This window comes from Shimia ponticola (assembly GCF_007995215.1).
Taxonomy (GTDB): domain Bacteria; phylum Pseudomonadota; class Alphaproteobacteria; order Rhodobacterales; family Rhodobacteraceae; genus Shimia_B; species Shimia_B ponticola.
Genome location: NZ_VCDK01000003.1, coordinates 1,308,114 through 1,362,680, shown reverse-complemented (window position 1 = coordinate 1,362,680; position 54,567 = coordinate 1,308,114). Strand labels below are relative to the sequence as shown.

At 58.9% G+C, this 54,567-nt stretch carries 61 protein-coding genes and 1 tRNA gene (2 of these 62 running past the window's edge); 25 read left to right on the top strand and 37 right to left on the bottom strand.

Annotated features, from left to right (window positions below; all coding sequences use genetic code 11):
- The 5 genes from FE702_RS10025 to FE702_RS10005 all read right to left on the bottom strand — a co-directional run.
- A protein-coding gene (locus FE702_RS10025) for an efflux RND transporter permease subunit (protein ID WP_147126088.1) crosses the window boundary here: on the bottom strand, positions 1-1,413 show its start. 1,965 nt of this gene lie to the left of the window's left edge; only the first 1,413 of its 3,378 coding nucleotides appear in the window; it begins with the start codon at positions 1,411-1,413; its stop codon lies off the left edge, out of view.
- 2 nt (positions 1,414-1,415) lie between these two features.
- Positions 1,416-2,873 carry an efflux RND transporter periplasmic adaptor subunit gene (locus FE702_RS10020; protein ID WP_147126087.1) on the bottom strand — a complete coding sequence of 486 codons (1,458 nt, stop codon included), beginning with the start codon at positions 2,871-2,873 and terminating at the stop codon, positions 1,416-1,418.
- Positions 2,874-2,975: 102 nt separating this feature from the next.
- On the bottom strand, positions 2,976-3,518 hold the full coding sequence (gene moaB, locus FE702_RS10015) for a molybdenum cofactor biosynthesis protein B (protein WP_147126086.1): 543 nt from the start codon (positions 3,516-3,518) through the stop codon (positions 2,976-2,978).
- Positions 3,515-4,135, bottom strand: a complete 621-nt coding sequence (locus FE702_RS10010; protein WP_147126085.1) for a LysE family translocator — start codon at positions 4,133-4,135, stop codon at positions 3,515-3,517. The genes moaB and FE702_RS10010 overlap by 4 nt, the downstream gene beginning before the upstream one ends.
- Entirely contained in the window at positions 4,128-4,901 is a 774-nt protein-coding gene (locus FE702_RS10005) for a uracil-DNA glycosylase (protein WP_430303172.1), read from the bottom strand. The genes FE702_RS10010 and FE702_RS10005 overlap by 8 nt, the downstream gene beginning before the upstream one ends.
- 99 nt (positions 4,902-5,000) lie before the next feature.
- On the opposite strand from FE702_RS10005, the gene FE702_RS10000 reads away from it, so the two are divergent.
- The 5 genes from FE702_RS10000 to plsY are packed head-to-tail and all read left to right on the top strand — an operon-like array spanning position 5,001 to position 8,952.
- Positions 5,001-5,951, top strand: a complete 951-nt coding sequence (locus FE702_RS10000) for an aspartate carbamoyltransferase catalytic subunit (protein WP_147126083.1) — start codon at positions 5,001-5,003, stop codon at positions 5,949-5,951.
- A complete protein-coding gene (locus tag FE702_RS09995; protein WP_255449648.1) occupies positions 5,948-6,532 on the top strand; it encodes an aspartate carbamoyltransferase catalytic subunit in 585 nt (194 codons plus the stop codon). The genes FE702_RS10000 and FE702_RS09995 overlap by 4 nt, the downstream gene beginning before the upstream one ends.
- Positions 6,529-7,071 (top strand): hypothetical protein, encoded by a 543-nt coding sequence (locus tag FE702_RS09990; protein ID WP_147126082.1) that lies wholly within the window; start codon positions 6,529-6,531, stop codon positions 7,069-7,071. The genes FE702_RS09995 and FE702_RS09990 overlap by 4 nt, the downstream gene beginning before the upstream one ends.
- A 2-nt stretch (positions 7,072-7,073) precedes the next feature.
- Positions 7,074-8,351 carry a dihydroorotase gene (pyrC, locus tag FE702_RS09985; protein WP_147126081.1) on the top strand — a complete coding sequence of 426 codons (1,278 nt, stop codon included), beginning with the start codon at positions 7,074-7,076 and terminating at the stop codon, positions 8,349-8,351.
- Positions 8,344-8,952 carry a glycerol-3-phosphate 1-O-acyltransferase PlsY gene (plsY, locus tag FE702_RS09980; protein ID WP_147126080.1) on the top strand — a complete coding sequence of 203 codons (609 nt, stop codon included), beginning with the start codon at positions 8,344-8,346 and terminating at the stop codon, positions 8,950-8,952. Before pyrC ends, plsY begins: the two co-directional genes overlap by 8 nt.
- 121 nt (positions 8,953-9,073) lie before the next feature.
- On the opposite strand, the gene FE702_RS09975 is transcribed toward plsY, so the two are convergent.
- Genes FE702_RS09975 through argH form a run of 3 tightly spaced genes read right to left on the bottom strand, consistent with a single transcriptional unit; the run spans position 9,074 to position 10,937 of the window.
- The gene (locus FE702_RS09975) at positions 9,074-9,379 is read right to left on the bottom strand and encodes a DUF2834 domain-containing protein (protein ID WP_147126196.1); all 306 of its coding nucleotides are present in this window, start codon (positions 9,377-9,379) and stop codon (positions 9,074-9,076) included.
- A complete protein-coding gene (locus FE702_RS18620) occupies positions 9,379-9,552 on the bottom strand; it encodes a hypothetical protein (protein ID WP_186827043.1) in 174 nt (57 codons plus the stop codon). Before FE702_RS18620 ends, FE702_RS09975 begins: the two co-directional genes overlap by 1 nt.
- Positions 9,549-10,937 carry an argininosuccinate lyase gene (gene argH, locus FE702_RS09970; protein WP_147126079.1) on the bottom strand — a complete coding sequence of 463 codons (1,389 nt, stop codon included), beginning with the start codon at positions 10,935-10,937 and terminating at the stop codon, positions 9,549-9,551. Before argH ends, FE702_RS18620 begins: the two co-directional genes overlap by 4 nt.
- A 14-nt stretch (positions 10,938-10,951) precedes the next feature.
- On the opposite strand from argH, the gene FE702_RS09965 reads away from it, so the two are divergent.
- Both FE702_RS09965 and FE702_RS09960 read left to right on the top strand, forming a co-directional pair.
- The gene (locus FE702_RS09965; RefSeq protein WP_147126078.1) at positions 10,952-11,512 is read left to right on the top strand and encodes a TlpA family protein disulfide reductase; all 561 of its coding nucleotides are present in this window, start codon (positions 10,952-10,954) and stop codon (positions 11,510-11,512) included.
- Positions 11,513-11,657: 145 nt separating this feature from the next.
- Complete coding sequence (locus FE702_RS09960; protein WP_147126077.1) at positions 11,658-11,969, top strand: H-NS histone family protein; 312 nt, start codon at positions 11,658-11,660, stop codon at positions 11,967-11,969.
- Here the strand turns inward: FE702_RS09960 and FE702_RS09955 are convergent.
- Positions 11,966-12,547: a DNA-3-methyladenine glycosylase I gene (locus tag FE702_RS09955; protein ID WP_147126076.1), complete on the bottom strand. Its 582-nt coding sequence runs from the start codon at positions 12,545-12,547 to the stop codon at positions 11,966-11,968. The genes FE702_RS09960 and FE702_RS09955 overlap by 4 nt on opposite strands.
- A gap of 73 nt (positions 12,548-12,620) precedes the next feature.
- Between FE702_RS09955 and FE702_RS09950 the strand changes: the two genes are divergently transcribed.
- The 3 genes from FE702_RS09950 to phbB all read left to right on the top strand — a co-directional run bounded on the left by FE702_RS09950 (position 12,621) and on the right by phbB (position 15,611).
- Complete coding sequence (locus tag FE702_RS09950; protein WP_147126075.1) at positions 12,621-13,448, top strand: EAL domain-containing protein; 828 nt, start codon at positions 12,621-12,623, stop codon at positions 13,446-13,448.
- Positions 13,449-13,593: 145 nt separating this feature from the next.
- The gene (locus FE702_RS09945; protein ID WP_147126074.1) at positions 13,594-14,769 is read left to right on the top strand and encodes an acetyl-CoA C-acetyltransferase; all 1,176 of its coding nucleotides are present in this window, start codon (positions 13,594-13,596) and stop codon (positions 14,767-14,769) included.
- 119 nt (positions 14,770-14,888) lie between these two features.
- Positions 14,889-15,611 (top strand): acetoacetyl-CoA reductase, encoded by a 723-nt coding sequence (phbB, locus tag FE702_RS09940; protein ID WP_147126073.1) that lies wholly within the window; start codon positions 14,889-14,891, stop codon positions 15,609-15,611.
- Positions 15,612-15,689: 78 nt separating this feature from the next.
- Here phbB and FE702_RS18780 read toward each other — a convergent pair whose 3' ends face one another.
- Complete coding sequence (locus tag FE702_RS18780; RefSeq protein WP_222611799.1) at positions 15,690-15,839, bottom strand: hypothetical protein; 150 nt, start codon at positions 15,837-15,839, stop codon at positions 15,690-15,692.
- Positions 15,840-15,968: 129 nt separating this feature from the next.
- On the opposite strand from FE702_RS18780, the gene FE702_RS09935 reads away from it, so the two are divergent.
- Both FE702_RS09935 and yddG read left to right on the top strand, forming a co-directional pair.
- A complete protein-coding gene (locus FE702_RS09935; protein ID WP_147126072.1) occupies positions 15,969-16,901 on the top strand; it encodes a transcriptional regulator GcvA in 933 nt (310 codons plus the stop codon).
- Positions 16,898-17,782: an aromatic amino acid exporter YddG gene (yddG, locus tag FE702_RS09930; RefSeq protein ID WP_147126071.1), complete on the top strand. Its 885-nt coding sequence runs from the start codon at positions 16,898-16,900 to the stop codon at positions 17,780-17,782. Before FE702_RS09935 ends, yddG begins: the two co-directional genes overlap by 4 nt.
- Here yddG and FE702_RS09925 read toward each other — a convergent pair.
- From FE702_RS09925 to FE702_RS09915, 3 genes are all read right to left on the bottom strand, one after another.
- Entirely contained in the window at positions 17,779-17,943 is a 165-nt protein-coding gene (locus FE702_RS09925; protein ID WP_147126070.1) for a YdcH family protein, read from the bottom strand. The genes yddG and FE702_RS09925 overlap by 4 nt on opposite strands.
- Positions 17,944-18,060: 117 nt before the next feature.
- Entirely contained in the window at positions 18,061-18,771 is a 711-nt protein-coding gene (locus tag FE702_RS09920; RefSeq protein WP_147126069.1) for a tRNA1(Val) (adenine(37)-N6)-methyltransferase, read from the bottom strand.
- A 51-nt stretch (positions 18,772-18,822) separates the two neighbouring features.
- Positions 18,823-19,038, bottom strand: a complete 216-nt coding sequence (locus tag FE702_RS09915; RefSeq protein WP_147126068.1) for a putative signal transducing protein — start codon at positions 19,036-19,038, stop codon at positions 18,823-18,825.
- A 52-nt stretch (positions 19,039-19,090) separates the two neighbouring features.
- Here FE702_RS09915 and FE702_RS09910 point away from each other — a divergent pair, with 52 nt between their 5' ends.
- A complete protein-coding gene (locus FE702_RS09910) occupies positions 19,091-20,092 on the top strand; it encodes a polyprenyl synthetase family protein (RefSeq protein ID WP_147126067.1) in 1,002 nt (333 codons plus the stop codon).
- Here the strand turns inward: FE702_RS09910 and FE702_RS09905 are convergent, their stop codons facing one another.
- From FE702_RS09905 to argB, 4 genes are all read right to left on the bottom strand, one after another.
- On the bottom strand, positions 20,093-20,581 hold the full coding sequence (locus FE702_RS09905; RefSeq protein ID WP_147126066.1) for a SixA phosphatase family protein: 489 nt from the start codon (positions 20,579-20,581) through the stop codon (positions 20,093-20,095). It abuts the gene before it with no gap.
- Complete coding sequence (locus FE702_RS09900; RefSeq protein WP_147126065.1) at positions 20,578-21,228, bottom strand: 4Fe-4S dicluster domain-containing protein; 651 nt, start codon at positions 21,226-21,228, stop codon at positions 20,578-20,580. Before FE702_RS09900 ends, FE702_RS09905 begins: the two co-directional genes overlap by 4 nt.
- Complete coding sequence (locus tag FE702_RS09895; protein ID WP_147126064.1) at positions 21,195-21,980, bottom strand: sterol desaturase family protein; 786 nt, start codon at positions 21,978-21,980, stop codon at positions 21,195-21,197. Before FE702_RS09895 ends, FE702_RS09900 begins: the two co-directional genes overlap by 34 nt.
- A gap of 119 nt (positions 21,981-22,099) precedes the next feature.
- Positions 22,100-22,966 carry an acetylglutamate kinase gene (argB, locus tag FE702_RS09890; protein ID WP_147126063.1) on the bottom strand — a complete coding sequence of 289 codons (867 nt, stop codon included), beginning with the start codon at positions 22,964-22,966 and terminating at the stop codon, positions 22,100-22,102.
- A gap of 88 nt (positions 22,967-23,054) precedes the next feature.
- Here argB and FE702_RS09885 point away from each other — a divergent pair, with 88 nt between their 5' ends.
- Positions 23,055-23,789 carry an SDR family NAD(P)-dependent oxidoreductase gene (locus FE702_RS09885; protein ID WP_147126062.1) on the top strand — a complete coding sequence of 245 codons (735 nt, stop codon included), beginning with the start codon at positions 23,055-23,057 and terminating at the stop codon, positions 23,787-23,789.
- Between the two features lie 154 nt (positions 23,790-23,943).
- Here FE702_RS09885 and yihA read toward each other — a convergent pair whose 3' ends face one another.
- From yihA to ttcA, 5 genes are all read right to left on the bottom strand, one after another.
- Positions 23,944-24,591 (bottom strand): ribosome biogenesis GTP-binding protein YihA/YsxC, encoded by a 648-nt coding sequence (yihA, locus tag FE702_RS09880; protein WP_147126061.1) that lies wholly within the window; start codon positions 24,589-24,591, stop codon positions 23,944-23,946.
- Complete coding sequence (locus FE702_RS09875; protein ID WP_147126060.1) at positions 24,588-25,349, bottom strand: MOSC domain-containing protein; 762 nt, start codon at positions 25,347-25,349, stop codon at positions 24,588-24,590. Before FE702_RS09875 ends, yihA begins: the two co-directional genes overlap by 4 nt.
- Positions 25,346-27,163: a membrane protein insertase YidC gene (yidC, locus tag FE702_RS09870; protein ID WP_147126059.1), complete on the bottom strand. Its 1,818-nt coding sequence runs from the start codon at positions 27,161-27,163 to the stop codon at positions 25,346-25,348. The genes FE702_RS09875 and yidC overlap by 4 nt, the downstream gene beginning before the upstream one ends.
- A gap of 145 nt (positions 27,164-27,308) precedes the next feature.
- Complete coding sequence (locus FE702_RS09865; RefSeq protein WP_255449647.1) at positions 27,309-28,865, bottom strand: putative bifunctional diguanylate cyclase/phosphodiesterase; 1,557 nt, start codon at positions 28,863-28,865, stop codon at positions 27,309-27,311.
- Between the two features lie 101 nt (positions 28,866-28,966).
- The gene (gene ttcA / locus FE702_RS09860; protein WP_147126058.1) at positions 28,967-29,851 is read right to left on the bottom strand and encodes a tRNA 2-thiocytidine(32) synthetase TtcA; all 885 of its coding nucleotides are present in this window, start codon (positions 29,849-29,851) and stop codon (positions 28,967-28,969) included.
- 77 nt (positions 29,852-29,928) lie between these two features.
- Between ttcA and FE702_RS09855 the strand changes: the two genes are divergently transcribed.
- Positions 29,929-30,462 carry a DUF3833 domain-containing protein gene (locus FE702_RS09855; RefSeq protein WP_147126057.1) on the top strand — a complete coding sequence of 178 codons (534 nt, stop codon included), beginning with the start codon at positions 29,929-29,931 and terminating at the stop codon, positions 30,460-30,462.
- Positions 30,463-30,465: 3 nt separating this feature from the next.
- Here the strand turns inward: FE702_RS09855 and FE702_RS09850 are convergent, their stop codons facing one another.
- From FE702_RS09850 to rpmH, 4 genes are all read right to left on the bottom strand, one after another.
- Positions 30,466-31,380: an alpha/beta hydrolase gene (locus tag FE702_RS09850; RefSeq protein WP_147126056.1), complete on the bottom strand. Its 915-nt coding sequence runs from the start codon at positions 31,378-31,380 to the stop codon at positions 30,466-30,468.
- An 89-nt stretch (positions 31,381-31,469) separates the two neighbouring features.
- Positions 31,470-31,691 (bottom strand): membrane protein insertion efficiency factor YidD, encoded by a 222-nt coding sequence (gene yidD / locus FE702_RS09845; protein ID WP_147126055.1) that lies wholly within the window; start codon positions 31,689-31,691, stop codon positions 31,470-31,472.
- Complete coding sequence (gene rnpA / locus FE702_RS09840; protein ID WP_346722156.1) at positions 31,688-32,041, bottom strand: ribonuclease P protein component; 354 nt, start codon at positions 32,039-32,041, stop codon at positions 31,688-31,690. Before rnpA ends, yidD begins: the two co-directional genes overlap by 4 nt.
- 70 nt (positions 32,042-32,111) lie before the next feature.
- Positions 32,112-32,246 carry a 50S ribosomal protein L34 gene (rpmH, locus tag FE702_RS09835; protein ID WP_012177012.1) on the bottom strand — a complete coding sequence of 45 codons (135 nt, stop codon included), beginning with the start codon at positions 32,244-32,246 and terminating at the stop codon, positions 32,112-32,114.
- A gap of 238 nt (positions 32,247-32,484) precedes the next feature.
- Between rpmH and FE702_RS09830 the strand changes: the two genes are divergently transcribed.
- Positions 32,485-33,021, top strand: coding sequence for a hypothetical protein (locus FE702_RS09830; protein WP_147126053.1), 537 nt, complete (start codon positions 32,485-32,487; stop codon positions 33,019-33,021).
- 10 nt (positions 33,022-33,031) lie between these two features.
- On the opposite strand, the gene FE702_RS09825 is transcribed toward FE702_RS09830, so the two are convergent.
- Positions 33,032-33,580 (bottom strand): GFA family protein, encoded by a 549-nt coding sequence (locus tag FE702_RS09825; RefSeq protein ID WP_222611798.1) that lies wholly within the window; start codon positions 33,578-33,580, stop codon positions 33,032-33,034.
- 177 nt (positions 33,581-33,757) lie between these two features.
- Here FE702_RS09825 and FE702_RS09820 point away from each other — a divergent pair, with 177 nt between their 5' ends.
- The 4 genes from FE702_RS09820 (at position 33,758) to FE702_RS09805 (ending at position 37,602) form a co-directional block, all read left to right on the top strand.
- The gene (locus FE702_RS09820; RefSeq protein WP_147126052.1) at positions 33,758-34,522 is read left to right on the top strand and encodes a TVP38/TMEM64 family protein; all 765 of its coding nucleotides are present in this window, start codon (positions 33,758-33,760) and stop codon (positions 34,520-34,522) included.
- A gap of 110 nt (positions 34,523-34,632) precedes the next feature.
- Positions 34,633-36,054 (top strand): dihydrolipoyl dehydrogenase family protein, encoded by a 1,422-nt coding sequence (locus FE702_RS09815; RefSeq protein ID WP_147126051.1) that lies wholly within the window; start codon positions 34,633-34,635, stop codon positions 36,052-36,054.
- A gap of 24 nt (positions 36,055-36,078) precedes the next feature.
- Positions 36,079-37,512 carry a sensor histidine kinase gene (locus tag FE702_RS09810; RefSeq protein ID WP_147126050.1) on the top strand — a complete coding sequence of 478 codons (1,434 nt, stop codon included), beginning with the start codon at positions 36,079-36,081 and terminating at the stop codon, positions 37,510-37,512.
- Positions 37,513-37,525: 13 nt separating this feature from the next.
- Positions 37,526-37,602, top strand: a tRNA-Arg gene (locus FE702_RS09805).
- 340 nt (positions 37,603-37,942) lie between these two features.
- On the opposite strand, the gene FE702_RS09800 is transcribed toward FE702_RS09805, so the two are convergent.
- The gene (locus FE702_RS09800; protein ID WP_255449646.1) at positions 37,943-38,638 is read right to left on the bottom strand and encodes a helix-turn-helix domain-containing protein; all 696 of its coding nucleotides are present in this window, start codon (positions 38,636-38,638) and stop codon (positions 37,943-37,945) included.
- On the opposite strand from FE702_RS09800, the gene FE702_RS09795 reads away from it, so the two are divergent.
- The 4 genes from FE702_RS09795 to FE702_RS09785 are packed head-to-tail and all read left to right on the top strand — an operon-like array spanning position 38,604 to position 43,451.
- On the top strand, positions 38,604-40,721 hold the full coding sequence (locus FE702_RS09795; RefSeq protein WP_147126048.1) for a Mu transposase C-terminal domain-containing protein: 2,118 nt from the start codon (positions 38,604-38,606) through the stop codon (positions 40,719-40,721). The two genes, FE702_RS09800 and FE702_RS09795, sit on opposite strands and share 35 nt — an antisense overlap.
- Entirely contained in the window at positions 40,708-41,412 is a 705-nt protein-coding gene (locus FE702_RS09790; RefSeq protein WP_186827042.1) for an ATP-binding protein, read from the top strand. The genes FE702_RS09795 and FE702_RS09790 overlap by 14 nt, the downstream gene beginning before the upstream one ends.
- A 24-nt stretch (positions 41,413-41,436) precedes the next feature.
- A complete protein-coding gene (locus FE702_RS18615; RefSeq protein ID WP_186827041.1) occupies positions 41,437-41,658 on the top strand; it encodes a hypothetical protein in 222 nt (73 codons plus the stop codon).
- Positions 41,655-43,451 carry a TniQ family protein gene (locus FE702_RS09785; RefSeq protein ID WP_147126046.1) on the top strand — a complete coding sequence of 599 codons (1,797 nt, stop codon included), beginning with the start codon at positions 41,655-41,657 and terminating at the stop codon, positions 43,449-43,451. The genes FE702_RS18615 and FE702_RS09785 overlap by 4 nt, the downstream gene beginning before the upstream one ends.
- A 165-nt stretch (positions 43,452-43,616) precedes the next feature.
- On the opposite strand, the gene eno is transcribed toward FE702_RS09785, so the two are convergent.
- The 9 genes from eno to FE702_RS09740 all read right to left on the bottom strand — a co-directional run bounded on the left by eno (position 43,617) and on the right by FE702_RS09740 (position 53,762).
- Positions 43,617-44,918 (bottom strand): phosphopyruvate hydratase, encoded by a 1,302-nt coding sequence (gene eno / locus FE702_RS09780; RefSeq protein WP_147126045.1) that lies wholly within the window; start codon positions 44,916-44,918, stop codon positions 43,617-43,619.
- A complete protein-coding gene (locus tag FE702_RS09775; RefSeq protein WP_186827040.1) occupies positions 44,915-45,913 on the bottom strand; it encodes a phosphotransferase family protein in 999 nt (332 codons plus the stop codon). The genes eno and FE702_RS09775 overlap by 4 nt, the downstream gene beginning before the upstream one ends.
- Positions 45,910-46,803 (bottom strand): DMT family transporter, encoded by an 894-nt coding sequence (locus tag FE702_RS09770; RefSeq protein ID WP_186827039.1) that lies wholly within the window; start codon positions 46,801-46,803, stop codon positions 45,910-45,912. The genes FE702_RS09775 and FE702_RS09770 overlap by 4 nt, the downstream gene beginning before the upstream one ends.
- Positions 46,790-47,680 carry an NAD(P)-dependent oxidoreductase gene (locus FE702_RS09765; protein ID WP_147126042.1) on the bottom strand — a complete coding sequence of 297 codons (891 nt, stop codon included), beginning with the start codon at positions 47,678-47,680 and terminating at the stop codon, positions 46,790-46,792. Before FE702_RS09765 ends, FE702_RS09770 begins: the two co-directional genes overlap by 14 nt.
- A gap of 12 nt (positions 47,681-47,692) precedes the next feature.
- Entirely contained in the window at positions 47,693-49,195 is a 1,503-nt protein-coding gene (locus FE702_RS09760) for a UxaA family hydrolase (RefSeq protein ID WP_147126041.1), read from the bottom strand.
- Positions 49,195-50,142, bottom strand: a complete 948-nt coding sequence (locus FE702_RS09755; RefSeq protein ID WP_147126040.1) for a phytanoyl-CoA dioxygenase family protein — start codon at positions 50,140-50,142, stop codon at positions 49,195-49,197. Before FE702_RS09755 ends, FE702_RS09760 begins: the two co-directional genes overlap by 1 nt.
- A gap of 3 nt (positions 50,143-50,145) precedes the next feature.
- Complete coding sequence (locus tag FE702_RS09750; protein WP_147126039.1) at positions 50,146-51,774, bottom strand: TRAP transporter large permease; 1,629 nt, start codon at positions 51,772-51,774, stop codon at positions 50,146-50,148.
- Positions 51,774-52,613 carry a TRAP transporter small permease subunit gene (locus FE702_RS09745; RefSeq protein WP_147126038.1) on the bottom strand — a complete coding sequence of 280 codons (840 nt, stop codon included), beginning with the start codon at positions 52,611-52,613 and terminating at the stop codon, positions 51,774-51,776. Before FE702_RS09745 ends, FE702_RS09750 begins: the two co-directional genes overlap by 1 nt.
- Positions 52,614-52,742: 129 nt before the next feature.
- Positions 52,743-53,762, bottom strand: coding sequence for a TRAP transporter substrate-binding protein (locus FE702_RS09740; protein WP_147126037.1), 1,020 nt, complete (start codon positions 53,760-53,762; stop codon positions 52,743-52,745).
- 283 nt (positions 53,763-54,045) lie between these two features.
- Between FE702_RS09740 and FE702_RS09735 the strand changes: the two genes are divergently transcribed.
- Positions 54,046-54,567, top strand: the 5' portion of a protein-coding gene (locus FE702_RS09735; RefSeq protein ID WP_147126036.1) for a 2-hydroxyacid dehydrogenase. It continues 429 nt past the right edge of the window; only the first 522 of its 951 coding nucleotides appear in the window; its start codon is at positions 54,046-54,048; the stop codon falls past the right edge of the window.

Genomic DNA, 54,567 nt, shown 5'->3' with positions numbered 1-54,567 from the left:
CGATGCAATCAGTACAACGATCACGGTGAAGGGAATGTCCTGAATAAGGTCCCCAAAGCGGCCACCGATCACGACCAGACCAAAGAACGCGATGATTGTCGTGATGGTGGCGCAGAATACCGGGGTGAACATGCGCCGCGCGGCATTCTCGGCTGCGACCTCTGGTGGTTCGCCCAGAGTTCTGAAGCGGTAGTCAGCGTGTTCGCCGACAACAATGGCGTCATCGACCACGATCCCCAGCGTGATGATCAGCGCAAAGAGCGAGATCATATTGATGGTCAGACCTGCTGCAAACATCAGGGCAATGGCCGCCGACATGGCCACAGGGATACCCGCTGCCACCCAGAACGCGGTGCGCGCATTGAGAAACAGAAACAGCAGGCCAACCACCAGTGCGAGGCCCATGAGACCATTATCCATCAGGATGTTCAGACGGCCTGTGATGGCCTCGGCCCGGGTCCGGATCAGGTCGATGCTGACGCCCGCCGGCAAGGTCGTGGTCAGTTCGGCCGCGACCTCTTCAACCGTGCGTTGGATGTCTATGGCGTCCCCTTGTTCCGAGCGGTCCACGCGCACCGAAATCGCGGGGTTCTCACCAACGAAATAGGCTCGATTGCGGTCGATGCCTTCGACGCGCACGGTGGCCACGTCCGAGATGCGCAGTTTGGAGCCATCCGGGTTTGAGCGCAGGACGATATCGCCAATCTCATCCGCGCCGCGCTTGGCAACGCCCGTGCGCACGCGCGCTGCGTTTGATACATCGCCCGCCGGATCGGCAACGGCCTCTTCTTCGATTGCGTCGGCAATCTCGGACATGCTGACGTCATATTGGATCAAAGAGAGCGACGGCACCTCCACGATGGTGGATGGGGCTGCAACGCCCCGGATCGTGGTGCGGGTGACACCTTCGGCAAAGAGGCGGACGACAAATTCATCCGCAAAGCGGCCAAGCTGATCAACCCCGACTGGTCCGGTAATCACGACATCCGTCACGCGGTCCCGCCAAGCGCCGCGCCGGACGCGAGGATCTTCGGCGTCGTCCGGGAGTTGGCCGACAACGCTATCGACAGCAACCTGCACGTCATCGGCGGCGCGGGACATGTCCCAACCCGGTTCAAATTCGAGCGTGATGCGCGCGGAGCCCTCAGAGGATCGGGCGGCGGTGGATGTCACGCCTTCAACGGCCAAGAGCGTCGGTTCCATGATCTGGACAATCGCCCGGTCCACATCCTCGGCACCGGCACCTCGCCAAGAGGTGCTGACGGTAACGTCGTCGATAATGACATCAGGAAAAAACTGCGCCCGCATGTTGGGGAAGGCAAAGATGCCTGCGGCCACCATGAGCACCATCAACAGGTTGGCGATGGTGTGGTGACGCGTGAAATAAGACAGGATGCCGGAAGCCTTTTGCATGATCAGCCCCCCATGCGGCCTTCGATGCGTTCCACCATGGCGGCGGGCACCTCGGGTTGCTGCAACTGGCTCAGGACGCGTTCCTTGGCTGCGGCGGGCATGCGGTTGTTGGCTTCGACAAAGGCAATCAGCCGCGTGCGGCGTTCCTCGTCGAGCGCAATCATGGCTGGCGCTGCTGCGATCTCGGTTCCGTCACTGGGGCTGAGCGGACGCACCTTGATCCCGGCACCAAGCAGGGGTGAGCGTTCGGCAACGATTTGTTGGCCAGCCAAGCCGCGCGCGCGCACGAGCACGTCCTCTCCCTGACGGCGGACCAACATGACATCGGCTTCGCTCAGGCGCTCATCTTCGCCAACGACAAGGACCTTGTTCGACGCAGAAAGGGCCGCCGACGGGATCGTGGCCACGCCACGGACCGAGGGCTCGCGGATGCCGACACGGACGAAATCTCCGGGACGCAGGCCGCTGGCGTCGCTCAGGCTGACAAATAGCTGCCGCCCGGTCTGCCCTTCACCAACCGATGCGCTTTCGCGGCTGACCGTGCCGTCTATAGTTAGATCAAGGCCAAAGACATCCAGCGTCACTTGTGCAGGACTTTCAAGAAGTTGTCCGCTTTCCGTCAGGCGGTTGTATTGCGAGGTGGAAACGCGAACAGCGACCTCAAGTGCAGATGGATCGATGAGTTGAGCGACACGTTCGTTGGTAGACACAACTCCTCCCTCGACGATGGACACGTCGCTGAGCGTGCCGTCAAAGGCCGCGTAGATTTCAGTGTTCGTCAAATCGCGTCGGGCTTCGTCGAGATTGATCTGTGCCCGGTCGCGGCGGATTTTGGCTGTGTTCAGGCGAGCTTCCGCGGATTGGATGGCCTGTTGACGCGACAGCACAGCTTGGCGCGCAGAGGAGGCAGACAGTTCTGCGCTTTCCAAGGCGGCTTCGGTGCCGACGCCACGATCGACCAGATCGCGCTGACGGTTCAGCGCACGTTCCCGCAAGGCAGCCTGTTCGCGCGCAGCGCTGAGATCATCGCGGCTAAGTGCGAGCGCATTTTGTGCGTCAGTAACCTCGCCTTCGGCATCAAGAAGATCGACTTCTGCTAAGGCCACGCTGGTTTCTGCATCGGCTGGATCAATGCGCATCAATAGACTGCCCGCGTTGATCCGACCGCCTTCGACAAAAGAAGGTGCCAATTCGACGACGGTGCCAGACACCTCGCTGCGAATATCGAGGGCGCGGCGGCTCTGTACCTCTCCAAAGACTTCAAGCACAGGCTCGACGGTGCCGGGGATCAGCGTGATGGTGTTCACCGCAAAGACCCTCTCACGTGCCGGGCGCGAGCCCGGTTCTTCGTTCATTTGGGCGATGATAGCGGTCTGCACATTGCCAAACGCATACGCCAATAGACCAAGCGTCAAAGCCACCATGAACAATCCCGTGAGGGAGCGTCGGAGAAATCGCATTAGGTCGTCCTGTCTTCGGTTGGCCTGCGGATGCCCCTTTAAATTAGGGGCTGCGCGGTGAACGACAAATGCCCACCTACGCAGTTGTTACGCAATAGCAGCCTATTTCCGTCGCAGATGTTCATCCAGACGGGGAAAGATTTCGACGAAATTGCAGGGGCGGTGGCGGAAATCGAGTTGCTTGGCGAGGATTTCGTCCCAAGCGTCCTTGCAGGCTCCGGGGCTGCCGGGCAGGGCAAAGAGGTATGTGCCGTTAGCGACGCCGCCAGTTGCGCGGCTTTGAACCGCACTCGTGCCGATTTTCTGCATCGAGATGATGGTAAAGATCGTGCCGAAGGCGTCGATCTCTTTCTCATACACGTCACGATGCGCCTCGACAGTGACATCACGGCCGGTCAGGCCGGTGCCGCCTGTGCTGATGACCACGTCGATATCAGGGTCTGAACACCACGTGCGTAGCTGGTCCGCAATCTGGTCGCGTTCGTCTGGGATGATCCTGCGGTCGGCGAGTGAGTGGCCCGCGGTCGTCAGCCGGTCGACCAGGGTGTTGCCGGATTTGTCATCGTCAATGGTCCGGGTGTCCGAAACCGTCAGGATTGCGATGCGTGTCGGCAGAAAGTCCTTGGTTTCGTCTATGCGGCTCATGGGCGAAGTCCTGTTATTGCGACACGTGCAGCGATAGCGCCAAATATGCCAGCTGTGACATAACGCAGGCCGCGTTCAATGCGGGCGTTGCGTGCCAACCAAGGGCCAACGGTGCCAGCCGACGCGCCAACCATTGCCTTTACCGAAAAGTTCAGCAGCGCAAGCGTCACGCCGAAAATCAGGAATTGCGGGAAGATCGCCAGCGTTGGATCAACGAATTGGGGCATGAAGGCCAGTACAAAGAGGATCGCGGAAGGGTTCGAGAGGTTCACGATTAAACCGTCTCGATAGGCGCGTGCCGGACGGATGGTCCGGGTGTTTGCCCCGGCTAAAGGTGTGCGCAGGGTTTTCCATGCGAGCCACAGCAAATAGGCAACACCGATCCAGCGGACGATGCCAAATACCCAAGGTGCTGCGGATACGATGATCCCCAGACCTGCGCCAGCCAGTGCTGAATTGATCACGTTGCCGGTCGAGATGCCTGCCGCAGCGGCAAGCGCGGCGCGCCGCCCGGCACGCAGGCCTTGCGCCATGGTGAAGAGCGTATCCGGACCGGGTGTCAGCACCAAAGCCAAAGCGGCCGGAAGGAACGCGAGGAACAGCGCAAGATCAACCATCGAGGTCCCTTAGCTTGGATTTGAGGCTGAGCAGGTCCTCCCACGCGCCGCGTTTGGCGTGGGGCTGCCGCAGCAGGTAGGCAGGGTGCAGCATGGGGATTACCGGCAAGCCAAGGGCTTCGTGCCACTGACCGCGCAAGCGAGTAATGCCGCGTTTCTGCAAGAGCGCCTGACAGGAGTGGTTGCCCATGGCAATTAGGACCTTGGGCTGAGCCAGTTCGATGTGGCGTTTGACGAAAGGCAGCATCATCGCCATTTCGTCGGGCTTTGGGTCGCGGTTTTGCGGCGGACGCCACGGCAGGACATTGGTGATGTAGACGTTTTGCGCGCGTGTCATGTCGATGGCGGCAAGCATTCGATCCAAAAGCTGACCTGCGCGTCCGACAAAAGGTTTCCCTTCGCGGTCTTCGTCGCGCCCCGGGGCTTCGCCGACAATCATCAGAGGCGCGCCTGCGACCCCATCGGCAAAGACGAAATTGCGCGCGCCTTTCTTCAGGTCGCAATGATCGAAGGATGCTTGGGCGTCTGCCAACGCCTCAAGCGATGGGGCCGTAGCAGCAAGGCGCGTGGCCTCGGCCACTGCATCGATTTCGGGTTCCTGTGCTGGAATGGGCGGCACGGATTTCATGGCGGCGGGCGCTGCTGCCTTGGCGGCGCGGGCTTCTGCCTCGACCTCGTAGCGATTGACCGGGACGTCACCAATCGCCTCGGTCGCGCCAAGCTCTACCTGCCAGTCCAGCGCCGCGCGGGCGATATGCCAATCCATTGATTCCACCGGGTGAAGCTATGGGCGCGGGGCGGGGTGGTCAAATGCCTTGCCGCCCGAATGACCACCGTCTAAGACGCGAGGCCAAGGGAGTACGCGATGACAACACGGTTGCAGCACCTTCTGGGGATTGAATCCCTGCACCCCAACGACATCACCGCGATTCTGGATTTGGCAGACAGCTATGTGGATTTGAACCGCCGTCAGGTGAAACACACCGATGCGCTGGCGGGGCTGACGCAGATCAACATGTTCTTTGAAAACTCGACCCGCACGCAGGCGTCGTTTGAGTTGGCCGGTAAACGGCTGGGTGCCGACGTGATGAACATGGCGATGCAAACCAGTTCGGTCAAAAAGGGTGAGACGCTGATTGATACGGCGCTGACGCTCAATGCGATGCATCCTGATTTGCTGGTCGTGCGGCATCCGCATTCCGGTGCGGTGGACCTGTTGGCGCAAAAGGTGAATTGCGCGGTTCTGAACGCAGGCGACGGCAAACACGAGCATCCGACGCAAGCCTTGCTGGACGCACTGACGATCCGGCGCGCCAAAGGGCGTCTGCATCGTTTGTCCATCGCGATCTGCGGGGACATTGCGCACAGCCGCGTAGCGCGGTCGAATATCCTACTGCTCGGCAAGATGGAAAACCGCGTGCGCCTCATCGGGCCGCCGACCTTGATGCCGTCGGGGATGTCAGAGTTTGGCGTCGAAGTGTTTGAGGATATGGCCGAGGGCCTGCAGGACGTGGACGTCGTGATGATGCTGCGCCTTCAGCGTGAGCGGATGGATGGCGGGTTTATTCCGTCAGAGCGTGAATACTACCACCGCTATGGGCTGAACGCCGAGAAGCTGGCACATGCCAAGCCAGACGCGATTGTCATGCATCCCGGACCAATGAACCGGGGTGTCGAGATCGACGGCGAAATTGCTGACGATATCAACCGCTCGGTCATTCAGGAGCAGGTTGAGATGGGCGTTGCCGTGCGCATGGCCGCGATGGACCTGTTGATGCAGTCGCGTCGCGCGCAGCCGGAAGGGGTGATGGTGTGAGCACCGCAACCCGATCAGATGCCGGGTCAACCCAAAGCCTGGATGCGGGACCTGATCCTTGGGCGGGTCTTTTGGACAAAGATGAGCGCATTCTTTGGCAGGGACAGCCAGATGGAGCGACTGGTCTGAAGACGTCGTCGTTCTTCAAGATACCCTTCGCGCTGTTCTTTACTGGGTTCTCCATATTCTGGATGGCGATGGCATCACAGGGCGGCGGCTTTTTCTGGATGTTTGGCCTGCTGTTTTTTGGTGTCGGCGTGTCGATGTTGTTCTGGGAAGTTTTTGGCGGGGCGATCACCCGCAAGAGTAGCCATTACACGCTGACGACGAAGCGCGCGTTCATTGCCACCAATCTGCCCATTCAGGGGAAGCGGTTAAAGAGCTATCCGATTGACGCGGACACCCCTCTTGAGTTCCGCGATGGGATTTTTCCATCCGTCATTTTTGCCACGGAGTCCAAGCGCGGTGAAAACGGGGCCTATGACGTCGATGTGGGATTTGAAGGCATTTCTAACGGACGCAGGGTGTATTCGCTTTTTCGTGCGATCCAACGAGGCGATTATCAGGAGCCGGAGACATGAGCAGTGTAACGGTGAAACCAGCCGAAAGCGGTCTGATCCGGGTTTTTGCAATATCGGTGCCGCCGAATGAATTTCTAGGGCGCTCGGCTGAAGAAAATCGGGCGTGGCTTGGGATGGCCTTGGGCGGCGCGGCGCTGGGCGAGACGGCGGAGGTGTTTGCTGTCAGTGAACTCGAAGAGCTTGGGCTTGTCGGTTATCTGAGGGACGGGCAAGGCGTGCCGGAAGAGGCTCTGGCTGCAGATCGGGCCAAGCTCTCGGCGCTGTCGGGCTGGGTCGCTGTTGTTCCGTCTTCGGCATTTTCGGATGAGGGTGGAACCTATGACCTCGCGCCTGAGGTGACCTTGATCGGGACCTATGCCGAGGATGGTGTGGATTGGACCGGTGAAGCCCTTGCGGCGCAAAGCGCGGCACCGTTTTCGTCAGCACCACTGCCGGGGAAAAAGGCAAAGTCGGACGCCCGGATCGGGGGGATGGTTGCGACGGCGGTCTTGCTGTTTCTGGCGGCATTTGTCGTGGTCTTTATCTGGCTGGCGGGGTGAGCATGAACGAGGTTTTCGGCAACGCGAAGATTGTTGATCCCGGCCAAGGACGGGTGATCACCGGCACGGTCGTCGTGCGCGACGGTGTGATTGCAGACGTCGTCGAGGGTGCTTTGGATAACGGCGTGACGGTCGATTGCGGTGGGCATTATCTTGCCCCCGGCATCGTGGATATCGGCGTGAAAGTTTGCGAGCCGGGCGAGCGTCACAAGGAAAGCTTTGGGTCGGCTGGGGCTGCTGCGGCGGCAGGCGGGGTGACTACGATGGTCACGCGTCCTGACACAACGCCCGATATTGATACGCCGGAGGTGTTGGAGTTCCAGACGCGCCGCGCGACCGAGGCCAGCCCGGTGCGCATCGCGCCGATGGCCGCACTGACCAAAGGCCGCGAAGGCCGCGAGATGGTCGAGATTGGATTTTTACAGGATGCGGGCGCGGTGGCATTCACGGATTGCGACCGGGTGGTCGAGAACACCAAGGTGTTCTCGCGCTGCCTGACCTATGCGCGGTCGCTTGGTGCGCTGGTAATGGCCCACGTGCAGGAGCCGGGGTTGTCCACAGGAGCGGCGGCAACGTCGGGCAAGTTTGCGTCTTTGCGCGGTATCCCGGCGGTCACGCCGATGGCCGAGCGGATGGCGCTGGACCGGGACATTGCGCTGATCGAGATGACAGGCGCGCGGTATCATGCGGACCAGATTACGACGGCGCGGGCGTTGCCTGCGCTAGAGCGGGCCAAGAACAATGGTCTGGATATGACAGCAGGGGTGTCGATCCATCACCTGACGTTAAACGAGCTGGACGTGGCGGATTACCGGACGTTTTTTAAGGTCAAGCCGCCGCTGCGGTCCGAGGATGATCGGATCGCCGTGATTGAGGCGGTGAAGTCGGGTCTGATCGATTGTATCAGTTCGATGCACACGCCGCAGGATGAAGAGTCTAAGCGGCTCCCCTTTGAGGTCGCCGCATCGGGGGCCGTGGGGCTGGAGACATTGCTGCCTGCGGCGTTGCGCCTGTTCCATGCAGGGCAGTTGGATTTGCCGACGTTGTTTCGAGCGCTGTCTTTGAACCCTGCGAAACGGCTCGGTCTGCCACAAGGGCGGATGGAAAAGGGCGCGCCTGCGGACCTGATCCTATTCAACGCGAATACGCCCTTTGTGCTGAATCGCGAGACCTTGCGCTCAAAATCCAAGAACACCCCATTTGATGGGGCACGGATGCAAGGGCGGGTGACTGGGACATGGGTCGGTGGGCGCCGCGTGTTCGGAGGTGACAATGCCTGAGTTGGTGTCGAGCCTTCCGGTTCTGTTGCTTTGGGCGGCTATTGGATATCTTGCCGGGTCGGTCCCGTTTGGCATCGTCTTTGCGCGGCTCTTTGGGTTGGGCGATCTGCGCGCCATTGGATCGGGCAATATCGGGGCGACCAATGTGCTGCGCACCGGCAACAAGCTCGCTGCTGCGCTGACGCTGATCTTTGACGCGGGCAAGGCCGGGATGGTCGTGCTGATCGCGCGTCTGTTAGTGGCGGACGATGCCGCGCAACTGGCTGGGCTGATGGCGTTCTTTGGCCATTGCCTGCCGGTGTGGCTGCGCTTTCAGGGGGGCAAGGGCGTTGCGACCTTCATTGGTCTGATGCTTGCGCTGTGGTGGCCTGCTGGGATCGCGGTGTGTTTGACGTGGCTCGCTGTGGCGGCGGTGACGCGGTATTCGTCGTTGTCTGCGTTGGTGGCAGCGGTGTTGTCACCCGTTTGGATGGCGGTGACGGGGTATCCGCAAGGCGTAGCGCTGGGCGTGGCGCTGGCGGCGCTGATTATCTGGCGACACGGCGAGAATATTGCGCGGCTGCGGGCCGGGACCGAGAGTAAGATTGGGAAAAAATCTTAGACGCTCCGTTTGCTGAGCAGAGCGACTGCGCAACGAGTCCCGTTGCGCCGCGCCGAACCGCCCCCACGGGGCGGCGCGATTGCGCCACCCCTCGGTTCGGCGCTATCTGAACGGAGGTTGCCTAAGACTTTCGATCCCGCAGGAACAAATAGAGCGGCAGGCCGCAGCTCACCCCAATGCAGAATGTCGCCGGGATCGCGAGCAGGCGCAGCCAGTCGCGTTTCGTCACCGCCTCGTAAATCACCCAGATCGTCAGCGTGACCGCTGCAACCGTCAGATCCCAGACCAGCCCCGAGGTCGCGTCATTGACGTGCCACGCATCGACCATGGCCATGATCGACCAGCCGTTTTCTTGAAACCACGCGATGAAATAGCTCATCGGGTGGATGGTGCCCCAGACGGCGAGGGCGAGCCAAAGCCAGCGGATCACAGGTTTAGACCCACAGAGAATGGCCCACGCCGCGCGCCAACCGATGCGTTCGGGCTGATCCCCCCCGGGCCGATGGACACGCCGAGGTTTGCGGTGGGGCGGATCGGGGGATCGTCAGCACCACAGGCGGCGAGGCCCAACAAAACGATCAAAGCGACCAGAGTTCTCATGCCAAAATCTCCTTCCACCTGGCGACCTGCGTGCGGACCTGATCTGGGGCTGTACCGCCATAGGACATGCGAGAGGCAACCGATGCCTCAACTGACAAAACGTTATAGACGTCTTCGGTGATCTGCCCATGAACCGATTGCATCTGCGCAAGCGTGAGGTCGGGCAGGTCGACGCCTTCACCCTCGGCCAGGGCCACGAGCGAGCCGGTGACGTGGTGCGCATCGCGGAACGGCATGCCAAGGACCCGGACCAACCAGTCGGCCAGATCGGTCGCCGTGGAAAACCCGCTGGCGGCCGCATGGCGCAGGCTGTCGCGGTTGGCTTCCATGTCTTTGACCATGCCCTCCATCGCGGCGAGCGCCAGCATGAGGTTGTCGGCGGCGTCAAAGACTTGTTCTTTGTCTTCCTGCATGTCCTTGGAATAGGTCAGGGGCAGGCCCTTCATCACGGTCATCAATGCGACGTTCGCCCCGAAAATGCGGCCAATCTTGGCACGGATCAGTTCGGCGGCATCGGGGTTCTTTTTCTGCGGCATGATCGACGAGCCGGTCGAGAACCGGTCAGACAGACGCACAAACCGGAACTGGGCCGACGACCAGATCACAAGCTCCTCTGCCAGCCGCGACAGGTGCATCGCGCAGATGCTGGCGGCCGCCAAAAACTCCAGCGCGAAATCACGGTCGGCCACGGCGTCGAGCGAGTTGGACATCGGCCCGTCGAAGCCAAGCGCCTTGGCGGTCATTTCGCGGTCAATCGGGAATGACGTACCCGCAAGTGCGGCGGCTCCCAGTGGCGAATAGTTCATCCGGCGGCGGGCATCTTCCATCCGGGACAGGTCCCGCGACAGCATCTCGACATAAGCCATCATGTGATGGCCCCATGTGACCGGTTGTGCGGTTTGCAGATGGGTGAAACCGGGCATGACCCAATCGGCTCCGGCCTCGGCCTGACCCAGCAGGGCCACCATCAGCGCACGAATGCCAGTGATCGAGGCGTCGACCTGATCCCGCACCCAAAGGCGGAAATCGGTGGCGACCTGATCATTGCGCGACCGGCCTGTATGCAGGCGGCCGGCGGGTTCCCCGATGATTTCCTTGAGCCGCGCTTCCACGTTCATGTGGATATCCTCCAGAGCGGTCGAAAACTGAAACGTTCCGGCCTCAATCTCTGACAAGACTGTGAGAAGCCCTTCCCGGATGGCCTCTGCGTCCTTATCCGTAATGATGCCTGTGGCGGCGAGCATCGCTGCATGGGCACGTGAGCCGTCGATGTCCTGGCGCGCCATCCGTTGGTCGAAACCGATCGAGGCATTGATCGCCTCCATGATCGCGTCTGGTCCGGCGGCAAAGCGCCCGCCCCACATCTGGTTTGCGGAAGAGGTCATAGAAGGAAGCACCCATGCGGTTCGTATTGTCTGCCTTGCTCTATCTTTCTGTTGTCACGAGCGCAAACGCGCTCGACATCCCGGCGCTTGAGGCGCTGCGTGAAGGGGAGATGAAAAAGCTGAACTTCCATAGCGAACCGCAACCCGTATCGGACGCTGCGTTCTATCTTCCTGATGAGACAGAGCATTTTCTGTCGAACTACGAAGGCAAATTCGTTTTGCTGAATTTCTGGGCAACGTGGTGTGCGCCATGCCGCCACGAGATGCCGATGCTTTCGGAATTGCAGTCTGAATTCGGTGGCGACGATTTTGCAGTTGTTACCATTGCAACGGGGCGCAACAAAATTGCGGGTATGACCAAATTCTTTAATGAAATCGGGGTCGACAATTTGCCGTATTATCGCGATCCAAGACAAAGAGTGGCGCGAGATATGGCTGTTCTCGGTCTTCCGATTACCGTGATTATCAATCGAGAAGGTCAGGAAATCGCGCGCATGCAAGGTGACGCCGACTGGGCGAGCGACAGCGCGAAGGCGATTATTTCGACCCTGAGACAACCTGCGGAAATAAATTAGAGGTTGTAACAACTCTGCCAATGGTTGCGGAATTTCGCCGTGTTCTGGCGGCAATCCCAAGGGGCTTTAACGGTTTATTGTTTTCTTTTATAAAAGTATGGGGAGCATTTTTTCGGTCCTCAACCACTCTACTAAGGAAAACAACATGGCAGATATCGATCTGCAGACAATGAGCAAGGAAGAGCTCGTTTCGCTGCAAAAAGATGTAACCAAGGCGATTGCCAGTTACGATGAACGGGTCAAAGCGGAGGCGCTTGCCAAGCTGGAAGCCACGGCCAAGGAAATGGGATTTTCTTTGTCTGATCTGACTGGCGGAAAAAAGGCGGGTAAGATTAATCCGCCAAAATATCGGAACCCGAATGATCCGACAAAAACCTGGACCGGACGTGGGCGTCAGCCTGCCTGGATCAAGGAAGCCCTGGCAGCAGGAAAAGACCTTGATGAACTGGCGATTTAACGCGCCAGTTTTTTGACTTCGGAGTGCCTGTGGCAACCTTGTGTGTGGTTGTTGAACAGGCCACAGGCCTCCATCCATGCATAGACGATCGTGGGACCGCAGAATTTAAACCCGGCTTTCTTCAGATCTCGGGAAATCTGGGTGCTGAGCGGTGATTGCGTGGGGACATCCGCCTGAGTTGCATAATTCCCCTGTAGCGGCTGACCGTCGACATAGCGCCACATGAAGGCGCTGAAATCCTCAATTTCCAGATAGGCACGCGCGCCAATTATCGCGGCCTCAATCTTGCCCCGGTGGCGGACAATGCCGGGGTTCTGCAAAAGGCTTTGCACCTCGGGTTCGCCCCAGTTTGCGATGGTTTCCGGGTCGAACCCTGCAAAGGCCCTGCGAAATTCGTTGCGTTTCCTCAGAATTGTGATCCAGCTGAGCCCAGCCTGAAACCCGTCAAGCACAAGCTTTTCCCAAAGCGCGCGTGCATCGTATTCGGGAACACCCCATTCGGTGTCGTGATAGGCGATATAGATCGGGTCGGGGCCGACCCACGTGCAGCGCGGCTTTGATGGTGCAGTGTCTTGCATTTTACAGGTTTACGCCGCCTTAGGCTGTTTTGTGCAGTCTCGCATCAAAGTGGCAGATTGCGAGCGAGGCACAATGGCAAAGCGTCCCGGGAACCGATTGGGGGAGGGCCCTGTCGATCCACTGAGCGAAGCAGTCAGTCAGAGGGACCGTCGCGTGGTGGACATGGTCAAGGATGCGTTGGCCACCAAACGCGCGGTGTTGGCATATCAGCCGGTGGTGCAGTCCACTGTACCCAACAGGGTCACTTTTCATGAAGGTCTTGTGCGGATCATGGACCCGGCAGGGCGACCGATCCCCGCGCGCGATTTCATGTCCGAGGTCGAGGATACAGAAACCGGACGTCAGATTGACTGTCTGGCATTGGAACTGGGGTTGCAGACATTGGCTCAAGAGCCCGATGTCCGATTGGCCATCAACATGTCTGCGCGGTCCATCGGATATGCGCCGTGGATGCGAGTGCTAGAAGCAGGGCTGGCGCAAAGTCCGCTGATTGCGGAGCGGCTGATCCTAGAGATCGGAGAGCGTAGCGCGATGACAACGCCCGAGCTTGTCACGAGCTTTATGCGCGAATTGCAGGCCAAGGGAATTTCCTTTGCCTTGGATGATTTCGGTGCTGGGCTGACCAGCTTTCGCTACCTTCGGGATTTCTTTTTCGACATCGCCAAGATCGACGGACGTTTTGTTCGCGACATTGCGCAAAGCCCGGAAAATCAGGTGGTGGTCGAGGCGTTGGCCGCCGTCGCGCAGCTTTTTGGTATGTTCACCGTCGCAGAAAGCGTTGAGAGCGACGAAGACGCAACGGTTCTGGCGGATATGGGGATTGATTGCCAACAAGGATATCACTTTGGCGCGCCCAGCCTGCAGCCGCCATGGCGGAGCAAAACCAAGAAATCTGCGTAACGCTTTACCCTGCGGCATATTCACCGAATGATTGCAGGATGGCCCCGTACACCGTATCAGGCGCGCAATTGGCGGGGCCAGCCCGCTTTGTGACGGCTCCTGCTCCGCCTTGACTGATAGACGGAACTGCAAGGAGTCCCCCCACATGACCAACGTCGTCATCGCATCCGCCGCCCGTACTGCCGTTGGCAGCTTCGGTGGTTCGTTCGCCAATACCCCTGCTCACGACCTTGGCGCCGCGGTGCTGGAAGAAATCGTGGCGCGTGCGGGCATCGCGAAAGAGGAGGTCTCCGAGACCATTCTGGGTCAGGTTCTGACCGCTGCTCAGGGCCAAAACCCTGCGCGTCAGGCCCATATCAACGCAGGTTACGCCAAAGAAGCGGCCGCCTGGGGCATCAATCAGGTTTGTGGTTCTGGCCTGCGCGCGGTTGCTCTGGCTGCTCAGCACATCCAACTGGGTGACGCCGAAATCGTGGCCGCCGGTGGTCAAGAAAACATGACGCTGTCGCCCCACGCTGCGCATCTGCGTGCCGGTCACAAGATGGGCGATTTGAAATACATCGACACAATGATCCGCGATGGACTGTGGGACGCTTTCAACGGCTACCACATGGGTCAAACCGCCGAAAACGTGGCCGAGCAATGGCAAATCTCCCGCGACATGCAGGATGAATTCGCTCTGGCGTCGCAGAACAAAGCCGAAGCTGCGCAAAAGGCTGGCAAGTTCGACGATGAGGTCATGGCGTTCACAGTGAAGACCCGCAAAGGCGATATCGTTGTCGATAAGGACGAGTACATCCGCCACGGCGCGAGTATCGAAGCGATGCAGAAAATGCGCCCGGCCTTCACCAAAGACGGATCGGTGACTGCCGCTAACGCATCCGGCCTGAACGATGGCGCTGCTGCGGTGCTCTGCATGAGCGCGGATGAAGCCGAAAAGCGCGGCATCGAGCCACTGGCGCGCATCGCATCCTACGCAACCGCAGGTCTTGACCCGTCCATCATGGGTGTCGGCCCGATCCACGCCTCGCGCAAGGCGCTGGACAAAGCAGGTTGGTCGGTTGGTGACCTGGATCTGGTCGAAGCCAACGAAGCCTTTGCCGCGCAGGCCTGTGCCGTGAACAAGGACATGGGTTGGGACCCATCGATCGTAAACGTCAACGGTGGCGCGATCGCCATCGGTCACCCAATCGGTGCCTCGGGCTGCCGGGTTCTGAACACGCTGCTTTTCGAAATGAAGCGTCGTGACGCGAAAAAAGGTCTGGCCACGCTTTGCATCGGTGGCGGCATGGGTGTCGCGCTCTGCGTCGAGCGCCCATAAAAAGACCATTTGCGGGTGCGGCAAATGCTGCACTCGCAAAATATTTCAGGTAATAATCTTGCGCAACGCATAACCCTGACATAACAAGATTACGCAAAGAAAATTCCAAGGAGACTTCCATGTCCCGTGTTGCCCTAGTCACCGGCGGATCGCGCGGTATCGGCGCATCCATCTCGAAAGCCCTGAAAGCAGACGGTTTTACCGTTGCCGCAACTTATGCTGGGAATGACGAGGCCGCTGCAGCCTTTACCGAAGAAACAGGCATCAAGACCTACAAATGGAACGTCGCTGACTACGACAGCTCCAAGGCCGGTATCGAACAAGTCGAGGCTGACCTTGGCCCAATCGACACCGTGATCGCCAACGCGGGTATCACCCGTGACGCGCCATTCCACAAAATGACGCCTGAACAGTGGCATCAGGTGATCGACACCAACCTGACGGGCGTGTTCAACACAGTGCACCCAATCTGGCCCGGTATGCGCGAACGCAAGTTCGGGCGCATTGTCGTGATCTCATCGATCAACGGTCAAAAAGGTCAGTTCGCTCAGGTGAACTATGCCGCGACCAAAGCGGGCGATCTGGGCATCGTAAAATCGCTGGCGCAGGAAGGCGCGCGTGCAGGTATCACTGCGAACGCAATCTGCCCCGGCTACATTGCGACCGAAATGGTCATGGCAGTGCCTGAAAAGGTGCGTGACTCGATCATCGCGCAAATTCCTGCGGGCCGTTTGGGCGAGCCAGAAGAAATCGCGCGCTGCGTGTCGTTCCTTGTCAGCGAAGATGCTGGTTTCATCAACGGTTCGACGATCTCTGCCAACGGTGCGCAGTTCTTCGTCTAAGGCGATCTGACGTTAGAAAGTCAAAAGGGCCGCCCAAAAGGGCGGCCCTTTTTCATGCGGTGTTCGGTTGCGCGGCGCTTAGTGCGCTGAGGCGACCGCAGCACCGTGTGACCGGAGTGTAAGCGCCGTGCGGAGCCATGCGATGCCAGCGGCAAAAACGGCCGCGCGTTCGGTGTGGGCGCGTGCAATGGCGTCACGATGGGCTTGAGAAGTTGCTGCTTCAAACATTGTATGTCCTTTCAAAGACGACCGGGGAGGAGCGGTCTGTTGTGTCCTTCTGGCATTCAATATTGGCGCTAACAGGTCTCTCTACAAACGAGACTTGTCGCAACTTCAGTTAAGTAATATTGAACTGGCATGAGCGACCGTTTGCCCCCACTTACTGCCTTGCGCGCCTTTGAAGCGGCTGCGCGCCATATGTCGTTTCAAAAGGCGGCGGAGGAATTGAACGTCACTCCGGCCGCGTTGAGTTTTCAGATAAAGTCCCTTGAAGAACATCTGGGTCACCCAGTCTTTCGCCGGTTGAACAGAGCCGTCGAGTTGACCGAGGCGGGGCGCGCGCTTGCGCCCGGCACGACCGACGGGTTTACCGCATTGTCGGCGGCATGGCGGAATGTGCGGCGATTTACAGATCAAACTCACTTGACCGTGACGGCTGGCCCCGCCTTCACGGCCAAGTGGCTGGCCCCGCGCCTGTACGAGTTTGCGCGAGCGCACCCCGAGATCGAATTGCGGTTTTCAGCATCGCTCAGGCGGATGGATTTTGATCGCGATGCTGTGGACGTAGCGATCCGGTTCGGGCGTGGCCCCTATGACGGGATGTATGCGCTTCCGTTGACGGAAGAGTGGGTCACGCCGGTCATGGTGCCTGACCTTGCTGAACAGTTCCCGACACCAGAAAGCTTGCGGGACGCCACGTTGATCAGTGATCAGTCGATTGATTTTCTTGACCCGACTGTTGGCTGGACCGAGTGGTTTGAGACCATGGGCGTGCCGTCGCCGGAACTGACTGGGCCCAAGTTCAGTCAAGCCGACCATGCGGTGGACGCGGCCCTCGCGGGTGTTGGCGTCTGTCTGGGGCGCCGGTCTGTCGTGATCAAGGATCTCGCCGACGGGCGGCTGGTTGCACCGTTCAAGATCGCATTGCTTGTCGGTGCACGGTTCAGTTTCCTGTGCCCGGACGGCATGGAAAGCCGCCCTCATATCGCCGCCTTCCGGGATTGGATTCTGAGCGAGATTGAGAAGACCCGGGATGTCGCCGAGAGTTTCGAATTGAGAGAGCCTGCATGACACGCGGTCAGGCCACGGCCATTGGCGGAGTTGCTATCCTGCTATGGGCGCTCTTAGCGCTGTTTACGGTCGGGTCCGCGCCGGTTCCTCCGCTGCAGTTAAATGCCATGTGTTTTGCGATTGGGGGCACCGTCGGGCTTATATGGTTGGTGATCAGCGGCGGGTTTCAGACACTGCGCGATGTGCCTCTTGGTGTCTACGCGTTCGGCACGGCGGGCCTCTTTGGGTATCATTTCCTGTATTTTTCTGCCCTGCGCCTTGCCCCGCCCGCTGAGGCTGGGTTGATCGCCTATCTCTGGCCACTGCTGATCGTGTTGCTGTCGGGGCTGTTACCGGGCGAGACCGTTCGCAAGGGGCATCTGATCGGTGGTGCTCTTGGATTTGCGGGGGCTGCGGTGCTGATCGGCACAGGTCTGACAGGTGGCGGTGCGTGGGCCGGGTATCTTCTTGCGCTGGCCTGTGCGTTTACGTGGTCCGGTTATTCGGTGATGTCACGCAGGTTCGAGGCCGTTCCGACATCTGCCGTGGTCGTATTTTGTTTGGCGTCAGCGGTGCTCAGTGCGCTCTGTCATGCAGCTCTTGAGACCACGCAATGGCCGGAGGGGGGCATCGGCTGGGCGTCCGTTGCCGGGCTTGGTTTGGGGCCGGTGGGACTTGCGTTTTTTGCGTGGGACATCGGGGTCAAACGTGGCGACATCCAATTGCTGGGGGTGCTGTCGTATGCGGCACCGGTACTGTCGACGTTTGCGCTTGTGGTCGCGGGGCTGGCCCCGCTGACCGTTTCTTTGCTGATGGGGACGCTGATGATCACCGGCGGTGCGTTGGTCGCCGCACAGGCCAGTCAGACGTCCAGAAACTCAGACGCTGCGAACAGCGTCTAGGCCGATAATCGTTCAATCTCTTCCTTGAGTTTGAGTTTCTGCCGTTTGAGTTCTGTCAGTTGGATAGTGTCGGTCGCCGGCATGCGTTGCGCGTTTTCGACGGCCTCGGACAGGGCGGCATGTTTGCGCTTCAGCTCTTGAATATGGGAAGTGACACTCATCCAGGTTCCTCCTTTTGGGTTTCGTAACGTCAGTGCAGCACAGGTTTCGGCGGCTGTCACGCTGCAACTGCATGCGATTGGCAAGGATCAGCCTGCCTGCGAACGATTGCCAAACGGTTAAGCGCCAAAGGGCATCGCAGCCCCGTTTCGCAAAACATCAGCAACATCAGGTGTATAATCATCGCCGTCCGTGACATGCTGCGCAGCGGCGTGAAGAATTATCGCAGGGTGTAAAATAAATGGCGCGTTGCCATCTTTTTGCGCACGGATCAGCACAAGGTGGCTTGCGCGGCCTTGACGAGCGGCCAAGGGCTGAACCGCGATTGAGCCAATGCGCGGATGCAACAGCGCCAGAAGCTCGGCCAGACGTTCTGTTCTGTGAATCACCGTCAGCTGCCCCCTTGGCCGCAGTCGCTTGATCGCGGTTTCGACCCAGACCTTTAATGACGTCTCTTCAGACAGGGCCGTTTCGCGCCCGGTGTCGGGTGACAAAAGCCGACGTCCCCGGTCGTAATAGGGCGGGTTGAAAATCACATGGTGGAACTGCTGTTTTCGGACGACATCGGGCAGGGCCGCGATGTCACCCGTGACGACCGTCAGCGGAAGCCCTGTTTCGGACGCGTTTTGCCGGCCGAGTTCGGCATAAGACGCTTGCTTTTCCACGCCGACACCCGTCGTCCCGGGCACACGTGCCAAAAGCGAAAGTGAGGCCACTCCGACACCGCAGCCCAATTCTAGGATTGTGTCGCCGGTTCGGGCGGGGCAGGCAGCCGCCAGAAAGACTGCGTCGACGCCAGCCCGGTATCCCCGAGCGGGCTGCCACGCCATGACCTTGCCCCCCAGAAATGCGTCACATGTGACTTCTGTGGGCGTGTCCACCTAGCGGCCCAGATCGATGTTGTTGTCGCGCATAATGGCTTCGGCCATGAACAGATCGCGGTCGGCCACCATCAGGCGGCGCGGCAGAATGCCAATCGACCCTTCTAGGACGCTCATATTTACGTCGAGGGGGAAGCAAGCTATGTCCTCGCCCTGAAGCAGTGCCTCGGCAAAGGCGATGACAGTTGGATCATTGCTGCGCAGAAGCTCTTTCATACATAGGGATGTAAGCGCCGCAGGTGGCGCTGTCGAGTGTTGGGGACACGGGATGGGTCTGGATCAGGTCGCAACGAAACCGCATGAACGGCTGGCAGCCGAGTTGACCGAGGAAATGGCGGCGGTGAACGCGTTGATCCGCGCGCGTATGGCCAGTGAGCACGCCCCGCGTATTCCAGAGGTGACGGCGCATCTGGTGGATGCAGGAGGCAAGCGGGTGCGCCCGATGCTGACGCTCGCCGCGGCCAAGATGTGTGGCTATGACGGGCCCTATCATGTGCATCTGGCGGCGACGGTTGAGTTCATCCATACCGCCACCTTGCTGCATGATGATGTCGTCGATGAAAGCAACCAGCGACGCGGACGCCCGACGGCAAACTTACTTTGGGACAATCAGTCCAGCGTGCTGGTCGGTGACTATCTTTTCGCGCGGTCGTTCCAGTTGATGGTCGAAACAGGATCGCTCCGGGTCCTGGATATTCTTGCTAACGCTGCCGCGACAATTGCCGAAGGTGAGGTTCTGCAACTGACCGCCGCGCAGGACATCACCACCACGGAAGAGACCTATTTCAAGGTGATCCGGGGCAAGACTGCGGCCCTGTTTTCGGCTGCGACCGAGGTGGGTGGTGTGATTGCCGGTCAGGACCATGCGACCGTGCAGGCGCTATTCGATTACGGTGATGCGCTGGGCATCGCGTTCCAGATCGTGGATGACCTGTTGGATTACGGCGGGTCCACGGATGCCACGGGCAAGAATATCGGCGACGACTTCCGCGAGCGGAAGCTGACGTTGCCTGTCCTGAAGGCTATTGCCGCAGCAGATGCCGATGAACGCGCGTTCTGGGAACGCGTGATTGGCAAAGGCAAGCAGGGTGATGGCGATCTGGAGCATGCTCTGGAACTGCTGGCCAAGCATGGCGCGATGGATCAGACGCGCGCTGTTGCGCTGGATCACGCGGCGCGGGCCAAAGCGGCCTTGGACACCATTCCATCGCATCCGATCAAAGACATGCTGGTTGATTTGGCTGACTACGTTGTGGCGCGCGTCAGCTGATCACATCAGGTCGCGTGGCACGGTAAAGGCGCGCGTGGTCGCGCTGTGCCAATCAAGGTCAGACCACTCTGACTGAACCGTCGCCACCAGTGTTGCGCCGGTTGGGTAATCTGCGAAACGGTCATGGGATGGGGCGACGCCCAAAATGCGCGCCGCGAAATCGCCGATGCCTGGATTGTGACCCAACACCAGTACGCAGTCGCCGCTTGCCCCACGCAAAACTCTAAGGATCGTCTCGGCGGCTGCATGGTAGAGCTCTGGCAAGAACTGAGTTTCGGCGCTCAGCCCCATTTCTTCCCAAGTCTGCGATGTGCGGCGGCTGTTTGAGATCAGGGCAAGCGAGGGTTCGAATTTGCCAAAGCGAAGCCATTCCCCAATCGCCTTGGCCGATGCAATACCGCGCGCGTTCAAAGGCCGTTCGATGTCTGCGAGGCCATGATCCCCCCAGCTGGATTTTGCGTGACGCATGACAATGAGTGTCTTGCTCATCTCACAAATACTGCCATGTGGAATTGCGCATGTTCGGGCTTTGGGGCCGTGCTAACCGGACAGGATAACCGTACCTGACATCCGTGCAAACGACACGCTGACGACGGGTTGTCGCGTAGGTAGTCGATACAGCGTGGAACGTCGTAGCCATCCACCGTCAGAGCCCCCACTGGACAGGCCCCTGTACACGGGGCCTCACACCCTTCACAGGGCCTTGACCCTGCGTCAAAGTCAAGCGTTTCGCGCAGTCCGATGGCTCCGCGAAACGAGGACATCAATCCATTCGTGTCATCAACGAGCAATGTAACCGGCGAGGCCCATGCGCGTCCAGAGCGCAGCGCCCAGCTGAAAAACGGGCGGATCGGGTCGGTTGTGAAAGGAAAATAGGCTTTGCCGCCCAATTCGCAGGCCCACCGTCCGATGGTGCGTCGGGACCATCGATCCATCGGGTCGGGCAGGGCGCCTTGGTATTCATGGCTTGCTGTAAAGACCTGCCAGAAGTTTGCGGCAGGAGAAAGCAAAACCACTGTCTTGATATCTGGATGCAACCCGTCCTCGGGCGTCGGGTGAAAGCCCCCGTTTAGACGCAGGCCCCGTTCAGCCGCGCCAAGGGTCAGAGTTTTTTGAAGGGCAGAACGAGGCTCCATCCAAGTCTCCGGCTTTCTCCATTGCGCCAGCGCAGACCGACCGTCATGCCGTCATGACCGCCATTTGGGTTGACTGTATAGGTGCCGAATAACCGGTCCCAGATGCTAAGCGCAAACCCGTAGTTGCTGTCATGTTCGGTCCGGTCCGCAGAATGGTGAATGCGGTGCATATCGGGGGTGATCATGAACCAACGCAGACGCCGGTCGAGCCAGAGCGGAAGCTTGGTATTGGAGTGGTTGAACATGGCTGAGCCGTTCAGGATCACCTCGAACAACAGCACGGCCAGCGCTGTCGGGCCAAGCAGATAAACTGTTCCGACCTTCACGATCATCGAAATCACGCTTTCCAGCGGGTGAAACCGAATGGCGGTCGTGACGTCCATTTCCTCATCCGCATGGTGAACGCGGTGAAAGCGCCAGAACAGGTCGACTTTGTGGTTCAGGACGTGGTGGCCCCAGACCACGAAATCCAAAATGACAATGGCCAGCACTGCCTCAAGCCAGAGCGGCCAGTCGATGGCGTTGAACAGCCCCCATCCCTGACGCCCCGCATCTACGGCAGCAGCGATGGCGAGAAACGGGACAAGGATGGCCATAAGGCGGAGTGCGAACGTGTCGACAAGCACCAGCGCCCAGTTCGTGCCCCAGCGTTTGCGCGTGGTTTCACGGCGCGGCCAGACCGCCTCCATCAGTGCGAAGAGGGCGAAGAGGCCTACGAAAGCCGACAGGCGAATGAGCGCTTCGTTTTCCATGCGGCAAACATGCGGATTAGCACGCTCCCGACAAGAGGCGCAGCGTCGCGGTCACTGGAATGTGTGAGGGGGTCACGCAGAGGTCCCGGATCGGCGTCCAGGACTGCTTCGCGTGAGTGTCAGGAGGCGCGGATCAGGGTGCCTGCGCCGTGATCGGTATAGAGTTCGAGCAGGCAGGCGTTTGGCGCCCGACCATCGAGGATGACCACGGCGCGCACGCCGTTTTCGGCAGCCTGCGTTGCGGTTTCCGTTTTGGGGATCATGCCGCCCGCGATCACGCCGCTTTCGGTCATGTCCTTGATCTGGGCTGTATTGAGGTCGGTCACGACCTCACCCTCGGCGTTTTTGACGCCCGCGACATCGGTCAAGAGCAGGAGACGATCTGCATTCAGCGCTGCGGCAATGGCGCCGGCGGCTGTGTCGCCATTGATGTTCATGGTCTCGCCATTGCGACCCACCCCCAAGGGCGCGATGACGGGGATCGTGTCGGCGCTAAAAAGTGTTGTGAGCACATTGGTGTCGATATCGGACGGGGTGCCTACAAGGCCCAGAGCAGGATCCGTTTGATCACAGGTGATCAGATTGGCGTCTTTGCCGGACAGGCCCACAGCGCGCCCGCCTTGTGCATTGATGGCCTGCACGATGCGCTTGTTCACACGGCCGGACAGAACCATTTCGACAACTTCGACCGTGGCCTGGTCCGTGACGCGTTTGCCATTCACAAACTGGCTTTCGACGCCTAGCTTGCCCAACATGTCATTGATCATCGGACCACCACCATGGACGATCACCGGATTGACGCCGACCTGCTGCATCAGCACCACGTCGCGGGCAAAGCTGTCCATCGCCTCATCGCTGCCCATGGCGTGGCCACCGAACTTGATCACGACGATCGCCCCATCATAGCGTTGCAGGTATGGCAGGGCCTGAGACAGGGTGCGGGCGGTGGCTATCCAGTCACGGTTCATGGTGTCTTGCGTTCTCATGCGTGTGTCATCCCGGGATTTGGGCGGTCCTAGCCTTCTATCCGGCGGATGCCAAGCGTGCTAGGTGTTGGGTGAAGAGGGGCGCAAGATGGCCGAACGACGAAAGACGCTGTTGCTGACCGGGGCAAGCCGGGGCATCGGCCACGCCACAGTGAAACGGTTCTCAGCAGAGGGATGGCGTGTTCTAACATGTTCGCGGCAACCCTTTGATGATCGGTGCCCCTGGCCCGGCGGGCAGGACAACCACATTCAGGTCGATCTGGCTGATCCAAAGACGGTGATCGCAGCGATTGAGGAAGTGCGCGAAAAGGTGGACGGACACCTTGATGCCTTGGTCAATAATGCAGGCGTGTCCCCCAAGGGGCCCGAGGGCGCGCGTCTGAGCACGCTGGATACCGACCTGCGCACTTGGGGGCATGTGTTCCACGTCAATTTCTTTGCCTCGGTCATCCTCGCGCGCGGGCTGCGCGAGGAGTTGGCGGCGACCAAAGGGGCTGTCGTCAATGTCACGTCAATCGCGGGGGCACGCGTGCATCCTTTCGCCGGGGCGGCTTATGCCACGTCAAAGGCGGCGCTGGCGGCGCTCACGCGGGAAATGGCCCACGACTTTGGCCCGCTTGGCGTGCGCGTCAACGCCATTGCGCCGGGGGAGGTCGAGACGTCGATCCTGTCGCCCGGTACTGAAAAGATCGTCGAGGGTCTGCCACTGCGCCGTCTGGGGCAACCGATGGAGGTGGCCGACGTCATCTGGTTCCTGTGTTCCGATGCCGCGTCTTATGTGACGGGAACCGAGATCGAGGTGAACGCGGGTCAGCACGTCTGAGAGGCAAAACACTTACAAGAGCTTCGAATTTTCATGTGTGCGCAGGGCAGGTGAAGCGCACCGGTCCTGCCGTCCGTCTGCTTGGGATGCGCCGGAGCCTCCGGCGGAAGTTTTTTTGGCAAGAAGATTGGTGTCGGCAGGATCACCAGCAGGTTCAGGTGATGTCCGCGATTACGGCCCGCAGGTCTGCGATGCCGTCACCTTTTTCCGACGAGGTCAGGATCAGTTCCGGGAAGGCAGCAGGATGTTTCGACAGTTTGGTGCGGACTTGGTCCAGGACCTTCTCTGTCTGGACCGTTTTGTTCTTGTCGACCTTGGTCAGAACGACTTGAAATGTCACGGCTGAGGTGTTCAGCAGTTTCATGATCTCTTCGTCGACGGATTTGATGCCGTGGCGGGCGTCGATCAGGACAAAGGCGCGGCGCAGGTTTTGACGACCCGCGAGATAGGCTTTGAGAAGGTTCTGCCATTTCTTGACCACGGCGACAGGCGCATTGGCAAAGCCGTAGCCGGGCAGGTCCACCAGATAACGGTCCGCACAGGTGAAAAAGTTGATCTCCTGCGTGCGACCCGGCGTATTCGAGGCGCGCGCCAGGCCTTTGCGCCCCGTCAGCGCATTGATCAGGCTGGATTTGCCGACGTTTGAGCGCCCGGCAAAGCAGACCTCGGTCCTGTCCGCAGGGGGCAGGCCTGACATGGCCACGACACCTTTGAGAAATTCGGTCTGCCCGGCAAACAGTTTGCGGCCACGTTCAAGGGCTGCGGGATCGTCGATCTGTGCGACGGGGAAGGGCAGCGTCATTGCAAGACCTTCAGCGTATCACCGACGGTGACCGGACCAGACTGCACCACGCGGGCAAAGACGCCAAAATCGCGGTGGTCCCAGCCGTCTTCGAGCAAGGAGAGGGTGTTTGTGTCACGCTTGCCTGTGTCTGGGTTGGCCTCGGTGGCGCGGCACCGGTCGATGCGCTCTTCGACCTGAAGGATCGCGCCGCCCAGAGATAGGCGTTTGCCAAGCCAGTCGAATTCTTCCCACGGGGCGGCGCCGTCGACCCAGAGATTTCCGCGAAAGCGCAATGGTGACATATCACGCCCGGCCTTTTGGCTGAGCACGCGCAGGGATGTCAGGTTCAGGATGCTGATATAGGGGTCTGATTGATCGGTGAAGCCACGTCCATCGGCAGAAATCGCAGCGCGCAAAACGCGTGCGGGGCCTGAGCGGCCTTCGACGGCGAGGGCCGAGACCCATTCGATGATTGCTGGACCATCGGTGTCCGGGTTTGCCGTCAGGGGCGCAAGATCCGGATGTGTCAGCGTGATCTGCTGTGTTGCATCGTCAAACGTTGCTTTGATGGCCATAAGTGCCGGATTTGCGGCACCCCGTGTGAAGTTGCGGCAATGCGCCCAGGCCGAGCCGTCAATATCCGTGTCGGTGTGGGCGACGCCCCAAACCCTGTCCCAGGGAAGGGTTTGGTTTTCAGTGAGTCGGACGGTCTCAAGGCGCTCGGACCCGTGGGATTTGATTGGGTGCCGGTAGATATGCGCCAGAGATATGGTCATGAGTCAGCCTTGGACGACTTTTTGAAGCCAGCCTTGATATTGCCGAAGATGTCCGGCTTCACGCCTTGGCTGCGCATGATCAGATACTGTTGGGTGAACGTCAGCACGTTGTTCGCGATCCAGTAGACGATCAGGCCCGATGCGAAGGTGCCGAGCATGAACATGAAGACCCACGGCATCCACGCAAAGATCATGGCCTGTGTCGGATCCGTCGGAGCGGGGTTCAGCTTTTGCTGCAGCCACATCGATACGCCGAGGATCAGCGGCAGGATACCAAGGAAGATCAGGCCAAGGATGCTTTCCGGGGCCGGTGCCGCGAATGGCAGCAGGCCAAAGAGGTTCATGATCGAGGTCGGGTCAGGCGCGCTGAGGTCGGCAAAGGGGCCGAACCATGGGGCGTGGCGCAGTTCCAGCGTGACGAAGATCACCTTGTAGAGCGCAAAGAAGATCGGGATTTGCAGCAGGATCGGCAGACAGCCGCCCGCTGGGTTTACCTTGTTTTTCTTGTACAGCTCCATCATGCCGCGCTGCATTTTCTCGCGGTCGTCGCCTGCGGCCTCTTTGAGCTTTTCCATCTCTGGCTGAAGCTCTTTCATCTTGGCCATCGAGACGTAGGACTTGTAGGCCAGCGGCAGCAGGATCGCCTTGATGATCAGGGTCAGGCCGATGATTGCCCAGCCCATGTTGCCGATGAAGGCATTGAGCCAGTGCAGGACCGCAAAGATCGGCTTGGTGAGGAAGAAAAACCAGCCCCAGTCAATCGAGTCGAGGAAACGGTCGATGCCGCTCGCGTTCTGATAGGTGCGGATCGCCTCCCACTCTTTCGCGCCAGCAAAGAATTGGCTCGAAGCTTCAAGGCTGCCGCCTGCGGGCAGGTCCAGCGTAGGTTTCAGCGCGACGGCCTGATAGATGTCGGACTGCGGATTGTAGGTCGCGGTCGATTTGAACGCTGTGCCGGGTTGCGGAACCAGCGTGGTCATCCAGTAATGGTCGGTGAAGCCGATCCAGCCGTTTTCCGCGACATCAAGCGATGCGGAATTGGATGTGTTGGCTTCGCCCAGTTCGAGATCGGCGACATCGTCATAGTCGACTTCACCCAACTCGCCATCCGTCATGCGGATCAGGCCTTCGTGCAGGATGAAGAAGTTCTTGAGGTCAGATGGTGTACCGTGACGCGCGATCAGGCCGTAAGGCGCAAGGCGCACGGCGGCTGCGGCCGTGTTCTCAACACTTTGGGACACCGTGAACATGAAGTCTTCGTCAACCGAGATGGTCTTGCGGAATGTCAGCCCAGCCGGGCTATCCCAGCGCAGTGTCACCGGCGTCTCGACCGTCAGGTTGTCGCCAGATTCGATGGACCATAGTGTGCGCAGACCGGGGACATCAGCGGCCTCTAGCCCTGTGCCGTTGGCCCATCCGTGCAAGGCATAGTACGCGCCCGAAGTTCCGACCGGGGACAGCAAGGTCACGATGTCTGAGCCTTCGGACAGGTCCTCGCGGTAATCTTTCAGGCGCAGGTCGTCGATCCGGCCACCAAGCAGTGAGATCGAGCCTTCGAGGCGCGCGGTGTCGACGGGAATGCGCGGCGCCGAGGCGGTATCGTCGGCGGGTTGCGTCGTGGGCGCGACGGTTGCGGTGGTCGTCGGGGCCTCTGCCGCAGGCAGGCTGACACCGCTATTGGCGGTTTGAACGGTTTCCTGAGCGAGGTTGGGGTCCTGTGCAGGAGGCTCGGGCGCAAAGAACGCCATCCAGATCAAAAGGACAACAAAGCTGAGCCCTGTGGCCAGCAGAAGGTTCTTATTCTGATCGTCCATCACCGTGCCTTGTCTTCAGCAGCCATAGACCCCGGACATGGGGGTCGAAAATTATATGGGGTTCAACAAGGCAGGGGGAAGAAGGTCAAGCAGAAAGCCCAAACTGTGACCCTGTGGACAGACTCAGAAGGCTTTCTGCGGTGTGCTACTGCGCCGGGCGCTGCACAGTACCGGATGCGCCAGTCAGTTTTTGTTCATGGCGATCAATCCAGTCGATGGTCTCTTCGAACGGCATTGGGCGCGCCAGCCCGTAGCCCTGAACGTGGCCGCATCCCAGTTCTGAAAGCACGGCATGTTCACCCAGTGTTTCGACCCCTTCTGCAAGAGTTTCGAGGTCAAGGCGCTCTGCCATCATTAGAATCGCGGCCAACATCCGTTTTTGTTCCTGATCTTCATCGACCTTCATGACAAAGCTGCGGTCGATCTTGATCCGATTGACTGAGAAGCGTCGGATCGAACTGATCGAGGCGTGGCCTGTGCCAAAATCATCGAGGTCGATGCAACACCCCATGCGCGCCAAGCCCGCGATGTTGCGTGTAATGACGTCATCGTCCGATGTGGCCACCACCGTTTCAAGGATTTCGATACTCAGGCGTTCGGGGTCTATTTCGTGGCGTTCAAGCTCCCATTTGATCTTTTCGCAGAGTTGGGGATTGCGCAGTTCATCGGTGGAGAAGTTCACGCCAATGCTGGGGACTTTGCAGCCAGCCTGATCCCATGCACGAAGCGCGGTCAGGGCGTGGTCCAGCATTGCCTCGCCCAGACGTTCCATCATGCCCGCCTGTTCGACTGCCGGCAAAAACTCTGCTGGAGAAACCAACCCGCGAACCGCGTGTTTCCAGCGGGCGAGAACCTCAAACCCCGTGACGCGGCCTGTGTCGGTCGAAATCTGCGGCTGGAACCATGGGCGGATATCCCCCGCATCCAGCGCGCTGGCCACGTCTTCGATCATGGAGTGGCGCGCTTCGATCCGGGCGCGCATTTCCGGGGTGAAGGCGCGCATGGCTGACGGGCCATTTCGCCGAGCCTCGACCATGGCGACAAGAGCGGCATCCAGCACAGCCTCGCCCCGGTTGGCAGGCGCACGTGAGGTCAGGCAAAACCCGATGGAAGAGCAGATGTAGATTGTCGTGTTGTCGATGCTGATCGGCTGTTCAATCGCGGATTGCAGTCGCGCGGCCATCTGGATGGCGGTTTCCAGATCACATTGACGCATCGGGGCAGAGGCTACGGCAAAGGTCGCCGGGTCGACGCGCGCGATCACGTCATAGCCGCGCAGGCTGTCGGCGATGCGTTCGGCGGTCTGGGCCTGAATATCTTCGCCCGCCTTTCGCCCGTATCGTTCTTCGAGCGTTTTGAATTCATCGATTTCAATGGCAAAGCAAACCGAGGTGTGAGCGGTGTCATTTTGATCATCCACTGCGGCATCCAGCGCCTGTATCAGGCGGTCCCGCAAATTGACGTCGCTCAGTGTTGCGTGACCGTCCAACGGCTCGTCTCCGTTTTGGACCAGCAAAGCCGAGAGTGCGTAGAGCAGCGGCAGCAAAAGAGCGGCGACCAAAAGCGCGCGCTCTCCACCCAGCCAATACGCCGCAAGCGTCACCGCCGGAAGAAAGGCCAGAACCGGCGGACCAAGGATTTGACGATGCAGAGCGGGCGTGCCGCGAAAGGTGGAAAGTCGTTCGGAAAGGCGGTCAAGCACTGGCGGTCCCTTTGCGGCGCAGGTCGAGTCATCAATGGACTGCACGCTAAAGGGGAGCCCCGTCCTGCGGGTTAACAGGTCACCGGGAAGTGCGTTGGATTTTAGGTATCGGCGTTACCCGAACCAGACCCAATCGAAAGCCCGGCAAAATCAAAGAGCTTGGGGTCAAGAAGGTGCGATGGCCGCGTGTTCATCAACGCGCGGAACATCTTTTGGCGTCTGCCGGGGTGGTTCTTTTCCCAACCGTCGAGAATGGCTTTGACCTGTTGGCGCTGCAGCCCGTCCTGAGACCCGCACAGATCGCAGGGGATGATCGGATAATTCATCGCCTTGGCAAACACCTCGCAATCGGCCTCGGCGACATGCGCAAGGGGCCGGTAGACAAAGAGGTCGCCTTCTTCGTTCACCAGTTTTGGCGGCATAGTCGCCAGCCGCGAGCCGTGAAACAGGTTCATGAAAAAGGTTTCTAGGATGTCGTCGCGGTGGTGGCCAAGCACAACCGCGCTACAGCCCTCTTCGCGGGCTACGCGGTACAAGTTGCCGCGCCGCAAACGCGAACACAGGGCGCAAAAGGTCCGACCCTCAGGCACCTTATCGACCACGATTGAATAGGTATCCTGATATTCGATCCGGTGCGGGACACCCATGCGCTCAAGGAATTCCGGCAGGACTGTTGCAGGAAATCCTGGCTGACCCTGATCCAGATTGCAGGCAAGGATGTCGACAGGCAGCAGGCCGCGCCATTGCAATTCGGTCAAAGCGGCAAGCAGGGTGTAGCTGTCTTTGCCGCCTGAAAGGCAGACCAGCCATTTGGGTTTTGTCCCGCTGGTCCGGTCCACCATTCCATAGTGATCGACCGCTTCGCGCACGTCGCGGATGATCCGCTTGCGCAGCTTTTTGAACTCGGTCGTTTTGGGCGCGCCGTGAAACAGGGGATGGATGTCATCCGCTTCGGGCGATTGGGAATTGGTGTCACGATCCAGCATGGCCCGCATATGGCACGCTACGCGACGCAATCCAATCACCTGTGACGCACGTATCCCATTTAAACAGGAGATCTTGGATGCGTCTTTTTGCTGTGCTGTCGATGCTTGTTCTTGTGGCCTGCGCGGGAAAACCGTCGCTTGATGACCCCAAGCTAAGCACCCGGCAACTGAACCTTGAAGAGTTCTTTGACGGCGATCTCGTTGCCTATGGTCAGTTTCAGGACATCTTCGGCACGGTCCGCCGCCGGTTCGAGGTGCAGATCAATGGTCGGTGGGATGGCCAGACGCTGCGACTTGTCGAAGATTTCGTCTACGAAGATGGCGCGACGGAACAGCGGATATGGACGCTGACCAAGACCGGGCCGGACGCGTGGGCAGGCACGGCACCGGGCGTCGAAGGTGTGGCGACCGGTGAGGAACGAGGCGACACCTTCAATTGGGCCTATACGATCGACCTGCCGATACCCGCTGCAGACGGCACCGCAGACACGATCCGCGTGAGCTTTGACGATTGGATGTGGCTTCTCTCGGACGACCGCTTGCTCAACATTGCCTACATGAAGCGCGCAGGTATCGCTATCGGGCAAGTGATCATCACGTTTGAGAAGTAGGCGCTAGAGCCGCCGCTCACGGCCTTTGGGTTGTCCTGCAATGACCTCGGCCAAGTCCGCGAAAAAGGCTTGGTTTGAAAAATACCAGCGGTGCGATTGCGTCAGGTCAGCAAAGATTCGGTAGTTTTCCCGGTAGTGCGGGCCGCAATCGACGTCGTTGAGGTCCTCATAGCGCAAGTCCGGAGAGCCTATGCGGCCAAGGCGAGGACGCCCGCCGTTGACGAATTGCTTCCCTAGATCGAGCACGTCATCGTAACCCGAATGATAGTTGGTCGCGCGCTTGCTCCGGTGCGATACGGTCCAGGCGAATGTTCCGCCCGCTTCGAGTTCTAAGCTGTCGATATCCGCGGCCGTGAAGACAAGCTCCGAGATACCCCATGTCGGCCCCCACCGATCCGTGCTGCGTTCAAAACAGCGGGTGACGACCCGTGCGCCCATGGAGTGCGCGATGATATGCAGTTTCTGGTTCGGTGCCAGCGCATCCATGAAGAGAGACAGGCCGTCTGGCATCAGGTGATTGGCCGATTTGTTGGCGTCAGCCTTGTCCGAATTGTAGGCGAGCCGTTTCTTGTTGTCGGGATCATCCAGTGCCAACACGGTTTCCCCGTCGCTGGGCCAGCTATATCCAATGACGATGCCCTGAAACCCGCCGGTTGCGCGCAAACCGTTTTCGATGTCCCGCATCCGTTCGAGCATTTCGGTGTGGGTGGTATTGAAGCCATGGACAAAGCAGATGATGTCCTGCCCGTCAGCATGATCCAGCACGTCCCGCAGCCATTCCTGTGGTTTCATATTCTGGGTGCGGCGCGGGCGTTCGTCGAGATCATTGATGCGGCCATAGCGGGTGACCGCAGGCGAATACCGGTGGGTGAACCCCTCGGACCCAAGGGTCCGGCGCGTAAAAAAGAAATAAGGCATAAGCTATCCAATCAATAGATGAATAGCGTCATGCTGAGACAGCCTGGGGTTTAAATCAAGGTTTGACTACGCCGCGCGGCGGACGAGGCCTAGTCCGGCACGTTATCAATCCCCGACCCGCCCCAAGGGTGGCAGCGCCCGATCCGGCGTATGGTCAACCAGCTCCCTTTGATGCCACCATGCTTCTTGAGCGCTTCGAGTGCGTAGGCCGAGCATGTTGGGTGGTAGCGGCAGTTGTGGCCGACCCATGGGGAAAAGATCAGACGATAGGCGCGGACGGGCAGGGCCACAATATGGGCGAGCGGGCTCATCCGTGGACCTTTTTCATTGCGAATTCGAGATCCTTGATCAGATCCCCCCAATCGCGCGCTGCGGTCGACGCGTGACGCCCGACCAGCACATAATCCCAACCGGGATGGCCCAGTTTTGGCAGGACTTCCTGCGCAGCCGCGCGCAGCCGCCGTTTGGCCCGGTTTCGCGCCACGGCGTTGCCGACCTTTTTCGAACAGGTATAGCCGACGCGGATTGGCGTTGCGCTGACGTCATCCTCGCGCCGTTTGCGAGCCTGAAGATGCACGCCCTTTGTGCCCTGCCTGCGGGCGTTCGAAGCGCGAACAAAATCGGCGCGCTTCGTCAGGATCGAGATTTGCGGTTCAGACATGACAAAAGGCCCCGCATCCGCAGGGCCTGTCATAGGCGTTTTGCATGGACCGTATCAGGTCCACCGCAGCTTACGCGCTGAGCGACTTCCGACCGCGAGCGCGGCGGGCGTTCAGGATTTTGCGGCCCGCTTTGGTGGCCATGCGCGCACGGAAACCGTGACGGCGTTTGCGAACCAGGTTCGATGGTTGGAACGTGCGTTTCATCGTTCTCTCTCCAGATCAGTCGGCGTCTTGGGGCCGCAGGAATCATGATGACTCGCCGCCCGCGAAACTAGAAGCCGTCTCTTAGACAGGCGGGGAGAGGCTGTCAAACGGTTCCGTCGTCGATAATCGTCGCTTTCTCACCGGCACAATCCACGTCGACCTCCCCTGTTTGGGTCATTGTCCTGTGCGCGGGGGCAGGGGACTTTGGGTTCGTATTGGACAACCGTGCGGGGGCTATATGAGCGAAGGGCTATTGATCCTGATCGGGGCGGCAATTGCGATCCCGTTAATTATGGCGATGCGTTATTTCGCGTTCAGATACGGGGCCAAAAAGGCAGAGCAGGCGACGGAGGCTTTTGCCGTGGTTGACGACCGGACACCTGCGCATGTGCAGGCTTGGGGCAAACAGGCATTGGCATTTTACGACCAACCGCCGACAGTTTGGGCGATCAAATCAGGGGGGACACCTCAGATCATCGCACCGGATACGCTGACGTCGTGGTATATTGGTCAGGTGGTGCGCAGATTTGGTGTCGCGGGCACAGCGCATATGCGCACAGAGACCCAAGATTTCGAACAGGATACCGTCCGCGAAACACGCGAAAACTACGTGCTGCTCTACGATGCGGACGGCGATCTTTTGGCTCATGTGGGCTATATGGGCAAAGATGATGGAGAGCGGATGACCGCGCTCCTGCGGCGCTTGCCACATGCAAAACAGTTGCCCTCTCCGGGGAAGGTCCCGTCATTGGGGGGCGTGCCATCACTGTCATGATCACGTCAAGTCAGGGCTTTTGATTGGAGATCACCGTCGCGTTCCACGCGTCGTTACCATCAATAGTATCCTTGTCCGGTTCGGGCAGTGCGCCAATTCCGTCTGAAAAGCTGCACGCATAGCGGTGATTGATCTGTACCGTTGGCGGGGCGCGTTCGGGGTCGTCTAGCGTCCCTGTGGCGATCTCAATCTGATCGTCATCGACGTTTTCAAGGCTGAGCGGTGTGCCGCACTGATTGCAGAACCCCCGCCGGCTGATGTTGGAACTGGCAAAGTAGCTGGGTTGTTCTTTGGTCCATTCCAGACCATGGACAATGACCAGTGGGGCGTAGAATGCTCCGAAGGCGCGCTGGCACATGCGGCAATGACAGACTGAAGAGCGCCCGAGCGTTTCAACCGAATAGCGCACGACGCCGCATTGGCATCCGCCGGTGATCTGAGTGTTTTGCGTCATATCGGCCTGTGATGTGCGAATTCCTGCGCTCGATGGTGCGCCAATCCACAAGCTTTGCAACAAAGCGCGGGTTTTGCCCGGCAGTTTTCGTGATTTCTGTAACATTCCAAGGCAGCGCTTCAACGGGGCGTGAGAGGGGTGGGTTTTGAACCGGGTTCGCCGCATCTGTTGTTCACCGACGACGAACCGACCCTCGTTCGTTGGGAACCGCCCTCCCTTGGGCCCGCACTGGCGACCGACCCTCGCTCTGCGGGCCCGACAAACCCGAAAAGGCCCGATGCGATGACCGACACTTCCTCCTCCGACCCGAACCCGGTTGTCGACGCTGCGAAACCCAAGAGTGCGCTCAAGCGCTTTCTCCCTCTTGGGATTTTGGCGGCGGGTGCTGCGGCGGGTGTTTACTTCTTTGGCGACTACCTGTCGTTTCAAACGCTACAGGATAACCGTGAAGTTCTACTGGAATACCGGGACAGCAATTACCTACTGCTGACGGTAGTGTTCATACTTGCCTACGCCGCGATCATTGCCTTTGCGCTACCGGGGGCGGCCATCGCATCGATCACTGGTGGGTTTTTGTTCGCTCTGTTTCCCGGCACGCTGTTCAACATGATCGCAGCCACGCTGGGTGCGACTGCGACATTTCTCGCGGCGAAATATGGTTTTGGAGACGCGGCGGCCAAGAAGCTGGATGAAAGCAAAGGCATCATGGGCCGCATCAAAAAAGGTGTGGACCAGAACCAATGGGAAACGCTGTTCCTGATCCGGTTGCTTCCGATCCTGCCTTTTGCGGTTTCGAACGTCGCGCTCAGTGTCGTCGGCCTCCCGCTTTGGAAATACGTCATCGGGACGTTCTTTGGCATCCTGCCGGGCGCCGTTGTCTACACGTGGATCGGTGCTGGCCTGTCCGAAGTGTTTGCCCGCGGTGAAACGCCTGACCTGGGCATCATCTTTGAGCCGCACATCCTTGGCCCGATCCTTGGCCTTGCTGCGCTGGCTGTCCTGCCGATCCTGATCAAGACGCTGCGTGGCGGCAAGGAAGGGCTTTGATCAAAGCTTAGCCCGGGTCCGCCCGGGCGCCCCCAACTCTCTCCAATCTTGGTTTGCTGAGCGCAGACCCGGCAGATACCGACCTCTGCCGAACACGAAAGACCAGACCCATGGAAAAGATCAAAACAGACCTCCTCATCATCGGCGCAGGCTCTGGCGGATTGTCCGTCGCGGCAGGTGCAGCCCAGATGGGCGCGGATGTTGTCATGCTCGAAGGGCACAAGATGGGGGGCGACTGTTTGAACTATGGCTGTGTCCCGTCTAAGGCGCTGCTCGCCGCAGGCAAACAGGCCCACGCGATGGAAACCGGCCAGCCATTCGGCGTCACGCCTGTGATGCCAGAGGTCAGCTATGCCGCCGCCAAGGACCACGTGCATAATGTGATCGACACCATCGCACCGATGGACAGTCAGGAGCGGTTCGAAGGCTTCGGCGTTCGTGTCATCCGCGAATATGGCGAGTTCACCAGCAAGGACACCGTGAAAGCGGGCGACTATGAGATCACCGCGCGCCGGATCATCGTCGCCACAGGCTCTGGCCCATTCGTGCCGCCGATCCCGGGGCTGGAAGACACACCTTACTACACGAACGAAAACATCTTTGACCTACGGGATAAGCCCGACCACCTCCTGGTGATCGGTGGTGGCCCTATCGGCATGGAGATGGCGCAAGCGCATCGGCGGTTGGGTAGCAAGGTCACTGTGATCGAAGGTGCCAAGGCGCTGGGCAAGGATGATCCCGAAATTGCCGAAATCGTCCTGAACCGCCTGCGCGGAGAAGGTGTCGAGGTTGTCGAGGATGCCAAAGCCGAAAACATCACTGGCACCGATGGCGACATCACCGTCGAAACCACGAATGGCACATTCAAAGGCACCCACCTGCTGGTGGCCGTGGGCCGTAAGGTTAATGTGGACAAGCTGAACCTAGAAGCGGCTGGCGTGAAATATGATCGCAGCGGTGTTAAGGTGGGTGCGGACCTGAAATCCGTGACCAACAAAAAGGTCTACGCGATTGGCGACGCGGCAGGCGGTCTGCAATTCACGCACCTTGCGGGCTATCACGCAGGTATCGTCGTGCGGAGCGCCGTGCTGGGCCTGCCGGCAAAGGCCAAGACCGATCATATCCCATGGGCCACTTACACGGACCCCGAGATTGCGCAGGTCGGCCTGACCGAGGCGCAGGCGATCAAGAAATACGGGAAGATGAATGTCTTTGTGGCGCGCTATGAAACTGATGAAAACGACCGCGCAGTGGCGGAGAATGCAGGCCACGGATTGATCAAGGTCATGGTCGTGAAAGGCCGCCCCGTGGGCGCATCGATTGCGGGCAAACACGCAGGCGAGTTGATTGCAATGTGGGCCATGGCCATCGCCAATAACATGAAAATGAGTGCCATTTCCGCGACCGTCCTGCCATATCCGACGCTATCAGAGATTAACAAACGCGCCGCGAGCGCATATTTCTCTCCGAAGTTGTTCGAGAGTGATACGGTCAAAAGGATCGTACGCTTTGTGCAGCGCTGGCTTCCGTAAGGAGGCAACGGAAGGACGACAGGCATGAACACCCTTTCAGGACGCTTTCTGATCCTGACAGTCATCTTTGTGATGCTGGCAGAGGTCCTGATCTTTGTGCCGTCGATTGCCCGGTTCCGCGAAGATTACCTGTTGGCCCGCCTTGAGCGGGCGCAGATCGCCTCGCTGGTGTTGTTGGCCGAGAATGAAATCTCGCCCAATCTGGAAAGTGAGTTGCTGGAAAACGCAGGCGTATACAACGTTGTGCTGCGGCGCGACGAGATCCGCCAATTGGTTCTGGCATCCCCCATTATCCAACCAGTATTCGATACTTATGATCTGCGCGAACCCACCGCTTATGATCTGATCTCGGACGCGATCCAGTGCCTGTTCGACACCGAAGAGCGCGTGATCCGCGTGATCGGGAACCCGACACGGGACGCAGGCCTGCTGATCGAGATTACGCTGGGGACCCAAGACCTACGCGCTGCGATGATTGACTATGGTATCCGCATTCTGATCCTGTCGGCGGTCATTTCGGTCATCACTGCGTTCCTGTTGTTTATCGCTGTGCGCCGTTTGTTGGTGACGCCGATTCAGGGCGTGGTTGAAAACATGCGCCGCTACGCCTCTGCGCCCGAAGACGCGCGGCACATCATCAAACCCAAAGCAGGCGTGTCCGAACTGCGCCAAGCGGAAGATGCGCTGTATTCGCTGCAAACTGATCTGACGGCTTCACTCAAACAAAAAGACCGGTTGGCGGCGCTGGGCGCGGCGGTGGCAAAGGTGAATCATGACCTTCGTAACATCCTGACATCAGCCCAGTTGTTCACGGACCGCATTGAAGGTTCAGAGGACCCGTTGGTCAAACGGTTGGCACCCAAGCTGGTGAACTCGATCACCCGTGCTGTGAACCTGTGCGAAGCCACTCTGACATTTGGGCGCGCTGAGGAATCACCTCCGAAATTGGGCCGTGTGCAGCTTGAGCGGATTGTCGACGACGTGCTTGACGGTGAACGCCTCGCGGTAACTGATGGCGAGCTGACCTTTGAAGCGGATATTCCGACCGGAATGACGATCCGCGCCGATTCAGAACAGCTTTATCGTGTGCTGTCCAATCTTGTCCGCAATGCGCGGCAGGCGCTTGAAGTGACGCATAAGCCCGGCACCGTCCGTATCCTTGCCGAAGAAGACGACACCGCATGGTGGGTGCGGGTTTCTGATACAGGACCTGGGATGCCACCCAAGGCGCAAGAGCATCTGTTCACGCCTTTTCAGGGCGGCGCGCGCAAAGGCGGCTCGGGTCTCGGGCTCGCGATTGCGGCTGAATTGATCAAAGGTCATGGCGGCAAACTGGAGTTGGAACAGACCGGCAGCGAGGGCACGACCTTTGTCATTTGCCTTCCAAAATCAGAGGCCGCGTATATCCCTGCAAATGATGCACGTTTGGGGGTTGCAAAGCCCGATGCAGCCGCGTAACTCACGCCCTCACGGACTGGTAGCTCAGTTGGATAGAGTACTTGACTACGAATCAAGGGGTCGGGGGTTCGAATCCTCCCCAGTCCGCCACCTTCACAAAAAATGTCGTCTTTCAGGTAAATGGCCTCCATCGGTCATTAGGTTCTCCAATCTCGTTGGCTTTTTGGCGTTTGGTCTGACTTCGCTTCCGAAAATCAGTGCTGATTTGTGGATTACACGGCGCAGCCGCCTGTTCCTGCAAATCTGCCACGTGGCGAACGCGGGAGGGGCGAGGCAATGCTATTCGACAGGGGTGGTGCGGCCCGCAGGCGCAGCCGAGGACACGGCCCTGTCTAATAGGGTTGCCCGAGGGGGAGGGCGGCGCCCTCACCCTATTTGTTCTGTGCCAATCAAAAGCGGCTCGTTTTATGATGTTTGGTTTACAGGGCTTTTAAAGCCTTGGTCTTCGAGGTGCGTCCAAACACCAGGCGTTGGGGTTTTTGCCCTTTCGCAGTGATGGGTGCACCGGGTAGTAGAGCCTTTGCCGCCTCATAAACTGTAAAGTCTGCCAAATAGCGGGGGCCACCGTGAGACCAGCGAGCACGAAAGCCACAACAGCAAGCCGGTCATGCATTGTGTTGGTTCGAAGAAGCGGCATCATACCTTCCTGAGCAAGCTTCCAGAAGCCCAGGTAGCATACTGAGCCAGTAAAAACGTTGGCAGACCACCTGTTTTGGAAGGCTTGAAGACCGCGTAGTTCATTGCAGTATCTCTGATGATCTCGCCTGTTTTTCCCTTGGTTTGAATATTGAGACTGACTGGTTTCCCATTGGTAGGACTTGCGTTCGTCACGGACGATTTCATTCCTTGCTATCTTCCACTTGGCGCGCATTTTCTGGAGTGCTTCGGGGTAGATGCCTGCAATCATCTCCCACACCGACTGCGGGATATCACGTGTCCCACGCTCATAGCGGCTGATCGTGTTGCGGTGGAGATTTAGCACGCGCGCAAAGCGGGTCTGGGATAGCCCAAGCATCTTACGCAAGATCCTTGGCCAATTGGCCGGACAAACACAACCAATCCCACGACAGTTTACAAGCGGAGAACGAGCAATGACCAGACTCCGTTTGAGCCCATGTGATGCCATCGTTGCATCTGAAAAGATTTATGCGGTGGAGAAGGTGGCCGACGAAGACGTCCGATTGCTGGCGGTGGTCGGCGGCAATGGGACACTGACCTTGGCACATGATGAATTGGGGGACATGCTCAAATCCGGTGCTGCAGAGGTGCAGTATGACTATTTCAGCGATGAGCGAGCGGTTCTACGCGCCCGACTTGGAAACCAGTTTGTACGGGATTTGCCGAAAGGCAAACAAGACCGCGTAGCCTTCAAGGTTGCCTGTTGCGAGGTGTTCACGGCCGCTGAGCGAGACGGAGAAGTCACTCGGAGCGAGCAGTCCTACCAACAGTTTGAAGAGGAGTTTGCACAACGGCTCTTAGGCCGGCTGTCTTCGTCAGAATGGTGTGATGATCCAGGTGATCCTTCGAAAGTTGCGCGCATCCGTGTGCCAAGTCGAAAGTCTATCCTGAGGTGGCTTAAGGCTTGGGAAGGCACGCGAAACCCCGCAGCACTACTCAATCGTACGGCCTACAATGGGAACAATGCCAAGAGACTAACGCCGGAAGTCGAGCGACTGATCGTGGAAGGCATTGAGAATTACCTTCACCCAGCGCGAGTAAGCAAAGCGCAAGTGGCATTCGACATCCGGGCAACCGTTGCCAAGGTAAACGAAGACCGAGCAAATCTCAGTCTGCCGCCTCTCAAACCCCCCTCGGAAAGCTCGGTGCGCCGCAGGATCGGGAACCTCGACAAGTTCCAAGTGCTTGCGGCGCGCAAAGGCATCGCGAAGGCCGGGGCAAAACTGGGGCCTATCGGAAAAGGCGCAGAAGCGGTCGCCCCGTTGCAACGCGTGGAAATGGATGAGTGGGAGGTTGACGCACTTACCCTCATTAGGGCCGCTGGAAGTGACCTGACGCCTGATCAGATTGATGAGCTGTCACGCAAGCGGTTCTGGCTCTACGTGGTCTTTGACTGTGCTACCCGTTGTGTATTGAGTTTCAAACTCGCGACGGCCCAAATTAGCGGCGACGCGATTGCAGCTTTGCGTCTTGCGATGGTCGACAAATCGGAGCGTGCGGCGGCTTTGGGGTGCTTGTCGGCTTGGAGCCATTGCGGCCGAATAGCAGAACTCTTCGTGGACAACGGTCCAGCGTTTACCAGTGATGCGTTTCAAAACGCCTGTAGTGCTCTTGGAATTGCTTGTCGTGTCGGGGTAGGCGGCGTTCCTCACTTACGCGGGTACATCGAACGTTTCTTTGGGACGCTAGCAAAGGGCTTGATGCCGCTTCTGAGTGGACGCGTGTTCTCAAACACTGTGGAACGTGGGGACTATCCAGCCGAAGCCCAAGCGTGCCTAACTGAGAAAGACCTCGTCGATGCTCTGATCGTGTTCATCGTTGATGGCTACCACAATCGTAGACATCGCGGTCTAAATTGGGGAACCCCAAATGAAGCTTGGGAGCGCTTGTGTCGTGAACATGGCGTAGCGCCGCCACCAAGTAGCAATCAAATACGATCCACGCTGGGTGTTGATTATGCCAGGACCTCTGGGCGGCATGGCATCCGTTTCGCGAGCCTGAACTACCATTCAGCCGCCTTGGCCAAACATGTCATGGCCAAGGGCCAACAGGAGTTGGAGTTGCGTGTAGATCCCGAAGATCTTTCCGCAATCTCGTGTTGGTTCGGTGAGGCCTGGCATGCATTACCCTGTACGACTGACGGTCTGAACGGGGTCTCATACGAAACTTGGCAACACACTCTGCTAATGCTTCGGCACACCAACAAGGGCGCAGACACTTTGTCGGCGAGCACTGTAGCTGCTGCATTGAGGCGTATCCGTAAGATTGACGAAGCCGCGCGGGCGCGGGTCGGCCTCAGCTCGATTAAGCTCACGCGTGAAGCCCTGTTATTGGCGGAAGATCAGGTCTTCTGGGGCGTCGATATTGCTGGCGCGCGTCCCGTTGCCCTCCCAGAAAATGATCAAGCAACGGCTCAGCTGGGAAGGCTGAGAGTTGAGAAAATTCAGTCCCTACCTGATCAGCCGACCAATGCGGCTGAAAATTCAGCGGCCCCGAAACGTGTTTGGAGGTTCAACGATGAAGTCGAATGATCCCAAATGGCAGCTTATACAGTCCTTGCAACAGGCTTACGTACCAAACGATAACTACACGCAACGCGGTCAACGCTTTGAGGAGCTCACGGCGCAGAGACGCGCGGATATCAAAGCCGGCCTCCACAGCAACGTCCGTGGTATCGTGTTGGTCGGTAGGTCCGGTAGCGGCAAGAGTGCGGCATTCCGCGAACTTATGCGGTGCAGCAAGGATCTGGTCCTAGACGACCCGAAAATAGGCGTCAGTGAAGTTGTTAGCGTGCAGGTGCCTTCCCCGGCAACGCTCAAATTTGTGGGAGTAGCTGTGCTTCAAGCGCTTGGATATCCGTTGGCGCGCGACAAATCAGTTGCACTCATCTGGGGTCAAGTCAAAGACCACCTCAAACGCCGCAAGACGCTGTTTTTGCATCTCGATGGGGCGCAGGATTTAACCCGGTATCAAACACAAAACGAACGGGTCGCTGTCGTCCGTACGCTCAAGTCGTTGATGGAAAACAGCTCATGGCCGGTCGGCCTCATCCTAAGTGGGATGCCCGAGCTCGCCGATTTGATTAATGCTGATCCGCAACTCGGGCGGCGCCTTTACCCGATTTCAATTAGTCGGCTGAATTCAGTGCGGGACCGCGATACAGTCTGCGATATTCTAAGCCTTTATGCTGCGCGCGCGGGGCTGGGAGCACAACAAGCGTAGTTTCAACCGTCGTTTGCCGCTCGCTTGCTTCATGCTGCAGACTATGAGTTTGGTCTTTTGACCGAACTCATTGTGCAGGCAACAGTCATGTGCCTTACGGAAGAAACCACTGGGCGGGAATTGGCTGTAGGCCACTTTGCCAAGACCTACCACCGAAGGTCGGGAGCGCCCGGTGGTCTAAATCCGTTCCTAGCCGAAAACTTCGAACACATTGATGTGCGCAAGCTTCTGGAGCCAGTCAGATGATGGCGCGAGAGTTTGCACTCGCGCTCGACCTTAAGGAGATGGAAACGCCAGCATCCTTTGCGGCGCGCTTGGCGCGCCGCAATGGCTTGATACCCCGCGAATTCTGTACAGATTTGGGTATGCGGTGGCCGGATGTTTGTTCGGCGCATCCAGATGGTCTGAAACGACTGGCACAACTATCTGGCGCAAATCTAGACGCGTTGATGCTGACCGCAGCGCCGCAGGAAAGCAATTTGCGGTTCAGTGTCGGGCACTCCCAAGCCACGAGTGGAACATTCCGAAGGACAGTTAATCGTGTCTGCCCTCGGTGCATGACAGCCGCCATCCAAAGAGAGGGGGATACAGGACCCTTTCAACGACTGGAATGGCTCTTGTTACCACTGCACGTTTGCCGTGAGCATCATGTCCCACTGATCGAGTTGAAACGATCTAGTTATACCCACAGTACCCTCGATATCGTTGCGCAAACGTTTGCTCAGATCGACCACATCAAGGCAGCGGCAGATGAAGATGCTCTGACGCCGCCGATGGCTTTTGAAGAATATCTGTGCAATCGCGTAAACCATAGTCCTGCAGGCGATTGGCTGGACGGATGGACTTTGACGGAAATCGAAACCGGATCCGTCGCACTGGGGATCCAGATGCTCTTTCCCACGCGCCGGCATGTTTCCCGTTTGACACAAAACGAACGACTTACCGCCGCTGATGCTGGGATTACAGCACTCGCGGGTGGTCCGGATACCTTGTCAGAAACCCTTGGCGAGATGCGACTGAAGATGCCTGTGCAGGATCAAAGGCATTACACCAAGGTGCTTGGCATGTTTTACGTCTGGTTTCGCGACCATCGCAAAGAGCCATGCCTAAGCGCATTCCGAGAATGGGTCCGCAGCTATTTGCACCAAGAATATGCTAGGCGGCCATCGCAAAGCATTCTTGGTGTACAGGCGAGGCGCGTGGGCGGCTTTTCCCTCAGCGAGGTCAAAAGGTCCTATGGAATTGACCCTAGCAGAGTGAAAGCCATTTTGGACAATCTTGGCAGGTACGGACCTGACCAACTGCGCTCGCTTGTAGAAATCACTGAAGAGGAGGCCAAGGAAGTAGCCAGATATTGGGATGGTCTTCAATACCCCAAGCATACCGCGAAGGCCCTCAGAATCTTTCCCGATCAGTTAAAGGCTTTGATCAAAAACAAAACTCGCAGCGCGGTCAATCTGGGTGCAACACGGCAGTTTGTTGAGCGATCTTCTGTATCGGCATTGCTGGAAAAACTCGCGGCCGTTGAAATCGGGCGTGCCGGAAGGTTGCACCTTCCGCTGAAGGCCCATTGTCGAAACAACACAGTCAGCCTTGCCCGCGTCGTTGCCGCATGGGCACGGGGAGAACTTACAGGTGTACGCGTCGACCCAGGCCAGGAAGGATTGCAAAGTCTACTGATACCTAGGGACGCTGAGCTGGATCAACAAACTCAACGCCTGATCGGTGATCTCACCTTGGTCGAAGCTGCTAGATATTTGAGGACGAGTAGTACAACCGTTCTCGCGTTGAGGAAGGCGGGCCTCCTGCAAACCGTGTCCTGTCTTAATCCAGAAACACGCTTTATGAAAATCTATGTCGCCAAGACGAGTATCGAAGCGTTCCAGAACCACTACACCACGCTGGGGCAGCTCGCACGAGAACGCGGCGTGGCCCCAATCCACCTTGCGCGGAAACTGGATCGAATGGGTATAGAAACCATCGAATGCTGCCCGACCAATGTGAGAGTTTATCCTGTCGATGTCAGACGTCTGGTGTGATCGTGAGGGCGGGAAGCAGACGTTCGCCGCAGGTGCAAATGGGTTAAACCTTCGGAGGAGAAGCGGACCTTCGCCAAAGATGCACTGCTGTTGCGGCTATTTTGAACGTTTTGCCTGGATGTGGGTGGGACAAGACCCCAAGCCCCCACGACAAAAATGGTCGCGTTAGTTGAGTTTGCCGGCCCACCATGTCTTGGACAGCGCCGCACCGGCGGCAAAATTATGGGCGCCTAGGGTGTCCTGTATTCGCAGGCATTCGTTCCATTTCACCATTCGCTCGGATCGTTGAAACGACCCAACCTTGAGCTGCTGGCTTCCCAGTCCAACGCTCAGGTGAGAAATGGACGTATCTTCGGTTTCTCCAGAACGTGCGGACACGACGGCGGTCCAACCTGCGGTGCGCGCGGCATCATAGGTCGCCGCGGCCTCCGTGACCGTGCCGATTTGGTTCACTTTGATAAGGACGCAATTGCAGGCGCCGTCCGAGACACCTTTGGCGACCAGCGCGGTGTTGGTGACGAGATAATCGTCGCCGATGATTTGCACGCGCTCGCCGTAACGGCGGGTGAATTCGATCATGCCAGATGGATCGTCTTCGCCAAGCGGATCTTCGATCGAGACGATTGGGTAAGCGTCGAGCCATTGCCCCAACAGGTCGATCATCGCGCCCGACTCCATTTCCTTGTCTTCGAGCGCCAAACGGTAACGCCCGTCGCTGCCAAACTCGGATGCTGCGATATCAAGCGAGATAACCACCCGTTCGCCGGGTTTTTCGCCGGCTTTTTCAATGGCGGCCACGAGGGTTTCGAGCGCTTCCTCGTTGCTGCGGAAATTGGGCCACCAGCCACCCTCGTCTGCAATGCCCGCCAACGCACCACGGGCAGCCATAATGTCCCCGGCAGCAAAATAGACCTCGTTAGTGATCTCCATAACCTCGTCGAAACTGGCGGCGCCCGGGACCATGATCATGAAGTCTTGGATGTCGACGCGGCGGCCTGCATGCGCCCCGCCGCCAAAGATCTGGATCTCTGGCAAGGGCAGCGACGGGGTGTACCCATAGAGCTGTGCCACATGCTGCCACAGGGGGATTTCTTTATGAGCGGCGGCTGCGTGCAGGACAGCCATTGAGGTGGCGACCGTGGCGTTACCGCCAAGGAGGGACTTGTCCGGGCTAGGGTCAAGCGCAAGGATGGCTTGATCGACCGACGTCTGGTCCTGCGCGTCCATCCCCACGAGCACAGGGCCAATAGTATCGACCACATTGCGCACGGCTCGCCCCACGTCTTTGCCACGCAAACGAAAGCCGCCGTCCCGCAGGTCAGTGGCCTCGCGTCGACCACGTGAGGCACCCGCAGGCGCGATAGCGCGACCGAAAGAGCCATCTTCTAGCTGCACGTCGACCTCGACGGTCGGATTGCCGCGGGAGTCCCAAACGCGCCGTGCGGTGACGGATCGGATCGCACTCATGCCATCGCCTTTCCAAGGGTTTCGACAAGCTCTTGAAGCTTGGTTTTCGGATTTAGGATCAAAGCGGGTGTCATCTGCCGAATCCAGTTCTGATTTGCAGTCGACAGATACTCCACCGGGGATTTCCCATCGACACGGGCGAGCATCAAGGCAGGGAGCAGCGCGCAGACCCGCGCCTCGAGCTCGCTTGGGTCTTCCCAGCACACGTGCGGCCGATAATGGCGCCACAGGTCTAGCGTGTTGGCCAGGAGCCGAGACCGGCTGGTGGGCAAATGGAGAGCTTTCAGCGTCAGGTGATTGAGGCAAAAGGCCGGGTCAAATGCCGGATCGCCCATCGTTGCGCATTCCGCGTCCAAGATGAGGGCGGACCCACCGCGAAAAAGGATGTTCTTGGGGCTTACGTCACCGTGAACGAGGACCCGGGACGCCTGATACAGATCGCTTGCCAGCCCATCCAAACGGTCTGTTAGGGCAGAGTGAATTTGCGCCGTATAAGACAGATAGGGCTCGATCCGTATCGCGCGAAAATCATTCTGGTTCTGGAAGGGCCCAATATCAAAATCCTCCTGGACAGAGGCAGCGTGGACGCGTCCCAACGTATCACCCAACGCGGCGGCTTCACCTTGATCGGACGCTTGAGAGAGCAGGGCGTCTTTCCACAGGTACACATCCGGGCCCGCGATGAATTCCATCGCGAAACCGTGCAGCGCATCTGAGCGCCCAAATAGCTGAACCGCATGATCGCGAGACGCCGATGCGGCAACTTGCAGCCAGGCGTATTCGGCCGCACTTCGGTGAACCGGGGCATACCAATCCGCTTGGACCCTGAGTTTCGGCAGGGCGAATTTGACGCAGAGCGTGCGGTCTTTCAGATCGACCCGGGCGATGTCCGAGGCCACTCCACCCGTGAGCGCGGTTACCCGTGTGATGTCTTGGGTGCGCCCCAAGCGAAGCTTTTCTATCAAGGTCGCGCACCGCGCCTCTAAGTCAGTCACGCCAGACCTCTCTTCGCTCGCCCGTCGGAGGCCCAAATAAACAGCCCGCCCACGACAATCAAGCAAGCGCCCAACAGGGTCGATAGCACGGGTGCGTCGTCAAAGACGACCATCCCGGCAAGTGTCAGGTAGATGACAAAGCTGTAGCCAAAGGGCGCAAGCACGCTTGCAGGTGCATAGCCATGGGCGCGCGTGAGCGCTTCGTGCCCGGCCCAAGCGAAAGCGCCGATTGCCACTATCAGGGTCCATTCGACCGCCCCCGCTGGCACCTGCCAAAAGACCATCGCGAATGGCGCCAAAGCCAGCGTGCCCAATGCGCCGGTGTAAAGCTGCAGAACACCCGGGGTGACATGTCCCGCAAGTTTGCGTGACAGCACCTGGTACATCGCCATGCCCATGGCGGGGTAAAGCATCAGAACAGCATACCAATTCATTGGTTCACCGAATGGCCAAAGGATGATGAGCGCGCCACCGAGGCCCAGAAAGATCGAAATAACATGCGCCGAGCGGATATCTTCGCCCAGGATCAGCCGTGCGAAAATGCACACAAAGAGCGGAGACGTGTAGAGCAGCGCCGATGTTACCGCCAAGGACAGGTGCCCCAGCGCCAGAAAATTGACGAGGGTTGCAGAGACCAGGCAAAACGATCGGAGAACGACAAGGCTGCGCAGCCTTGGAGGTAGTTTGGTTTTCGGTTTTCCTCGCCACGCGCGTTCCACCAACGTGATGGCGAAGTGAACGGCATACCGCATGAAGGCCAGCTGAAACACCACCAAGCCTGCGCCCAACAGCCACTTGGCGCTGGTATCCACAACTGAAAAAAGCAGGTTCGCAACAAGGACAAACGCAATGGCGATGCCAAGGCTGCGCCCCCCGTCAATCGCGGCCATAGTGCTTTTTGTAGGCGTCATAGAGCTGGGGAACCATGGCATCGCCCATACCGTCGGCCAGCGCCTGTTTCATCATCTGCAACGGCACGTGCGCCATGACAGAGGGCGCTCCTGCCTCCTCGGCCATCTGAGCGTAGTAGCCCACATCCTTTGTCGCGTTCTCTATCGAAAAGGCCAGCTGGTTCGGGTCGCCATTCAGCGGGTATTGCGCGACCAACTGCATGAAGGGCGACCCCAAAGGACCCGCAAACATCACATCAAAAAGCTTCTGGCGCTCGATGCCCGTGATGTCGGCCATGGTGAAAGCTTCGCTTAGTGCGTTGGCGACCACCTGACCAAAAAAGTTGTTCATCAGCTTGATGGTGTGCCCGCTGCCGCTGTCACCCAGATGAAAGACGTTTTCGGCCAGGTCGCTGAGCACGGGGTGTACTTTGTCGAAAGCGTCTTTGTCGCCTGCGCACATCAGGTTGAGCTTACCCTCCAAAGCATGGGCGGGAGTGCGCCCGATTGGCGCATCCAGATAGCTGCCGCCCTGCGCGGAAACCTCGCGCGCCAGCGCTTTGGTGGACGATGGCAAAGAGGTGCCAAAGTCGATCACCACTACCCCCTTGCGCATCCCCGACAAGACCCCGTCGGGACCGTGCATACGGCCTTCGACATGCTCTGACGTCCCCATACACAGCATGACGATATCGCTGCGTTCCGCGACTTCGCGCGCGTTCGTGACCTCGACCGCGCCGCGCGCGATGGCTTTGTCCAGCTCTGTTCGGTCCCGGTTACCCAGGACGGTCAGGTCATAGCCTTTGTCTTGCAAACACGACACCATAGCGCCGCCCATGAGGCCCAAGCCGATGAAACCGATTTTGGGTTTGGTCATAGTTTTGTTCTCCTACATGGTCGCGCCGATTTGCCAGGGGACGAATTCGAAATCCCCAAGACCCAGGGCTTCGGATTTTGTCACAGTGCCGGATGCCGTGGCCAGGATTGTGTCGTAGATCTCGCGCCCCATTGCGTGGATATCCAAACCTTCCGACAGGATGCGGCCCGCGTCTATGTCCATGTCGCCCGCCATGCGCCGTGCCATATCCGAATTCGTTGCGATCTTGATGGTCGGCGCAGGTTTTGAGCCAAACGCCGAACCGCGACCGGTGGTAAAACACACGATCTGGCATCCCCCCGCGATCTGCCCGGTGACGCTGGCGGGGTCATAGCCAGGGCTGTCCATGAAGGTGAAGCCGGACGCTGTGACGGGTTCGGCGTATTTGTAGACCGCGTTAAGAGGTGTCGTGCCCCCTTTGGCCGCAGCACCAAGCGACTTTTCAAGGATTGTCGTCAGCCCACCGGCCTTGTTTCCGGGGCTTGGATTGTTGTCCATCGAACCTTTGTTGGCGGCGGTATAGTCCTCCCACCAGCGGATCAGGTTGACCAGCTTTTCGCCCGTAGCCGCGTCAGTTGCGCGTTCGGTCAGCAGATGCTCGGCGCCGTAGATTTCAGGTGTCTCGGCCAATACGCCGGTGCCGCCTTGCGCGGCGAGAAGATCGCAGGCGTGGCCCAGGGCCGGATTTGCCGTGATGCCCGACCACGCATCCGACCCCCCGCACTGCAGGGCGACCTTCAGGTGGCGCGCGTCACAGGGCGTGCGGCTGACCTGATTGGCCAGAGGCAGCATAGCAGTGACCTTGTCGATCCCGCGCGCCACGGTGTCGCGCGTCCCCGCCACGTTCTGAATGTTCATCGTTTGGAAAAGGGGGCCGTGCTCGAGGCCGTAAGCCTCTAGCAGCCAGTCGATCTGGTTCATCTCGCAGCCTAGCCCCACCATGAGGACGCCCGCCAGATTGGGGTGGCGCGCATAGCCCCACATCACCCGCTGGAGGGCCTCAAAGCCGGTGCCGTCTCCGCCCATGCCGCAACCCGTGCCGTGGACAAAGGCCGCAACGCCGTCGACGTTCGGAAACTCTGCCAACCGGTCGGGGCTGAAATGATCTGCGATCATCCGCGCCACGGTGGCAGAACAATTCACCGAGGTCAGGATGCCGATGAAGTTGCGCGTGCCAAAGCGCCCGTTGCCCCGGTCATATCCCATGAACGTGTCGCGCGACGCGGGCGCGGCGGACGGGCGCAGGTTGGTGCCGAATTTATAGCTTGGGTCGACCGCCGTGAAAGCCAGGTTATGCGTATGGACGTGGTCCCCGGGCGCGATATCGGTCGAGGCGATACCGATCTTCTGCGCGTATTTCAGCACAGGCGTCCCCGCTGCGATGGGCTGCAGGGCCACCTTGTGGCCCCCCGGCACCGATTGCGTCAGTGTAAGCCCGTCGACCTGCGCGCCCGCGCCCAAGGCCTTTTGCGCGATGGCCACGTTGTCGGCGGTGTCCAGTCGGATCAGTCCCATCAGGCGCAGTACGGCCCGTCCGAGGGCCAGCGGTGCTGGGGAATATGCGCGCTTCTGGCCAGATCGCGGCGCGCGTCTTCCCACTTTTGTTTCCAGACCCGCCAGTCGCGAAGCTCGGTCTCGGGCTGGGCGCGGGAACGGGCGACGAAACTGGGGAACTGATCGCGCCCCGTAGACTGGCCCGTCACGTTATAGCGCAGGTCGAATGACCAACGGTATCCGCCAGAAACGTTAGGCAAGCTGGCATGGGGCGTCAGCGGGTGAAAGATCACCGCGCCCCCCGCCTTTACTGGCGTCGGCACCGCGCGCGCGGCGGGCAGATAGCGATCCTTGATGCCGGGCTGGTTCATCGTGCAATGCGGCAGCATCTCGTCTCTAAGCCCCGGCTTCACTTGCAAACAGCCGTTTTCAACCGTCGCATCCGTGATCGCCAGCCAGATCGTCACCATCTGTGTGTCATCCGCCGACGGCAGCGTCACGCCCTTGTCCTGATGCCAGTCGGTCGCGATGATATGCGCGCGTTTTTCGCCTGCGGCCACCTCCGCCTGAGGAGGCTTGATGCGCACGTGTTGGATCGGGTTCGAGGTCAGCTCTGGCCCCAGAAGGCTTTCGGCGATGTCCAGCAGGCGGGGATGGGTCGCCATGTCAAAGACCGCGGGGCCGACGTGTAACGGCGTGTCGTCCGTAATATCCCCATGCGGCAGCGAGATATCGAGTGGCTGATACCACTCGAACCCCGCCTTTACCGCCGCGTCCAGCTTATCAAAAAAGCCCATGTCCGGCGTGGCGGGGGCCAGCCGCCCCTCTGCCGCCCAGCCGTCGTAGAGCCGGTCCATCAACGCCTCGTATTCGCCCCGTACCGCCGCCAGCGTGGCGGGGTCGATGACGTCCTCCATCACGAGGTAACCGTCGCGGTTGAACTGGTCGATTTGGGCAGCGCTCAGCATGGGTCAATCCAACAGAAGGGTGACAATGGGGGGCCAGATCAGCAGCACCGACAACGCCAGCAGCTGGACCCCGATGAAGGGCAGGAAGCCCTTGAAGATGTCGGTTAGCGAGATATGCGGCGGTGCCACTGATTTCAGGTAGAACGCCGCCGGACCGAAGGGTGGCGACAGGAAACTGACCTGCATGTTCATGCAGAAAAGCACACCAAACCAGACGGACAGGTATTTCGGCTCCAACTGGCCCAGATAGCCGATCTCTTCGATGGGTAGGCGCTGCACGATGGGCAGGAATACGGGGATGATCAGCAACACGATGCCGACCCAGTCCATGAACGCCCCCATAAAAAGCAGGATGACCATCATTGTCAGTAGGACCAGCATCGTTGGCATCTCGGAGCCCACGATCAGGTTGGCGATGTAATTGGGCCCACCCGCCAGCGTATAGGCCCCCGCCAATGCTGCCGCCCCGATGGTCACCCAGATAATCGTGCCGGTGGAACGCAGCGTGCGCATCATGGAATCCCAGACAAGCTCGACACTCGCCTCGCCGCGGAAGAGCGCGATAAGGAACACCGCGAAAGCGCCCATGCCGGCAGCTTCGGTAATCCCCGTGATGCCCCCGTAGATCGAGCCCATGACGACACCGATCACCAGGATCGGCGGCACCAGGCCCTTGCCGTGTTCCCAGCCTTCCATCGTCCGCTTGCGACCAAACACGACGAAAGCCATCACCAAACCGATCAGCCCGGCAATGGCGATGGGCAGCAGGTGATAAGACATTCCCAAGGCAATGGGATCCTCGCCTTCCTCCAGGATATTCTGCCCGGTGACGGTAAAGAACAGCGCCCGAAGGAACAGGACCGTGGCCCCGCCCGCCAAGAGGAGCGATAGGAATCCGCTGAACATGCCCAGCTTCTGCGAGGCGGTCGGGTCACCCGGCTGCGGTTCTGGCAATGGGGCGTCCTGGGGGCGCAGCTGTGTGCGGATGATAATGTAGGTGATGATCATCATCGCCAGCATAAAGCCTGGCACGAAAGCCCCGGTGAAAAGCGCCTTGATCGACGTTTCCGTGATCAGGCCGTAGATGATCAGCACAATAGACGGCGGGATCATCGTGCCCAGCGACCCCGACGCGCAGATCGTCCCGATGGCCAGGTTCTGGTTATAGCCCAGTCGCAGCATCTGCGGCAGCGCGATCAGGCCCAGAAGGACAACCTCGCCTCCTATGATGCCCGACATCGCGGCCATTATGACCGCCATGATCGAGGTCACAATCGCGATCCCGCCCCGCGTCCGCGCCAGCCAGAAGTTGAGCGAATTGTACATCTCTTTGGCGATGCCTGACCTTTCCAGCAAAGCAGCCATGAAAATGAAGAGAGGGACCGATATCAGCACGTATTGCGTCATCAGATCGAATATCTTCTGCGTTAACAGGTAAAGCGGCCCTGTCCCCGGCCGCCCCGACAGCAGGCCTTCGCCAAAGGTCCAAGGCGCGGTCAGCACCTGCGGTTCGAACTTCAGGACCATGACAACCAGCGCGAGGACGGCAGAGGCAAAACCCAGCGGCATCCCGATGGCCAGAAGCACGATCAGGCCCATCACCACGATCAGTGAAATGGTTCCAATATCCATTATTCAGCCCCCACGCTCTTGCGGATGGCCTCGACCTCGTCCTCGTCGACGACGAAGGTTTCCGGCTCCATGTTCCAGTCGGCGATCAGGTTAGCCAAAGCCTGCAGTGCGATCAGAACCATGATGATCAGGATCATTGGCTGGATCGTGGCGGGGATCGGCGGGTCGAAGGCGGTGCCGAACATCTCCCATCGGTAGAGCTTGTTGACAAAGACCTGCTTGTAGCTGCCATAGACCACGCCCATCGCGAATAGCGCGATCAGCAAGGTCGAGATCACATCGAATGCCTTGCGCACCGGGCGCGGGACGACGTCGTAGAGCAGCGTGATGCGGATGTGGCAGCGCTGCTGCATCGCATAAAGGCCCGAGCACAGGAACACGAAGCCCGCGATCCACAGCGTCAGTTCGTTGGCCCACTTGGTCGGCGCTTCGACCACGTATCGCATGAAAACCTCGTAGAGCATCACGCCCGTCATCGCGAGAAGCATGATCATCGTCGCACGCCCTATAAACAGTGCGAACTTGTCCCAGCGTTTCCATTGCGGATACTCCATCGGAGCCACGACAATGGACCGCATGCCAAGCAAAACGAAGATCGGCATCGATAGCAGGGCGATGTAGTCAAAGATATTGGCAAAGCCACCAAACAGGCCCGGCATATCCTGAAGCACTTCTTTGCGGGTGTGGAGTTCAGAGACCTGCATCTGCAGGCTTTCGCTCTCTGGCGGAATCCAATCAAGCGTAAACGCAGGGATGTGCCAAACGCACCAGCCAGCGCAAATCAAAAACGCCGATGGCCAAATCCATTCTCCGATGCTGCCCGTTTGCCGCCCCTGCATGGCCTGCCCCCTTGCCCGAGTTCTTTTGATCAAGACAGCGCGCTAACCTGCCTTCGTCAAACAAAACTCGTGATGAAAAAGAAGAAGGGGGCACCGAAATGCCGCCCTTCTGGATTAGTCAGCTTTCGCTTACTGCATCGCGCCGATGTCGCGCAGGAAGTCGAGGTGCGCGTTCAGCAGTTCTGTCGATTCAGGAGTAGTCGCGAAATCGACCCACGCATCTTGGACCGCCTGACGATACACAGCCATGTCCTCTTCGGACCACTGGTACATGTTCAGGCCTTTAGCAGCCAACTCGACAGAGTTCTGTGCGTTCTTGACCTCGTTGATCGTGGTGTTCTTGAGGCCAAGCGCTTGCATGCCAACCTTCAGGATGGCCTGATGGTGCGCTGGCATGTTGTCCCAAACGTCTTTGTTACACGCCAGGTGGTCCGCAGGCATCGAGTGGAAGCCAGGATAGTTGGTGTGCTCTGCGATGTCATAGAGACCCAGACCGATGTTGTTTGTCAGGTTCGCAGCATCTGCGCCGTCGATGATACCGGTTTCAAGAGCTGTAAAGATCTCGTTGAAGTCCATCACGATTGGCGACGCGCCCAGATTTTCAAAGATCATTGTGATCACGCCTGGAGGCGAACGGAATTTCCAGCCTTCAAGGTCGGCCACACCAGCCAGCGGCTTGGTCGAGGACAGCGATTCAGGACCAGGGATCCACCAGCCGACAAATTCCATACCATATTGGTTATACAGCTTGTTCAGCGCGTCCTCACCGCCGCCGTGCAGCAGCCAAGCGTATTGCTGGTAGGGGTTTGCGTAACCGCCCGTCAGATCGCCCGTGAACTGGAACGCCGGGTTTTTGCCGGTCTGGTAGGACCCGCCGGTCATGTCGCAGTCAAGAATGCCGGTGGCGGCAGCGTCAAAGGTTTCAGCAGAGGCGACGACCGAAGAAGCATAGAACATCTCGATCTGGATTTCGCCGTTGGACATCGCGGTGACGTCCTCGATGAACTCTCCTGCCATTTGGCCGGAGAGAGTCTCTTGGCTGAAGTGCGTCTGAATCCGTAGGGTTGTGGTTTCTGCATTGGCTGCAAAGGCTGCAGCCGACAGCGCTGCCGCCGATGCAGCCAGCGTCAGGTTCTTGAGTATGGACATTGGTTCCTCCCTTGGTCCTTGCTTTCGAGTCGCTTTGCGACTTTCGTTTTTGGTATGACCAAATTAGGAAGCTTCCACTTTTTAGGCAAACTAAAAATGCACGCGCAAAGCTCACTTAATGCCCAATTTAACCAGTGATTTAGCGCTCAGCTCGCGATATACGAAGCCAACTTGTTCTAGTGTATGCTAGCGTAGCGATCAATATGGTCGCACCAAACGCAACCAGTTCAAAAGGACAGGACACCGCGATGACCGATGCCAAACACTGCAAAGGGCAACCCGCATGAGTGAATTGTTGGTCGTTTCGACAATCACTCCCGCCATGGAAGACAGGCTTAGGTCCGTGTTTCAGATGACCCATGTCGCCGATATTTCCTTGCCCGAATGGCTGCCCAAAAACGCAGCCGGGGTAAGGTTCGTGCTTACTGACGGCGGCACTGGGCTTGCGGATGATTTTCTCGCGCAGCTGCCGAACCTGGAAATCATCAGCAACCTTGGTGTGGGATATGACGGGGTCAACACCGATCTCGCGACAGCACGCGGCATCCCGGTTACGCACACGCCCGATGTCCTGAACGAAGAAGTCGCGACGACGGCTGTGATGCTGTATCTTGCGGTGTGGCGGAACTTCGAGGCAGAGATGGCCCATGCGCGATCAGGTCGCTGGGCCGCCAACGGAAACTTGCCGCTGCCCCCCACTGCCGATGGTCGGCGCATCGGGGTTCTGGGGCTCGGACGGATCGGCAAGGCCATCGCTGCAAAGATAGCGCCGTGGGCATCCGAAATCTGTTATTACGGACGTTCC

Bases quoted from the DNA above. Each gene is read 5' to 3' on its own strand.
- yddG (WP_147126071.1), top strand. From the start codon at position 16,898: ATGACACGCGGTCAGGCCACGGCCATTGGCGGAGTTGCTATCCTGCTA.
- FE702_RS09910 (WP_147126067.1), top strand. From the start codon at position 19,091: ATGGGTCTGGATCAGGTCGCAACGAAACCGCATGAACGGCTGGCAGCC.
- argB (WP_147126063.1), bottom strand. From the start codon at position 22,966: ATGAGAACGCAAGACACCATGAACCGTGACTGGATAGCCACCGCCCGC.
- FE702_RS09820 (WP_147126052.1), top strand. From the start codon at position 33,758: ATGACCGACACTTCCTCCTCCGACCCGAACCCGGTTGTCGACGCTGCG.
- FE702_RS09855 (WP_147126057.1), top strand. From the start codon at position 29,929: ATGCGTCTTTTTGCTGTGCTGTCGATGCTTGTTCTTGTGGCCTGCGCG.
- FE702_RS09960 (WP_147126077.1), top strand. From the start codon at position 11,658: ATGGCAGATATCGATCTGCAGACAATGAGCAAGGAAGAGCTCGTTTCG.
- FE702_RS18780 (WP_222611799.1), bottom strand. From the start codon at position 15,839: ATGTTTGAAGCAGCAACTTCTCAAGCCCATCGTGACGCCATTGCACGC.
- FE702_RS09965 (WP_147126078.1), top strand. From the start codon at position 10,952: ATGCGGTTCGTATTGTCTGCCTTGCTCTATCTTTCTGTTGTCACGAGC.
- FE702_RS10005 (WP_430303172.1), bottom strand. From the start codon at position 4,901: ATGGATTGGCATATCGCCCGCGCGGCGCTGGACTGGCAGGTAGAGCTT.
- FE702_RS09915 (WP_147126068.1), bottom strand. From the start codon at position 19,038: ATGAAAGAGCTTCTGCGCAGCAATGATCCAACTGTCATCGCCTTTGCC.
- FE702_RS09990 (WP_147126082.1), top strand. From the start codon at position 6,529: ATGAGCAGTGTAACGGTGAAACCAGCCGAAAGCGGTCTGATCCGGGTT.
- FE702_RS09770 (WP_186827039.1), bottom strand. From the start codon at position 46,803: ATGGCCGCGATTGACGGGGGGCGCAGCCTTGGCATCGCCATTGCGTTT.
- FE702_RS09875 (WP_147126060.1), bottom strand. From the start codon at position 25,349: ATGACCATATCTCTGGCGCATATCTACCGGCACCCAATCAAATCCCAC.
- FE702_RS10010 (WP_147126085.1), bottom strand. From the start codon at position 4,135: ATGGTTGATCTTGCGCTGTTCCTCGCGTTCCTTCCGGCCGCTTTGGCT.
- plsY (WP_147126080.1), top strand. From the start codon at position 8,344: ATGCCTGAGTTGGTGTCGAGCCTTCCGGTTCTGTTGCTTTGGGCGGCT.
- FE702_RS09905 (WP_147126066.1), bottom strand. From the start codon at position 20,581: ATGAGCAAGACACTCATTGTCATGCGTCACGCAAAATCCAGCTGGGGG.
- FE702_RS09760 (WP_147126041.1), bottom strand. From the start codon at position 49,195: ATGGGACTGATCCGACTGGACACCGCCGACAACGTGGCCATCGCGCAA.
- FE702_RS09810 (WP_147126050.1), top strand. From the start codon at position 36,079: ATGAACACCCTTTCAGGACGCTTTCTGATCCTGACAGTCATCTTTGTG.
- FE702_RS09925 (WP_147126070.1), bottom strand. From the start codon at position 17,943: ATGAGTGTCACTTCCCATATTCAAGAGCTGAAGCGCAAACATGCCGCC.
- FE702_RS09950 (WP_147126075.1), top strand. From the start codon at position 12,621: ATGGCAAAGCGTCCCGGGAACCGATTGGGGGAGGGCCCTGTCGATCCA.
- FE702_RS09765 (WP_147126042.1), bottom strand. From the start codon at position 47,680: ATGACCAAACCCAAAATCGGTTTCATCGGCTTGGGCCTCATGGGCGGC.
- FE702_RS09785 (WP_147126046.1), top strand. From the start codon at position 41,655: ATGATGGCGCGAGAGTTTGCACTCGCGCTCGACCTTAAGGAGATGGAA.
- FE702_RS09945 (WP_147126074.1), top strand. From the start codon at position 13,594: ATGACCAACGTCGTCATCGCATCCGCCGCCCGTACTGCCGTTGGCAGC.
- FE702_RS09755 (WP_147126040.1), bottom strand. From the start codon at position 50,142: ATGCTGAGCGCTGCCCAAATCGACCAGTTCAACCGCGACGGTTACCTC.
- yidC (WP_147126059.1), bottom strand. From the start codon at position 27,163: ATGGACGATCAGAATAAGAACCTTCTGCTGGCCACAGGGCTCAGCTTT.
- rnpA (WP_346722156.1), bottom strand. From the start codon at position 32,041: ATGTCTGAACCGCAAATCTCGATCCTGACGAAGCGCGCCGATTTTGTT.
- ttcA (WP_147126058.1), bottom strand. From the start codon at position 29,851: ATGCTGGATCGTGACACCAATTCCCAATCGCCCGAAGCGGATGACATC.
- FE702_RS09935 (WP_147126072.1), top strand. From the start codon at position 15,969: ATGAGCGACCGTTTGCCCCCACTTACTGCCTTGCGCGCCTTTGAAGCG.
- FE702_RS09825 (WP_222611798.1), bottom strand. From the start codon at position 33,580: ATGTTACAGAAATCACGAAAACTGCCGGGCAAAACCCGCGCTTTGTTG.
- yihA (WP_147126061.1), bottom strand. From the start codon at position 24,591: ATGACGCTGCCCTTCCCCGTCGCACAGATCGACGATCCCGCAGCCCTT.
- FE702_RS09790 (WP_186827042.1), top strand. From the start codon at position 40,708: ATGAAGTCGAATGATCCCAAATGGCAGCTTATACAGTCCTTGCAACAG.
- FE702_RS09745 (WP_147126038.1), bottom strand. From the start codon at position 52,613: ATGCAGGGGCGGCAAACGGGCAGCATCGGAGAATGGATTTGGCCATCG.
- FE702_RS09955 (WP_147126076.1), bottom strand. From the start codon at position 12,547: ATGCAAGACACTGCACCATCAAAGCCGCGCTGCACGTGGGTCGGCCCC.
- FE702_RS09795 (WP_147126048.1), top strand. From the start codon at position 38,604: ATGACCAGACTCCGTTTGAGCCCATGTGATGCCATCGTTGCATCTGAA.
- yidD (WP_147126055.1), bottom strand. From the start codon at position 31,691: ATGAGCCCGCTCGCCCATATTGTGGCCCTGCCCGTCCGCGCCTATCGT.
- FE702_RS09895 (WP_147126064.1), bottom strand. From the start codon at position 21,980: ATGGAAAACGAAGCGCTCATTCGCCTGTCGGCTTTCGTAGGCCTCTTC.
- phbB (WP_147126073.1), top strand. From the start codon at position 14,889: ATGTCCCGTGTTGCCCTAGTCACCGGCGGATCGCGCGGTATCGGCGCA.
- FE702_RS09800 (WP_255449646.1), bottom strand. From the start codon at position 38,638: ATGGCATCACATGGGCTCAAACGGAGTCTGGTCATTGCTCGTTCTCCG.
- FE702_RS09750 (WP_147126039.1), bottom strand. From the start codon at position 51,774: ATGGATATTGGAACCATTTCACTGATCGTGGTGATGGGCCTGATCGTG.
- pyrC (WP_147126081.1), top strand. From the start codon at position 7,074: ATGAACGAGGTTTTCGGCAACGCGAAGATTGTTGATCCCGGCCAAGGA.
- argH (WP_147126079.1), bottom strand. From the start codon at position 10,937: ATGACCTCTTCCGCAAACCAGATGTGGGGCGGGCGCTTTGCCGCCGGA.
- FE702_RS09920 (WP_147126069.1), bottom strand. From the start codon at position 18,771: ATGGCGTGGCAGCCCGCTCGGGGATACCGGGCTGGCGTCGACGCAGTC.
- FE702_RS09815 (WP_147126051.1), top strand. From the start codon at position 34,633: ATGGAAAAGATCAAAACAGACCTCCTCATCATCGGCGCAGGCTCTGGC.
- FE702_RS18620 (WP_186827043.1), bottom strand. From the start codon at position 9,552: ATGAGAACTCTGGTCGCTTTGATCGTTTTGTTGGGCCTCGCCGCCTGT.
- moaB (WP_147126086.1), bottom strand. From the start codon at position 3,518: ATGAGCCGCATAGACGAAACCAAGGACTTTCTGCCGACACGCATCGCA.
- FE702_RS09850 (WP_147126056.1), bottom strand. From the start codon at position 31,380: ATGCCTTATTTCTTTTTTACGCGCCGGACCCTTGGGTCCGAGGGGTTC.
- FE702_RS09885 (WP_147126062.1), top strand. From the start codon at position 23,055: ATGGCCGAACGACGAAAGACGCTGTTGCTGACCGGGGCAAGCCGGGGC.
- FE702_RS09900 (WP_147126065.1), bottom strand. From the start codon at position 21,228: ATGGAGCCTCGTTCTGCCCTTCAAAAAACTCTGACCCTTGGCGCGGCT.
- FE702_RS10020 (WP_147126087.1), bottom strand. From the start codon at position 2,873: ATGCGATTTCTCCGACGCTCCCTCACGGGATTGTTCATGGTGGCTTTG.
- FE702_RS09830 (WP_147126053.1), top strand. From the start codon at position 32,485: ATGAGCGAAGGGCTATTGATCCTGATCGGGGCGGCAATTGCGATCCCG.
- FE702_RS10000 (WP_147126083.1), top strand. From the start codon at position 5,001: ATGACAACACGGTTGCAGCACCTTCTGGGGATTGAATCCCTGCACCCC.
- FE702_RS09740 (WP_147126037.1), bottom strand. From the start codon at position 53,762: ATGTCCATACTCAAGAACCTGACGCTGGCTGCATCGGCGGCAGCGCTG.
- rpmH (WP_012177012.1), bottom strand. From the start codon at position 32,246: ATGAAACGCACGTTCCAACCATCGAACCTGGTTCGCAAACGCCGTCAC.
- eno (WP_147126045.1), bottom strand. From the start codon at position 44,918: ATGAGTGCGATCCGATCCGTCACCGCACGGCGCGTTTGGGACTCCCGC.